This is a genomic window from Kribbella sp. NPDC104740, assembly GCF_055583505.1.
Genome location: NZ_JBVJNV010000002.1, coordinates 916,726 through 974,396 on the forward strand (window position 1 = coordinate 916,726; position 57,671 = coordinate 974,396).

The 57,671-nt window shown below is 67.4% G+C and carries 46 protein-coding genes, 2 tRNA genes and 2 pseudogenes (2 of these 50 only partly in view); 18 read left to right on the forward strand and 32 right to left on the reverse strand.

Translation table 11 applies throughout. The features are described from left to right. On the forward strand, positions 1–2,360 hold the 3' portion of the coding sequence (gene mobF / locus ACZ6Z4_RS13825) for a MobF family relaxase (protein WP_465562565.1). 1,219 nt of this gene lie to the left of the window's left edge; only the last 2,360 of its 3,579 coding nucleotides appear in the window; the start codon falls outside the window, past its left edge; its stop codon occupies positions 2,358–2,360. Positions 2,361–2,682: 322 nt separating this feature from the next. Here the strand turns inward: mobF and ACZ6Z4_RS13830 are convergent. Next, positions 2,683–3,122: pseudogene (locus ACZ6Z4_RS13830) on the reverse strand (PHP domain-containing protein); the annotation flags it as partial. A 35-nt stretch (positions 3,123–3,157) separates the two neighbouring features. Between ACZ6Z4_RS13830 and ACZ6Z4_RS13835 the strand changes: the two are divergent. Then, entirely contained in the window at positions 3,158–3,541 is a 384-nt protein-coding gene (locus ACZ6Z4_RS13835) for a hypothetical protein (RefSeq protein ID WP_465562566.1), read from the forward strand. A gap of 1,052 nt (positions 3,542–4,593) precedes the next feature. Here ACZ6Z4_RS13835 and ACZ6Z4_RS13840 read toward each other — a convergent pair. Continuing rightward, positions 4,594–4,666: transfer RNA gene (locus tag ACZ6Z4_RS13840), tRNA-Arg, on the reverse strand. Between the two features lie 352 nt (positions 4,667–5,018). On the opposite strand from ACZ6Z4_RS13840, the gene ACZ6Z4_RS13845 reads away from it, so the two are divergent. Then, on the forward strand, positions 5,019–9,056 hold the full coding sequence (locus tag ACZ6Z4_RS13845) for an NACHT domain-containing protein (RefSeq protein WP_465562568.1): 4,038 nt from the start codon (positions 5,019–5,021) through the stop codon (positions 9,054–9,056). 176 nt (positions 9,057–9,232) lie between these two features. On the opposite strand, the gene ACZ6Z4_RS13850 is transcribed toward ACZ6Z4_RS13845, so the two are convergent. Continuing rightward, a complete protein-coding gene (locus ACZ6Z4_RS13850; RefSeq protein WP_465562570.1) occupies positions 9,233–9,562 on the reverse strand; it encodes a hypothetical protein in 330 nt (109 codons plus the stop codon). A 286-nt stretch (positions 9,563–9,848) separates the two neighbouring features. Here ACZ6Z4_RS13850 and ACZ6Z4_RS13855 point away from each other — a divergent pair, with 286 nt between their 5' ends. Together ACZ6Z4_RS13855 and ACZ6Z4_RS13860 are read left to right on the forward strand one after the other, a co-directional pair. Next, on the forward strand, positions 9,849–12,818 hold the full coding sequence (locus ACZ6Z4_RS13855; RefSeq protein WP_465562572.1) for an NACHT domain-containing protein: 2,970 nt from the start codon (positions 9,849–9,851) through the stop codon (positions 12,816–12,818). Between the two features lie 810 nt (positions 12,819–13,628). Continuing rightward, positions 13,629–15,188, forward strand: a complete 1,560-nt coding sequence (locus tag ACZ6Z4_RS13860) for a hypothetical protein (RefSeq protein WP_465562574.1) — start codon at positions 13,629–13,631, stop codon at positions 15,186–15,188. A 575-nt stretch (positions 15,189–15,763) separates the two neighbouring features. Here the strand turns inward: ACZ6Z4_RS13860 and ACZ6Z4_RS13865 are convergent. From ACZ6Z4_RS13865 to ACZ6Z4_RS13920, 12 genes and pseudogenes are all read right to left on the reverse strand, one after another. Beyond that, positions 15,764–16,186, reverse strand: a complete 423-nt coding sequence (locus ACZ6Z4_RS13865) for a hypothetical protein (RefSeq protein ID WP_465562576.1) — start codon at positions 16,184–16,186, stop codon at positions 15,764–15,766. Then, positions 16,173–17,939: a type IV secretory system conjugative DNA transfer family protein gene (locus tag ACZ6Z4_RS13870; protein WP_465562577.1), complete on the reverse strand. Its 1,767-nt coding sequence runs from the start codon at positions 17,937–17,939 to the stop codon at positions 16,173–16,175. Before ACZ6Z4_RS13870 ends, ACZ6Z4_RS13865 begins: the two co-directional genes overlap by 14 nt. Positions 17,940–17,941: 2 nt before the next feature. After that, positions 17,942–19,060, reverse strand: a complete 1,119-nt coding sequence (locus ACZ6Z4_RS13875) for an ATP-binding protein (RefSeq protein ID WP_465562579.1) — start codon at positions 19,058–19,060, stop codon at positions 17,942–17,944. A 338-nt stretch (positions 19,061–19,398) separates the two neighbouring features. Next, a pseudogene (locus ACZ6Z4_RS13880) lies at positions 19,399–20,532 on the reverse strand (SCO6880 family protein); the annotation flags it as partial. Between the two features lie 21 nt (positions 20,533–20,553). Further along, entirely contained in the window at positions 20,554–20,826 is a 273-nt protein-coding gene (locus ACZ6Z4_RS13885; protein WP_465562580.1) for a hypothetical protein, read from the reverse strand. Further along, on the reverse strand, positions 20,823–22,088 hold the full coding sequence (locus ACZ6Z4_RS13890; RefSeq protein ID WP_465562582.1) for a hypothetical protein: 1,266 nt from the start codon (positions 22,086–22,088) through the stop codon (positions 20,823–20,825). The genes ACZ6Z4_RS13885 and ACZ6Z4_RS13890 overlap by 4 nt, the downstream gene beginning before the upstream one ends. Positions 22,089–22,092: 4 nt before the next feature. Further along, positions 22,093–22,413, reverse strand: a complete 321-nt coding sequence (locus ACZ6Z4_RS13895; RefSeq protein WP_465562584.1) for a DUF6112 family protein — start codon at positions 22,411–22,413, stop codon at positions 22,093–22,095. Between the two features lie 45 nt (positions 22,414–22,458). Then, complete coding sequence (locus tag ACZ6Z4_RS13900; protein ID WP_465562585.1) at positions 22,459–23,310, reverse strand: CHAP domain-containing protein; 852 nt, start codon at positions 23,308–23,310, stop codon at positions 22,459–22,461. A 77-nt stretch (positions 23,311–23,387) separates the two neighbouring features. Beyond that, positions 23,388–23,984, reverse strand: a complete 597-nt coding sequence (locus ACZ6Z4_RS13905; RefSeq protein ID WP_465562586.1) for a hypothetical protein — start codon at positions 23,982–23,984, stop codon at positions 23,388–23,390. A gap of 197 nt (positions 23,985–24,181) precedes the next feature. Continuing rightward, positions 24,182–24,931, reverse strand: a complete 750-nt coding sequence (locus ACZ6Z4_RS13910; protein ID WP_465562588.1) for a hypothetical protein — start codon at positions 24,929–24,931, stop codon at positions 24,182–24,184. A 175-nt stretch (positions 24,932–25,106) separates the two neighbouring features. Beyond that, positions 25,107–25,631 (reverse strand): hypothetical protein, encoded by a 525-nt coding sequence (locus tag ACZ6Z4_RS13915; protein WP_465562590.1) that lies wholly within the window; start codon positions 25,629–25,631, stop codon positions 25,107–25,109. Between the two features lie 65 nt (positions 25,632–25,696). Further along, complete coding sequence (locus ACZ6Z4_RS13920; RefSeq protein WP_465562592.1) at positions 25,697–26,785, reverse strand: toprim domain-containing protein; 1,089 nt, start codon at positions 26,783–26,785, stop codon at positions 25,697–25,699. 320 nt (positions 26,786–27,105) lie between these two features. On the opposite strand from ACZ6Z4_RS13920, the gene ACZ6Z4_RS13925 reads away from it, so the two are divergent. Further along, the gene (locus ACZ6Z4_RS13925; protein ID WP_465562593.1) at positions 27,106–28,887 is read left to right on the forward strand and encodes a recombinase family protein; all 1,782 of its coding nucleotides are present in this window, start codon (positions 27,106–27,108) and stop codon (positions 28,885–28,887) included. Here ACZ6Z4_RS13925 and ACZ6Z4_RS13930 read toward each other — a convergent pair. The 4 genes from ACZ6Z4_RS13930 to ACZ6Z4_RS13945 all read right to left on the reverse strand — a co-directional run bounded on the left by ACZ6Z4_RS13930 (position 28,869) and on the right by ACZ6Z4_RS13945 (position 31,316). Then, positions 28,869–28,954 (reverse strand) — tRNA-Leu (locus tag ACZ6Z4_RS13930). The genes ACZ6Z4_RS13925 and ACZ6Z4_RS13930 overlap by 19 nt on opposite strands. A 149-nt stretch (positions 28,955–29,103) precedes the next feature. Continuing rightward, a complete protein-coding gene (locus ACZ6Z4_RS13935) occupies positions 29,104–29,520 on the reverse strand; it encodes a hypothetical protein (protein WP_465562595.1) in 417 nt (138 codons plus the stop codon). Between the two features lie 12 nt (positions 29,521–29,532). Then, entirely contained in the window at positions 29,533–30,411 is an 879-nt protein-coding gene (locus ACZ6Z4_RS13940) for a serine hydrolase (protein WP_465562597.1), read from the reverse strand. Continuing rightward, positions 30,408–31,316 carry a LysR family transcriptional regulator gene (locus ACZ6Z4_RS13945; protein WP_465562598.1) on the reverse strand — a complete coding sequence of 303 codons (909 nt, stop codon included), beginning with the start codon at positions 31,314–31,316 and terminating at the stop codon, positions 30,408–30,410. Before ACZ6Z4_RS13945 ends, ACZ6Z4_RS13940 begins: the two co-directional genes overlap by 4 nt. Positions 31,317–31,372: 56 nt before the next feature. Between ACZ6Z4_RS13945 and bla the strand changes: the two genes are divergently transcribed. Together bla and ACZ6Z4_RS13955 are read left to right on the forward strand one after the other, a co-directional pair. Continuing rightward, positions 31,373–32,320, forward strand: a complete 948-nt coding sequence (bla, locus tag ACZ6Z4_RS13950) for a class A beta-lactamase (RefSeq protein ID WP_465562600.1) — start codon at positions 31,373–31,375, stop codon at positions 32,318–32,320. A 185-nt stretch (positions 32,321–32,505) separates the two neighbouring features. After that, positions 32,506–32,709 (forward strand): antitoxin, encoded by a 204-nt coding sequence (locus ACZ6Z4_RS13955; RefSeq protein WP_363668939.1) that lies wholly within the window; start codon positions 32,506–32,508, stop codon positions 32,707–32,709. Between the two features lie 61 nt (positions 32,710–32,770). Here ACZ6Z4_RS13955 and ACZ6Z4_RS13960 read toward each other — a convergent pair whose 3' ends face one another. Further along, positions 32,771–33,076, reverse strand: a complete 306-nt coding sequence (locus tag ACZ6Z4_RS13960) for an NIPSNAP family protein (RefSeq protein ID WP_363668937.1) — start codon at positions 33,074–33,076, stop codon at positions 32,771–32,773. Positions 33,077–33,104: 28 nt separating this feature from the next. On the opposite strand from ACZ6Z4_RS13960, the gene ACZ6Z4_RS13965 reads away from it, so the two are divergent. Next, entirely contained in the window at positions 33,105–33,494 is a 390-nt protein-coding gene (locus ACZ6Z4_RS13965; RefSeq protein WP_465562604.1) for a TraR/DksA family transcriptional regulator, read from the forward strand. Between the two features lie 324 nt (positions 33,495–33,818). On the opposite strand, the gene ACZ6Z4_RS13970 is transcribed toward ACZ6Z4_RS13965, so the two are convergent. The 3 genes from ACZ6Z4_RS13970 to ACZ6Z4_RS13980 all read right to left on the reverse strand — a co-directional run bounded on the left by ACZ6Z4_RS13970 (position 33,819) and on the right by ACZ6Z4_RS13980 (position 36,533). Beyond that, entirely contained in the window at positions 33,819–34,595 is a 777-nt protein-coding gene (locus ACZ6Z4_RS13970; protein ID WP_465562605.1) for a phytanoyl-CoA dioxygenase family protein, read from the reverse strand. Between the two features lie 343 nt (positions 34,596–34,938). After that, positions 34,939–35,583: a response regulator gene (locus tag ACZ6Z4_RS13975; RefSeq protein ID WP_465562607.1), complete on the reverse strand. Its 645-nt coding sequence runs from the start codon at positions 35,581–35,583 to the stop codon at positions 34,939–34,941. Beyond that, positions 35,580–36,533 (reverse strand): sensor histidine kinase, encoded by a 954-nt coding sequence (locus tag ACZ6Z4_RS13980; protein ID WP_465562609.1) that lies wholly within the window; start codon positions 36,531–36,533, stop codon positions 35,580–35,582. The genes ACZ6Z4_RS13975 and ACZ6Z4_RS13980 overlap by 4 nt, the downstream gene beginning before the upstream one ends. Before the next feature lie 170 nt (positions 36,534–36,703). On the opposite strand from ACZ6Z4_RS13980, the gene ACZ6Z4_RS13985 reads away from it, so the two are divergent. Next, positions 36,704–37,114, forward strand: a complete 411-nt coding sequence (locus ACZ6Z4_RS13985; protein ID WP_465562611.1) for a hypothetical protein — start codon at positions 36,704–36,706, stop codon at positions 37,112–37,114. On the opposite strand, the gene ACZ6Z4_RS13990 is transcribed toward ACZ6Z4_RS13985, so the two are convergent. The 3 genes from ACZ6Z4_RS13990 to ACZ6Z4_RS14000 all read right to left on the reverse strand — a co-directional run bounded on the left by ACZ6Z4_RS13990 (position 37,087) and on the right by ACZ6Z4_RS14000 (position 42,256). Beyond that, the gene (locus ACZ6Z4_RS13990; protein WP_465562613.1) at positions 37,087–38,373 is read right to left on the reverse strand and encodes an ArsB/NhaD family transporter; all 1,287 of its coding nucleotides are present in this window, start codon (positions 38,371–38,373) and stop codon (positions 37,087–37,089) included. The two genes, ACZ6Z4_RS13985 and ACZ6Z4_RS13990, sit on opposite strands and share 28 nt — an antisense overlap. A gap of 3 nt (positions 38,374–38,376) precedes the next feature. Further along, positions 38,377–38,889 carry a CBS domain-containing protein gene (locus ACZ6Z4_RS13995; RefSeq protein ID WP_465562614.1) on the reverse strand — a complete coding sequence of 171 codons (513 nt, stop codon included), beginning with the start codon at positions 38,887–38,889 and terminating at the stop codon, positions 38,377–38,379. Positions 38,890–39,898: 1,009 nt separating this feature from the next. Beyond that, positions 39,899–42,256 (reverse strand): polysaccharide lyase 8 family protein, encoded by a 2,358-nt coding sequence (locus ACZ6Z4_RS14000; RefSeq protein ID WP_465562616.1) that lies wholly within the window; start codon positions 42,254–42,256, stop codon positions 39,899–39,901. Between the two features lie 115 nt (positions 42,257–42,371). On the opposite strand from ACZ6Z4_RS14000, the gene ACZ6Z4_RS14005 reads away from it, so the two are divergent. After that, complete coding sequence (locus ACZ6Z4_RS14005; protein ID WP_465562617.1) at positions 42,372–43,508, forward strand: GntR family transcriptional regulator; 1,137 nt, start codon at positions 42,372–42,374, stop codon at positions 43,506–43,508. Between the two features lie 170 nt (positions 43,509–43,678). Here the strand turns inward: ACZ6Z4_RS14005 and ACZ6Z4_RS14010 are convergent, their stop codons facing one another. Further along, positions 43,679–44,728 carry a LacI family DNA-binding transcriptional regulator gene (locus tag ACZ6Z4_RS14010; protein WP_465562619.1) on the reverse strand — a complete coding sequence of 350 codons (1,050 nt, stop codon included), beginning with the start codon at positions 44,726–44,728 and terminating at the stop codon, positions 43,679–43,681. Between the two features lie 4 nt (positions 44,729–44,732). Further along, positions 44,733–47,108, reverse strand: coding sequence for a beta-glucosidase (locus ACZ6Z4_RS14015; protein ID WP_465562621.1), 2,376 nt, complete (start codon positions 47,106–47,108; stop codon positions 44,733–44,735). Positions 47,109–47,314: 206 nt separating this feature from the next. Here ACZ6Z4_RS14015 and ACZ6Z4_RS14020 point away from each other — a divergent pair, with 206 nt between their 5' ends. From ACZ6Z4_RS14020 to xylA, 4 genes are read left to right on the forward strand one after another with little or no spacing between them, the layout of a single operon-like run. Beyond that, the gene (locus ACZ6Z4_RS14020; protein WP_465562623.1) at positions 47,315–48,664 is read left to right on the forward strand and encodes an extracellular solute-binding protein; all 1,350 of its coding nucleotides are present in this window, start codon (positions 47,315–47,317) and stop codon (positions 48,662–48,664) included. After that, entirely contained in the window at positions 48,661–49,566 is a 906-nt protein-coding gene (locus ACZ6Z4_RS14025; RefSeq protein WP_465562624.1) for a carbohydrate ABC transporter permease, read from the forward strand. The genes ACZ6Z4_RS14020 and ACZ6Z4_RS14025 overlap by 4 nt, the downstream gene beginning before the upstream one ends. Before the next feature lies 1 nt (position 49,567). Further along, the gene (locus ACZ6Z4_RS14030) at positions 49,568–50,455 is read left to right on the forward strand and encodes a carbohydrate ABC transporter permease (RefSeq protein WP_465562625.1); all 888 of its coding nucleotides are present in this window, start codon (positions 49,568–49,570) and stop codon (positions 50,453–50,455) included. A 22-nt stretch (positions 50,456–50,477) separates the two neighbouring features. Then, positions 50,478–51,635 (forward strand): xylose isomerase, encoded by a 1,158-nt coding sequence (gene xylA / locus ACZ6Z4_RS14035; protein ID WP_363668904.1) that lies wholly within the window; start codon positions 50,478–50,480, stop codon positions 51,633–51,635. A gap of 112 nt (positions 51,636–51,747) precedes the next feature. Here xylA and ACZ6Z4_RS14040 read toward each other — a convergent pair whose 3' ends face one another. Then, positions 51,748–52,479: a hypothetical protein gene (locus tag ACZ6Z4_RS14040; RefSeq protein ID WP_465562627.1), complete on the reverse strand. Its 732-nt coding sequence runs from the start codon at positions 52,477–52,479 to the stop codon at positions 51,748–51,750. A gap of 2 nt (positions 52,480–52,481) precedes the next feature. Beyond that, positions 52,482–53,093 carry a papain-like cysteine protease family protein gene (locus ACZ6Z4_RS14045; RefSeq protein WP_465562629.1) on the reverse strand — a complete coding sequence of 204 codons (612 nt, stop codon included), beginning with the start codon at positions 53,091–53,093 and terminating at the stop codon, positions 52,482–52,484. 185 nt (positions 53,094–53,278) lie between these two features. On the opposite strand from ACZ6Z4_RS14045, the gene ACZ6Z4_RS14050 reads away from it, so the two are divergent. The 3 genes from ACZ6Z4_RS14050 (at position 53,279) to ACZ6Z4_RS14060 (ending at position 56,002) form a co-directional block, all read left to right on the forward strand. Then, positions 53,279–54,181, forward strand: coding sequence for a hypothetical protein (locus tag ACZ6Z4_RS14050; protein WP_465562631.1), 903 nt, complete (start codon positions 53,279–53,281; stop codon positions 54,179–54,181). Positions 54,182–54,192: 11 nt separating this feature from the next. Further along, positions 54,193–54,693 carry a hypothetical protein gene (locus ACZ6Z4_RS14055; protein WP_465562633.1) on the forward strand — a complete coding sequence of 167 codons (501 nt, stop codon included), beginning with the start codon at positions 54,193–54,195 and terminating at the stop codon, positions 54,691–54,693. A 133-nt stretch (positions 54,694–54,826) separates the two neighbouring features. Then, a complete protein-coding gene (locus tag ACZ6Z4_RS14060) occupies positions 54,827–56,002 on the forward strand; it encodes an MFS transporter (RefSeq protein WP_465562635.1) in 1,176 nt (391 codons plus the stop codon). 17 nt (positions 56,003–56,019) lie between these two features. Here the strand turns inward: ACZ6Z4_RS14060 and ACZ6Z4_RS14065 are convergent, their stop codons facing one another. Together ACZ6Z4_RS14065 and ACZ6Z4_RS14070 are read right to left on the reverse strand one after the other, a co-directional pair. Continuing rightward, positions 56,020–56,850 carry a phosphotransferase gene (locus ACZ6Z4_RS14065; RefSeq protein WP_465562636.1) on the reverse strand — a complete coding sequence of 277 codons (831 nt, stop codon included), beginning with the start codon at positions 56,848–56,850 and terminating at the stop codon, positions 56,020–56,022. A 174-nt stretch (positions 56,851–57,024) separates the two neighbouring features. Then, positions 57,025–57,671: the 3' end of an NAD-dependent succinate-semialdehyde dehydrogenase gene (locus tag ACZ6Z4_RS14070; protein WP_465562638.1), read on the reverse strand. The gene runs 712 nt beyond the window's last position; only the last 647 of its 1,359 coding nucleotides appear in the window; its start codon lies off the right edge, out of view; the stop codon is at positions 57,025–57,027.

The window sequence follows — 57,671 nt, forward strand, 5'->3', positions numbered from 1 at the left end:
GGACTCGCTGGAACATCATGGCCGAGGCCGCACGCCAGACCCGCCTCCTCCGCCTCGCGACCACCGAGGATCGCATCGCCACCCTCGAAGCCATCGCCGATCGCGCCGAACAGCACTCGATCAACCTCACCCCGCCCGACCTCGTCGACCTCCCCGGTGAGCGCCCGGACGGCGAAAGCGTCTACCGCATCCACAACGGTCAGGTCTTCACCTCTCCCGTCGTGCTGGGCGCGGAGAGCCTGTTGCTCGACCTGGCCAAAGACCGCACCGGCCCCACCGCCGCCGTACAACTCGAAGAGACACTCACCCACGACCGACGCCAGGTCCTCACCCGTCTGCTCAGCAGCGGACAGCGACTCGAAGCCCTCGTCGGCCCAGCCGGCAGCGGCAAAACCAGCCTGCTCGCCGCGCTCCAAACAGCCTGGACACGCGAACACGGCCCATCCTCGGTCACCGGAATCGCGCCATCCAGCGCAGCCGCGGAAGTCCTCTCCGGCAGCATCGGCATCCCCACCGACAACCTCGCCAAATGGATCCACGAAGCCGTCGGCCTCGGCGCCGAACAACGCAACCAACGCCTCGCCAACCTCGAACGCGCCGCCAACCTGGCCGCACGACTACGCCGCAAACGCCGCCAGCAGTACCTGCTCGCCGGCATCGCCGCCGTCCGCGCCGAAGCCGACCGCTGGCGACTCCGCCCCAACCAACTCGTCATCGTCGACGAAGCCTCCATGGCCGGCACCATGGAACTCGCCACCCTCGCCCGCGAAACCTCCAAGGCCGGCGCCAAGCTCCTCCTCGTCGGCGACGACGCCCAACTCGGCGCCGTCGACACCGGCGGCGCCTTCCGGCTCATCGCCCAAGAGTCCGAGGCTGCAAGTCTCCGAGAGGTCTGGCGCTTCACCCACCCGTGGGAACGCGAAGCGAGTCTGGCCCTCCGCGCCGGGCAACCAGCCGTCATCGACCTGTACGACGACCACCATCGGCTGTCCTCCGGCTCACCCGACGACTGCGAGACCAATGCCTACACGGCCTGGCTCAGCGACACCCGCGCCGGCCGCACCAGCCTCCTGATCGCCGCCGACAACACCACCGTCACCCGCCTCAACACCCGAGCCCGGCTCGACCGCATCACCACCGGCGAAGTCGAACCCGACGGAGTCCCCCTCCACGATGGCACCGAAGCCGGCCTCGGCGACCACATCGTCACCCGCCTCAACAACCGCCACCTCGCCTACGGCAACAACAACTTCGTCCGCAACGGCACCACCTGGACCGTCTTGCGCCGCTGGGACGACGGCTCCCTCACCGTCGAAGACGCGAACCATGACACCATCACCCTGCCAGCCGCCTACGTCGCCAACTCCATCGAACTCGCCTACGCGACCACAGTCAACCGAGCCCAAGGCGCGACAGTCGACACCGCTCACCTGGTCGTCACCGAACGCATGACCCGAGCTCTCCTCTACGTCGGCCTCACCCGCGGCCGCGACAACAACCACGCCTACGTGGCAACCCACGTTGCCCCCGGCGACATGCACGAACCCCACACCCCCGAAACCATGTACGAGATCCTCGACACCATCCTCAAGAACGACGGCATCGAGAAATCCGCCCACGAAACCATGCGTCAGGAGCTCGACAACACCACCCGTCTCGACCGTCTCATCCCCATCCACGAACACCTCCGCCAGATCGCCGCCGGCCAGCGCTACCGTTCCACCATCGACACGTCCGGTCTCGATACCGCCGCCTGCGCCGAGCTCCGCTCTTCATCCGCCTACGGTCCTCTCCTAGCCGCCTTACGGCGCGCCGAAGCTGCCGGCCTGGATGCCGAAGACGCCTTTCATCGAGCGGTGGACCAAGCCGACCTCAACAACGCCCGCGATCTCGCAGCGGTTCTTCACGCCCGCCTCGAGCGTCTGGTCTCCCGAGCAGAGCGTCGACGGCCACCGGCGCCGCACGTCGCCGGCCTCTTACATCCGTCGACCACCGCCGTTGATCCCGCCTTCACCGCAGCACTACGCGAACTCGAAGCCCTCATCTGCCAACGCGCTGATCGGCTGGGTGAGCAGGCGGAAGAACATGGACAACCGTGGCACCAATCACTCGTCAAGCAGCTCACCAACCGGCCCCCTGCAGAGCGCGCAGAGGCAATCCGCGATGTCGCTGCCTACCGTGAGAGATACGGCGTAGAAGGAGCCGATCCCCTCGGCCCCGTTCCACCCAGCCGTCAGCTTGAACAGCGTCTAATCCACGCTCGGCTGGCACGCAAGGTGAATGGCTCGACGCCCATCGATGGCCGTTTGAGGGCAGGTGCGTCACCAACCACCGCACCCAACCTCGCCCAGCATCCGTGAGACCACGTCGGGGAGCAGCGGATGTCAGGACCAAGCTCCGCGACGTCGCCCGGCAGGCAGTAGACACACCTAAGCTGCCTTGATGAACTGCATCTCGGCGCACCCCTCAGCCTTGGCGTTACGCGCCGCCATTCCGCTCAGCAGTCGATGCGCGGGTCGAGACGTGCGTCCCAGCTGGTGAAGAGCGCACTACGAATCAGCGGAAGTCTCGAGACTTGGTCTTGGCTGCCAAGGGCAACGGTTCGAAGTGCTCAGCGTTGCGATTGACAACCTGGCCGGTGCCTTGGACGCGGCCTCGCACGATGACTGCGGCGGCAGTCCGTGCGACCTTGTTCTGCGGACCTGTCAGATCCAGCGACAACTCCGCCCCGAACACCGTCGGTACGCCGAACGCCGTCGCTGCCTCCGCGAATCTCGCCGCTCCGTAGAAGCCGTCATGATCGGTCAACGCCAACCCGTGCAACCCAAGTCGGCCGCGGTCTCCACCAACCGCTCCGGCTGCGACGCACCGTCCAGGAACGAGAACGTCGAGTGAGCGTGCAACTCGGCGTACGGAACCGCCTCCGCCCGCAGCCGCGCCGCCCGCTCGACCGCCGGCTCACCCTCCTCAGGCGGAATGTACGGCCCGCGATGCTGCGACCACGCCGGCGAATCGCCGCCGTCGCCGGCCGCGGGCCGACCGCCGTCGCTGCCCGGCCGGGACCGGTTCGACAGCCGCCGCTCCAACTCCGACCACTTGACCGGAGGGTTGTTGTAGCCCATCCCGTGTCCTCTCCCGTTGCCGCCAAGAGTAGAACATGTGTTCGAAGATGGGCTACGGTGGTCCCAGGCTTGGACGGTTCACGGTGCGACCGTCGAACGACGGGGACGGCACCTACGGAGTATGGGACGGCGCGGTCAACGGCTGGCGCGCCAGCGGACTCGCCGACGCCGGCGCGGCAGAGCGGATGAAAGCCGACCTCGACCTGCAGTTCGATGCGCACAGGCCAAGACCCGCCAAAGGATTCCGACTGGTCAACCCCGCCAAACCGGTGGAGCATCCGAGCGGCTGGCTCCCCGGCGTCCTCGACGCCTGGATCTTCGAAGACGGCCAGTGGCTCGGTCGAGTCCGCGACGCAGACGGCCACATTACCTGGATCCCCGGCAGCGTTCTTCGACCAGGCAGCAAGGAGGCCCTATAACCGCCGATCTTTGAGCAGCGATTGGATGGTTGGTGACTGGGGCTCGAACCCATGCCAGAGGGATTATGAGAGCCACGTCACACGCACCACCGGCCCCCTTCAGGCAGCGCCAGTTGCGCTGTCACTCGCATGAGGCGCCTAGAACCACCCCAGTTGACGTGAGTTCATGTCACGAGTCATGTCACGAGGGGCTATAGTCCAGCGCCGCGCTGGTTCGTGCCGCGTGTCGGATGCGGGCGTTGCGTACCACGAGCGGCCGCTGGCGAGCTTTCCTCAGGCGAAAGTAGCCGAATAGAACGTCGCCGCACTGCTGGCGCCGTGTGGCCCACTCGTCGGCCAAGGCCGCCATTGCATAGACGCCGGCGAGTCGGACCGCAGGGCCGTTGTCGCCTAGCTGGGCGGCGGCGCCCAACCGTTCGGTGAACATCGAACTGGTCGCGTTTGCCGGCGTCGTCGCGCTTCAGGTACTCCTGGCGGCGATAGTTCACTACTAAGGCGATCGCGGCGCCGCCAGCGGCGACGACGCTGAGCGCCAGCTGGAGTACGTCGGCCTGGGTGCGTGCTCGCCATATAGCTCCCAGGGCCACTTCCGCGCTAGCCAGCCCCGAGATGATCGCCCAGGCCGCGACGGAGCCCAGGAATAGTCCCAGACCAGTCCGCGTGTCGCACGCATCAACCCAGCCGCACTACCGCATGCCCGTCTATCTGCGGCGGTACGACCTCCGTCTCCCCGCCGGGCACCGGCCAGGGCCACCGACGTATGTTGCGGTTCCAGCTCTCGGCTCGCCACGCCGCCCCTCTAGCTCGCCCTCTGTGATCTCAGTAGTAGATCGGACTTCACGTGATCAGGGAAGGAGCCCACGACGACGAGGCATACTCGCACGCTCGCGCGGTGATGGTCGCGATTATCACCGGCTGGTCTGGTCTGCGCGACGCCCTGGAGGCTCGTCTGTTGACTGTGTCGCCAGCAGTCCCCCCAGGTAGCCCCACGCGGGTGGCGGACGTTGGCTGACGTTCAAAGATGGAAGCGCCTGACCTGCGGTTTTGATCGGTGCCTCCAGCAGGATTCGAACCTGCGACGCACGGTTCAGGAAGCCGTCCTGATGGAGCATCAGATTGCGAGGCCTCCTGCCGGCAGCCGGTTCCCCGGCGCCACGGAGTATGGCGGCGGGCTCACTCGGATGTCTTCCTGGCCGCAGGGGACGGGGTTCGTAGGACTGTCTTTGGGCTCAACTGCAGGAGGTAGAAACATCCACATCTGGCCGCTCCCTTCCCTTCGAAGGTGGCGTGGCGAGGTGCTCACGTACGCGCCACCCTTGGCGGAAGGCCTAGCGTCGCGTCGCGAGCCACCTCTCGACGCAGAGAAGCATGGTCTGTGTTCGAGGCGCGCGGTCAAGCAACGGATCTCGCCTAGTTTCGTACAGGTCCGCTGGGCGGTAGCATCGACAAATTCTGCTGCTGCTGGGGGGACATACACATGGACTACGACCTCAATCGTCTCGGTGAGCGAGAGTTTGAGCATCTCGCGCAAACACTGTTCCAACACTTCATCGGCACCGGCACCGAAGCGTATGGAGACGGTCCGGACGGTGGCCGTGAGGCGACATGGGAGGGCCTGGTCGGCGAAGGCTCGCGGCTTCCCAAACAATGGAGTGGATACGGAGTAGTCCAGGCCAAGTTCTGCGTGCGGCCGTCAGAGCCACGAAAAAATGCGGCCTGGCTCCTCAGGGAACTAAAGTCCGAATTCGACCGATGGGTGTCCTCCGACAGCACACGCTCTAAAAGGCCTGAACACTTTCTTGCCGTTACCAATGTGATCCTGTCATCAGTTGCAGGAAAAGGCATTGATAAACTACGAAAAGATCTCACAGAGCACTGCAAGAAGATCTCTCTCGACACGACCATTGAGATTTGGCACTGGGATTCTCTGCGACTACTCCTCGACGATGCCCCTGATATTCGACGAGCCTACGCCGCCTGGATCACCCCGGGCGATGTGCTCAGCGATCTACTTGACAATCATAACGCGTCAGAACTTCAACTGCGCGACGGACTTCTGGGATACGTCGCAAAATCCCTCAGGGACGACATAGGCCTAAACCTTTCTCAGGCTGGGTCAGTGGACGAATCCAACCTTCGAATCGATCAGGTCTTCATCGATCTCCCGTTACAAGGAGCCATATACGCATCACGCAGCGCGGATGAAAACCCTGGCATCGTCTCGAGGCTGATAGTGGCGGCAAATGAGAGCAGCAGCCGACTCGAGCGCGCGGGCGATCAGCGGTCTCACGAGCGGATCGTCGTTGTCGGCGGACCAGGCCAGGGCAAGAGCACCGTCGGCCAATTCCTGTGCCAGATCTACCGTGCGGAGTTTCTTAGTGGCACATTTCTCATGCGCGATCCCGACACAGCCGAGGCATCTTCTCGAGTGATGGACCACGCTCGATCAATCGGACTGCCTGAAATAGCGGCCCGCCGTTGGCCGATCCGGATCGTCCTTACCGATTTTGCGGACAGCATCGCAGCAGATCCAGACCTTACACTAATGAACTATCTGGCATATCTGGTATCGAAACGGTCCGGTCATGCGCCAGGACCCGACGGGATGCGTCGCTGGCTGCGCAGCTACCCTTGGCTCGTCGTCCTCGACGGACTGGACGAGGTGCCTGCTTCCAGTAATCGTGAAATGTTAATGAAAAAGATTGGGGACTTTTTCATCGATGCGGCCTCATCTAGTGCAGATGTTGTGGTTGTTGCGACCACGCGACCTCAGGGTTACAACAATGACTTCGATCCGCGACGATACATTCACTACCAGCTCGCACCACTTCCTGTTGCAACGGCGCTCGAATACGCCTCGAACCTTCTAGCGCTTAAGCTCGGACGCGACTCGGAGAGATTTAGGCGCACCACTGGCCGACTAGCCAAGGCTGCCATGGAGGAAGCGACATCAAGATTAATGGCAACTCCTCTTCAAGTAACAATTCTTGCTCTTCTCCTTGAGCGTCAAGGACAAGCACCTAAAGACCGCTGGCGGCTATTCTCTCAGTATTACAGAGTAATATACCAGCGGGAACAAGAAAAAGGCGGTCAGTTAGCCGAAATATTGAACGAATTTGAGAGCGATATCAATGCCATCCATTATGAAGCTGGATACAATCTCCAGGTCAGATCTGAGCAAGCAGGGGATACAGAGAGCCTCCTTAGCCAAGCAGATCTTCAGCAAGTGGTTGTCGATCGACTCAGAGCCCAAGGGCACATAGGATCTGAACTTGCAGACCTGACCGGGCGGATAATGACCTTGACCACCGACCGACTGGTATTCTTGACGGTCATTCGGTCGGGGGGCATTGGCTTTGAGATTCGCTCACTACAGGAATTCATGGCTGGCGAGCGGCTCCTGGAACTCCCTGAAGACCAGGTTCTAGACGCACTCTATCGGGTCGCGATGTCTTCGCATTGGCAAAATGCGTTGATGTTTTCGATTGGTAAGATCTTCGCCGAGCGTCAGGCGTTGCGTAGCGTAGTATCTAGCCTCTGTGATCTGCTGAATGCCGATTCGTCCGTCCAAGAAAATGCTCGCCTGGGTAGCTGGCTTGCACTTGAAATTGTAACTCAGGGCATAACACAAACTCAGCCAACGTTCCGAAAGATTCTGGCTGCTTGCGCGTGTCAATTGCTTCTTGGCCCGCCATCGTCGGGACTCCCGCGGCTATTGGGCCTCCAGCAGTCTGGGGCCGGCGAGCAGTTCCGGAGCGGCCTACAGCACGCGACGACTCAGGGAATCTGCGGCCGCGCTACTTCAGCTTGGATGCTTGCCCTTCTCGCTGAAGCAGGAGACAGCACCGCAAGTGCGGAACTCGCGGAGGTGCTCGAATCCGCAAGTCCGCTGCTTCAACGACAACTCATCGACCTTGCCGTAGCGGCCGAGTCAGATCATCTTCTGCGTGCTGTTAGCGACAGCATCCTGGATCACGAGCCAAGCATGCTCAGCTTCCGCGTAATGAACCCGCTTGACGAGGACCCGATTCTAGGTGAGGCCTGGGTTCCGGTCGATAATGGCGTACCTGAGTGGCTTCAAGCCTGTCTGGCTTTGATTACACGCCCGCAGGGCGACTTTCTCACTGTGGCTATACTCAAAAGCCCGACATTGAGAATCGCCTTGCGTCCACTCGGTGATATGGTCGCCACCTGGCAAGCACTGGCGAAGACCCCAGTACGCTCGGACGACTGGAAAGCTGTCGTGGCAGTCGCACGATACAACATAATGCCCTCTGCAATATCGCTGGCTGAGGCGCTCGAAGCTCTTTCCGGCATGCCCGGCCAACTCCCGTTTCTCATCCACGCGAGTTCGTGGCCATTGCAGACTTGTGTAAGAGATGCCGACTCTTTCGCAAATCATGTGAGCAACGGAGCCGACGACATTGTGCGCACACACTTGGCGGACCTTGCTCAAGCGGCCCGGCTAGGCGCATTGGGCGACGCTAACGACTGGCGCGCTGCGGAGGTTCGATGGAGCTCAGAGGAAGCGGTTGACGTCGTTTCGGAGATTATGCACATCGGCCCTTTGCTGGAATGTAAGGATATCGAGTGGCCAATACCGATCTGGCCCGGCATTTCCGGTTCGGGAATCTTGGCTAGCGCAGGGCACGGTTCTCTAATTCACGATGGCCGCGATCAGAGCGATGAAGATGGTGACAATAGACTTACCATCAGCAAGTCGATAGCTGCGACCTGCGCAGACCTTGCACCTTCGACCCAGCGAGACAATCTTGCAGCTGTCCTGCTATGGGATTTGGGTATCGCTCTTCAGAGTCGGCGCAGGAAGAATGCTTCTCCGGACACCGATCCATTTTCCGAGTTCGTAGACTCTGGCGGCCCCATAGAACTGCAAGATATCCCGCTCGACACTCTCGGCTCTTTATGCCGTCTTAGCGGAACCGACAGGTTTGCCATGACCTCATGGCTTGAGATCCTACCCGAGTCTGCTGTCGACGATGCTAGCGTGCATGCTCTCCTAAAGTGGATAGGTGAGTTCGCATCGTTGAGATACGGAAACTTCGCGATCGCGCGCACCTTAGCGGAGCGATGGACCGCCGACGACGATTTGTGGCCACTTGGTCGCTTGGCTCTTATTGGCAGCTCGATCCCAGTCCCGAACTCACCCAGTCAGTTGTCAAATATGACTAGAGCTGCCGGATACAGGGCCCTCATTGCCGCTTGCCAAATTCTCCTTGGAGAAGTCGCAAACAAGCAGGAAGCTGAACTGCTAACCAGCCTACTAATGGCCGCACCTGCCAAGCGGCGCGCGAACAGTCCAGACCTCTGGTATGTCATCCAGCATCCATCCTTTCTGAGAGATGTCGATCGTCCAGATCATCCCCAATTTCTCGCTGCTTCGGTACTTGTCACGGCCATCCAGGATCGAGACTCCTTGGCGGCGGGCTTGATTCTCACTCATGTCCGAAGGGAATTGGGGTCGATACCTTCTCGCGCGAATCCGATTCCATGGTGACGCAGCAGCCGACTAATTGCTCGCCGCGCCACGAGATTGAATTCGCTCCATGCTCGACTACAATCGGTCACAGAAATGATCCATCACCCGCCCCACATGGTCGCGTGCACCGTCGGAATTGCGCTGATAAGAAAGATGGGGAACGCACCGGGCGGTTCACACCCCCGTCGCCGACATCATCGGAAGTTGCGAGATTTGGTTTTGGCGGCGAGTGGGAGTGGCGCTAAAACGTTCAGCGCTGAGGTTGACGACTTGGTGGGTTCGTTGGACGCCGCCGGTGATGACGGCAACGACTGCTCTGCGGGCGGCTTGGCGATGGCGTTCCAGGCACCGATGGAGACGACGATGTTGGTAATGCCGGTTTCGGCTTCGAGGTTGATGAAGGTGACGTCAGAGGCGGTGACGGGCCGCTGCCGGTGGGTGATGACGCCGGCTACCCGGATCGACACAAACCACGACTCTCGCCACGACAGGTCGATCGGCGCTCTAGCCGTGACATCAGCCAACCGTTGACCGCGTTCACCGCGGGCCCGACAGCGATCGCGGTGCGCCGCAGGGATCTCCGTCTCAGCCAAGTCGATCGTGGAGGCCCCGTTCTTCCGTGGGTAGCGATACTCCGCACCGACCTTGAAGCTGTGCGGCGTGCACCACCCGGAGCGACGGCGAGCAGATCGAAACCGTGGTCGCGTCTGGGAGCCAGCAGATCGTCGCAGTGCGACAGGAGCGGAATGCTCCACAGGAACCCTGCGCGCGTTAACCTATGTGCTGCGATGTTTGCCATCATGTCTTGGCATGAGCGTCGATCCACTGCTGCCTCACAAGCGGGCGAGCCAGGTCGTCTCCGGGCTGGCCGGGACGGGCGCATTCTTCGTCGCTCTGCTCGCAATCGCGACCAACTTCGCCACTAACGCAGTCCCAGCCGGCGTGAAGCACTGGACTGACGACTGGCGGTGGATGTGGGGGGCCACCCTCATCCTTCTGGCCGTCTCCGTGGCAGTGCCCGTCCTGGAACGGCGACGGGCGGCCAGAGCAGCCACGCCGCCCGCAACGAATCTCCCGGCCCGCAACCCCGCTTTCGTGGGACGAGAACATGACCTGCGGACGCTTCGGCGCGCGTTGTCTTCAGGCCCGGTGGCCGTGACCGCGCTGCGCGGATTAGGTGGCGTTGGCAAATCGCAACTCGCCCTCGAGTTCGCCCACCGCGCGTACGTGAAGGGGCGGTACCGCGTTGTCTGGTGGGTGCACGCGGATGCCCAAGTTACGCTCTTGGAGGATATGGTCGCGCTCGGGTTCGCAGTCGGGACCGACGGAGAAGGTCGCCCGTCCGACGTGCTAACAACATTGAGCGGTCGTAGCGACTGGCTGCTGGTCTTCGACAACGCGCGAAGCGCCGACGACGTCCGCCCGTGGCTTCCGGCAGGCGCTGGTCACACGATCATCACCAGCCGGAACCACGGCTGGAGCAGCATTGCCACGCAAGTCGCCTTGGTGCGTTTCGACCGCCGCGACTCATTGCATTACCTGCGTTTGCGGGTGGCTGATTACGATCCCGCTGCAGCCGGTGAACTCGCGCAGGCTCTCGGCGATCTACCCATCGCGCTGGCCCAAGCCGCGAGCTATCTGGAGGCCTACGAGCTTGCAATTCCAGCCTTCTTGGAGGTCTATCGTGATCGGGACGAGGCTGGCCGCTTACTGGCGGGTCAGGTTCAGGGCTATCCGCACAGCGTCGCGACGACCTGGCTACTGCACAACGATCAATTGCGACGGGAGTCACCAGCTGCCCTGGACGTTCTGCGGCTGTGCAGCTTCCTCGACACCGACGACATCGATCTAGAGCTCGCCCTCTCCGAGCCGGCCCTGCCTGCATCGACCGACGTCGTACCGGTAGAGGGACCCCTCATCGATGCGAGCCTCATGGATCGCCTCGTCGGCCGTCATGTTCGTATCCACCGACTCGTCGCCATGGCAACACGTCTGCAAATGGAGTTCGCCGACGCCCGAGAATGGGCAGAACGCGCCGTCACGTTGCTCGACCGGCGATTCCCGGACGATCCCCGGCACAGCAGCCAGTGGGCCCGATGCACCTCCCTGTCCGGCCACATCACCGTAGCCATGGAACACGCCGCCTACTACGACGTACCGGCGGAGCGGTTCGTTTCCCTAGCCACGCGACATGCGACCTTCCTAGCCGCGAGCCGACGGGCTGACGTAGCTAGAGCGACCCCAGTCGGAGCATCCTGGGCCCGTACCCGAGCAGCGCGCCTGCTCGAATTTCTCAGCACCAGATACGAGCGTGACTACCTGCGCTACACGGCTGCACGCTTCCAGTATGTCGACATGCAAGGGTTTGTGACCGTCGGAGAGCACTCATTGACGCTGGCCGAGACGTATGTCAAACCCGAGCTGGCTGGGCTCGAGGCGGACGATCATCCCATCGAGAGTTACCTGGACGCTGACGAGCCTCCGGTGCTGGTCGTTCTCGGTGGCCCCGGCAGCGGAAAAACCACGCTCCTCCATCGGCTGGCTTCAGACCTGGCCGGACCCCGTAGGCGGCACCGATCAATACCGATCACACTGACGGCCCGCGATGTCGCCAACTGGAGAGAGGCCCCCAGTCTGCCGGACCTTGCCAAACTCAGCGCTCCCAACATGCAATCGACAGAGCCGGTCGGATGGTGGTACCGGCAACTGGCTGCCGGGAGATGCCTGGTCCTCATCGACGGCCTCGACGAGGTCCGTCCGGACCAGCGGGCTTCTGCCATGGAATGGCTAAAGAGCACCATCGCTAGCCATCCGACGAACCGCTTCGTGATTACGTCTCGTCCGGTCGAATATCACGTAGCGCCGCTGCAGAACGCCACGGTAATTCAGCTCCGACCCTTCACTCCAGACCGGGCGAGGAAGCTGATCCATGCCAGGTACCTTGCCATCGAACGGTATAGCTACGGATCCGATCGGCCGGACGTACGGCTACAGTCGGCTAGGCTCGCCGACGACCTCTGGGATCGCGTGACGGCGACGCCGGCCCTCTACGATCTTACGAGTAACCCGTTGCTGGTCATTATGATGGCCAACGTCCACAAATACCGGGGCGCACTGCCGGGGCAAATTGCCCACTTGTACGCCGAGATCATGGCCTTCATGCTCGAGCGCCGGGCCGAGTCGTCGATCTCGGCTCTGTGGCGTGCGCGCGTGATCGACCGGCTGGCCTTCGCGATGATGGTGCGCCGGGCCCACGTCATCAGCCGCATTGACGCGGTTGCCGCCCTGGCGGAAGCTTCGGATCTGCCGTCGGTCACGCAGGAGCAAATGCTCCACGACATCGAGGCAACCGCCAGCTTGAACGTCGAACGCGGGGGCCCGGAGCTGCTGTCGATCACACCGGAGCAACTGCTCCACGACATCGAGGCAACTGCCGGCTTGATCGTCGAACGCGGGGATCGAACCTACGCGTTCGCGCATCGCTCCTTCGCGGATTATCTGGCGGCGCGGCATATCGTGGACAAAGATCGCCCCGTTCCGTGGGTAAGCCGCGGCAGTGGCGGCCTAGTCAGAGTGCTGACCGAGGCTGTCGACGACCCTTGGTGGCGGCAGACCATCGTCTTCTACGCGCAGATGCGTGACGCCGACTCGGATGCAGTCCTGCGGGCCTGTCTTGCCTCGGGCTCACAGTACGCCCTCGAACTTGCCCGCGAGTGCGCAGCCATCGCTGTCGAAATCGATCCCGATCTGATGCGCGAGTTGGAGAGACGGCTGTACTGAAGACAGTGCGCCAGGCCAAGTTGCCAGCTCGAGTCCATCCAACGGGTGTCCTTCTCATTACGAGGAGGACACTCAGCGTGTCGCCCGCTTGCATGAGGCCCTTCTGGTTGCGCGGCCCCTGTCACCACCGACCAGGATTCTCATGCTTCTCGACCGTTTCGCACCACGACCTGCACCACGGATAGGAGCAAAGGCAGCCTGGCGGGTACAGGCATTAGTTGATCGATTTTCGCTCTCTGCGGGTCTTCTCGATGCGGTGGGCTTCGAGAGTGTGGCCGGTCGCACGATCGTGCCCGTCCAGAGCGCGCGAGGGACAAGTAGCACCTCGCGGGCCACGTCAGCGCCGCACCGCTCGGGTGTGGAGCGCGCTGTTTCGTTGAGGACTATGCAAAGACCTAGCGGCTGGCAAAGATGCAGTAAGGGCGGCGGTTCGTTCTATCGAGCCCGTTGCGGGCAATCCATCGCCGGGGGGCGTGAGTGAAGACTGCAGGTCCGTTCCAGCGTGCATTGAGTCACTTGGCGAAGAGGTTGACAGAGGGGCTGCCGCCTGGCCGCAACAAACCCGAGAGGTCGATCGGTCGTGCACGGCCCCAAGCGCGGGAGCATCGCGCCAGGCGCCGACCAGGTCGGGCTGCATCCGCACGCTTGGCACGTCAAAGCGCTTCCGCGCTAGCGGGGCGCAAGCGAAGGTCTAGTCCCTCTCGTGCCTCGTCGCTGCCATTCGGGCGCATCGCGATCCTGTCTATCCTCGCTGCTGGGACAATCTTTCTCGCCGGACCGTTGTTCACCCCCTCCAAATCGATTGACGGGATGGATGTCGGTAGATTCACCTTAATCACTGAAACCAATGAAGTTTCTGCCGCCGGCGTATTCGGCGGACTGTCAGCCGACATCAACGCGACCTCAGAAGGAGCGGAGCTTCAGATAGAGATTCCCCCTGCTGGAAAAGTCTGGATCATCATTGAGAAGGCCAAGACGCGACGTTATGTTGGTTTTGAGCAGGAATGTATTGGATACACAGGCCGCCCGAGACAAATAACCTCGACTGGCTTGCCCTCTTGGATCAAACCCTCATCAGCTTGGCGAGGGGCGTCGACTCAAATTCTGGAATTTCCCAATATCGATGGCGGCGCCGGGACGGTCAGTTGCTATGCTGATCGCTGGGAGCGCGGCGGCGCAACGACTGAGATTTTGCGCATGCCGAGCATTGAATTCATCACCAAGCTTCGAGCAACTTCCGGGCCATCTCCCAGCCCACCAGACACCTGCAGGGCAGCGGATGCCAGTCAAAGCATCCAACTCCCCGTGGGAGCCAGCATCCTTGCTTCTAAAGCCGCTCCGGACTTCACCGTCGTCGGCCGGACTGCGAACCGCGACGTTCCGTGCGAGATCGGACCAGTCGCAGACGACTATCTCACCCCTCCTGATGATCCGATCGAAGAAGACTACGATCTGCGGCCGACTTACCTCTCGTCGGACGAACCCGAGATTGACCCAGATGCGGTCTTCGTGGGCTGGCCCGGCGCCGTTGTGTCAGTCACGGACCAGCAGGCGCAAGCAGCTCTGGTTAGCCGCGGGTTGCTGGCGGGTGCCGGCCTTGGAGTGACGCTCCAACTCACTTTGGACACAGTTCTGACCATTCGGCGCCTCCGAGTCCCCCGACGCGTCGCCCGAATCTTGACGCCATCTCGCAGTCGAATTCTCGTCGGAATCTCTCTCACCGCTTTGGGCGTCGCTACCCTACATGCCTCCACTCCGGTGATTTACAGAGATTTTGTCGAGCCGACGACAGCGGACGACTACGGCGCGATCGTGTGGCGCGTCGAGGCGCGAAGCGCCACGACCACAGTTGTCGCCGCACTGATGATCTTCTTGGGCACAGTCGGAATCATATTGATTCGGCGACGGCGTCTCTGGCTAGCGGCAGTATTTAGCACCGCGCTTGCCTCCGTCATTGGTGCGTCAATATACATAACATCGCGAAACTACTACGTGACGGCGGCGATCCTCGGCCTTACCCCTTTGGTGATTCTCAAAGAACTGTTAGTGCAGGCGCGATGGCCGATACTGCGATGCCTCGTAGGAATAGTCGCCCTCGCTGCAACGATTGTATTTGCGCTGAGATATTTTGAGTTCTTCGACATCATTTCGTGGACATTGGCTCTGCTGGCTGGTGTCGCCTATACGATTTCTGGTTTTCCAGCAAGGATAATCCCCGAGGCAACGACGGACCGGTGCGCCGCTGCAGCACTGGCTGGGATCGGCCTCGCGATCGCCTCGAGCGGCGTCGGCGTGCCACTCGGCCTGGCTGTCGCTTTCGCCGGCGCGACGGTCGCTGCCACTCACCGACGACAGTTCGATATGGCGTGACTCACCGAGATGCTATCCCCATCACGCCATCGCAGCCTCCGATCCCACTGAGGGGAGGACAAAATGTCGAAGGCACGGCGTGTAGCCGCAGCAGTTTTGTTGTGCGGTACGACGGTTTTGGGGATCTCCAACAGAAGCTACGGTGCCCGCCCCCGCTGTCGACGTGGAGGTCGTCAGACTCCCGCGCCCACATGTGGAGGCGGCGGCCTCGGTCCGGCGCGCCGTGATATGCAGCTCGACGTACGGAGCCGGGTCGCGGTACCAGGCGCCGTCGTCAGGGCGTTCGCTCGTCTCGGTGAAGCGCAGGTTCAAGATCGCAGCATGCCAACTCGCCACATCACCAGCGAGATTCCGCGCGAGCCGGCCCTGCTCGACGGCGTCCCAGACCGAGCTGTGGTCAGCGGCTGAGCCAGGAAGTCGGTCAATCGTTTGCCTTTCCTTTTTGTCCTCGTTCGTTGGAAGGCGCGCTTCGGGCCGAGCCGACAGTGACAACCGCAACAACCTTCCAGTCGATCACTCGTTCGTGCCGCGGGTCAGAGACCGGGCAATCGCGGTGTCCTGCCATCCGGGCTCTGCTACTCGAGGTGCTGGCTTTCGGCGCCGCCGCGCTGCCGTTGGTCGTGCGAGTCGGTATGCCGTTCGGGCCGGTGCGTTGTTCGGGAGCAGCCGAGGCGGGACGTCCACTCGCGGAGGCGGCGGAGTGCCAGGTCCAGCTCGCGGTGGAAGGTGATGGGCTCTGAGGGTGATGCCTCGTCGTGGAAGCAGCCCTCCCAAAGGGTGCGGAGTGCGGACAGTTCCTCGATGAGGCTGCCGTGCTGCGACCAGCACGTTGGGATCATCTTGTGGTCGAGCAGGTATCGCTGGATCACCCAGTCGGTCCAGAGTTGGAGTCTGTCGACTTCGGCCTTCAGGACGGACGGGTCTGAGAGGTCCCGCCACCGCACGACTGCCGGATCGGAGAATTCATCGAGGTCGGCGAAGGCGTCACCGCTGAACACCGCGACCGCCGTTCGCTCGGATGCTCTCCCGAATCGCTTGGGCGTCGGGCCTGTCCGTCCACGGTCTCAGCTTGAGCAGGATCGGCGGCGCCGTACGGGCCAGGAGGACTCCGGTGCCGAACGGCAGCGTCCGGATCACGTCCGGGGACAGAACAGGCAGCCGCCGGGTGCTGGTCGACCAGGTGCACCCGCCGTCCGGCCCACGGCTCCAGTTGCGGAGTTCTTCGTCTCGTTCACCGCAGACCGCAGAGAGGTCTTGGAGATCTCGGGGTTGTGCGGAGCCGCCGAGGACGAGGCGCAGGGTGGCGGCGTCCCACATGGCTGCGGCGGCTTGTTCGCCCCAGCGGTCTCGGGCTTGGGCCAGGGACTGGATGACGACGAGGGTGGAGATGCCGGAGCCGCCGCCGTCGGCCATGAGGGACGGCAGGGACGGGACGGCGCAGAGGTTGGCGATTTCGTCGAGGACGAGGGACAGCGGGGGTTCCATGCGGCCTCCTGGTTGGTGGGCTGCGATTTGGCGGGCGGTTTCGGTGATGTCTTCGAGGAGGGCGGCGATGAAGGCCGACGTGGCGCTGGCGCCGGCTCCGGTGCCGAGGAGGTAGATGGTGCCGTTGTCGGCGAGGAAGGTTTTGGGGTCGAGGCCTTCGCCGGGTGGTGGGTCGAAGGCTCGACGTACGGCGGGGTCGGCTAGGGCCGAGAGGGCGGAGCGGACGCCGGCCCAGATGGCGTCGCGGGTGCGGCCGTCCATGCGGACGATGCCGTCGAGAGTGTCGCCCCAACCCTCGGCGGCCTCGGTGGAGTGGTTGAGGATAGTGACGGCCTCGATGGCCGAGGCTGGCTCGAGGCCCCAACGGTAGAGACGGTCGATACCGGTGTCGTCGAGGGCGGCCGCGTGGAGGAGGCCGCGCAGGGCCATCTCGGTCTGCCCGTGCCAGAAAGCGCCGTCGCTGACGCCACCTTTGGCGAAGCCGGCGCCGGCGGCCAAGCCGGCGGCGCGGACGATGGCGGTGGTGGGGTTTTCGCAGCCGCGGACCGGTGACCAGCGCAGGCCTTCGACTTTGCCGAGGCCTTGGGGATCGAAGACTGCGACCGGGCCGACCTTCTCGCGGAGGCCGATGGTGGCGACGAGGTTGTCGGGGCGGGTGGAGGTGGTGACGACGGCGCCGGGGGCGTCGAGGATGGCGTTGATGATGTGGCGGAGGCCCTTGCCGGAGCGTGGTGGGCCGACGTCGATCACGGAGTCTTCGACGGAGGCCCAGGCTTCGCGGCCGTGGGAGGTGCCGATGAGGGTGCCGACATCTCCGGGTTGGGGTTTGGTGATGGTTGGTCGGGCGGCGCGGCCGCGGCGTACAACCTGGCGGCGTCCGACGGCGTGCTGGACGTCGGCGCGGGTGGCCAGCCCTGGACGGGCGGCGAGGCGTCTGGCTCGGCTGCGGGTGCCTGCGCCGTGGTGTTGGCGAAACTGTGAGTAGGGGGCGCCGAGGGTCAGCGGTATGGCGACCATGACCGCGACGATCGCCCAGTAGAGCACCGGTCCGAATGGTTCCTGGGGCAGACCGAAGACTAGGGCAGGGTGTGCGGGGTCGATCAGGACGCCGAGAGCTGACGCGGCGGGGGTGGAGATCCAGTGGCCGGTAGTGATGAGGCTGCACAGGCCGCCGACGGTGCGCAGCGTCAGCGCTGCGCCTGCCGCGGCGAGGAGGCTCAGGATGCCGAAGTCCGTGGTGGTGAGTCCTGAGGTCTTGTTCGCCATCGCTACATCCGCGCATCGGTGTCGAAGAGTTCGACCTCGCGGGCGTGGCGCACGAGCTGGACTACGAACGACCGGTCGGGCAGGCGCCAGAGAGCGCGGCCTTTGGGGAGTTTCGCGATGGTGGCGATCTCGACGTCGGTGAGGCCGAGCAGGGTGGCGGTGCGGGCGAGCTGGTCGGGTTCTTGGCGCAGGATGATGCGGGTGGAACAGTCGGCGAGCAGGCCTTCGGCGAGAGCGCGTGCTTCGGAGCCGAGGTCACCGACTGCGGCGAGGTCGGACAGGCGGTGGATGATGAGGACGTTGGAGACTCCCCACGCGCGCGATAGCTTCCACTGCTCTTGCATCCGCCGAAGGAGGGCTGGGTCTCGCATGACGCGCCAGCCTTCGTCGTACACGATGAAGCGCTGACCGCCGGCGGGGTCGGAGACCGCGGCTTCCATCCAGGACGACGCGCAGGCCAGCGCGAGGCGCAGGGCGTGGTCGTTGCCGCCGGAGCCGATCCGGGAGGAGTCGAGCGTAACCATCGGCAAGGCGGGATCGAACTCGGTCGTTGACGGACCGTCGAACATCCCGGATAGGTCGCCGTGGACCAGTCGCCGGATCGCGTGGGCGACTTCCCGGCCGTCGTCGCCGACAGCTGCTGCCTGGAGGCCGAGTCGTTGGGCGCGGTCGGGGTCGGGGCCGAAGAGCGCCGCGACGACGTTAGGGATCGTCGGGACGGCACGGGCGGCGGTCGCAGTCTCCAGGGCGAGGTCGAGCGAGGTGTGCTCGATGGCGCTCATCGGTCGCCCGAGGGTGGACTCGGCGAGGGTGCCGAGCAGAGCACGGCGACGTGACCACACGACCTTATGCCACTCGTCAGCCTGTACGGCGGCCGGGCGGGTGCCGGCGTCGAGCGGGTTGAGGCGCGTCGGCAGGCCGGGGCCGAGTTGAATGGCGACTCCCCCGACGGCTTCGGCGACCGCGCTCCATTCCCCCTTCGGGTCGCAGGGGACGTAGGCGCTGTGGCCGAGGGCGATCGAGCGAGTGATGAACGCTTTCGCTGTCGTGGATTTGCCGCTGCCGATAACTCCGGCGAGCAGCAGGTTGGGGTTGGTGATGACCTTCGATTGGTAGAGCACCCACGGGTCGTAGACGAACGAGCCGCCGCTGAAGACGTCGGACCCGATGTAGGTGCCGTCGGCCCCTAGTCCGCCTTCAGCGAGGAAAGGGTAGGCGATTCGCAGGATCCTGGTCGTCGCCCGGTGCGCGTCGACCAGCAGCGGCAGCCTGTGGCGCGCGTCGTACGGACGTCGCTCAAGATCCGTCGATGAAGCAATCTCATCCTTGTCCGGCGCGCTCCTGCGGTCCGTGCGTGAACTGGCTCGGAGGGCTTCGGCGGCTCGGCGGCCGGCCCGGCGGGCCGCGCGGTCGAGTCCAGCGGGTTCGTACTGCGCGACGGCGCGCTGTCCACGGATCCTCATCGCAGCCCCGCCCCGAACGGCATCGTGGTCGCGAGGAAGCCGTCGAGCTGCTGACCGACCAGGCGGCGCATGTCGATCAGTGCGCGTGCCGCAGCAATCTCCATCTCCGTGCACGCCTCGTCGAGCTTCTCGTCGGTGTCGGCCGAGACGGCGAGCAGCCCAATCCAGCGCACATCGCCGTGGCCCGCGGCCAGGTCCCTCGCCCGCTGGACCACGTCCGCGTCGACCTGGCGATCCTCCTCGGTTTCGAGCCGGCCGATCTTGCGGCGGGTGGCCCGCTCGGTGATGCGATCGACCTGGTGGCGGCGGGCTTCGCGTAGCGCCTTGGCGATCGGGATCGGCTGGAGGACCAGCGAGAAGGTCCGCCGTACGCCGGGCTTCAGCAGCAACGGCCCGAGGAACGAGGCGGTCGCCTTCACCCGTGGCCACTCGGTGACGATGTAGACGCGGTGCAGCGAGGAGTCGGTGCGGAGCTGGTCCCAGCCGGCGTCGATCGCGAGCGGACCGGCACCCGAAGGGTCCAGCGCATGGATGCTCGGCACGGTGCGGGTTGCCGCCGGGTCGAAGGCAACCCGCAGACTCATCGCGAGCTCGGGTGCGTTCAGCCAACACCCGGCGACGCCTGCGGCGGCGAGAGCGAGCTGGAAGCCGCGGGCTTCAGCGTCCAGGACGGTCATAGCGCCGGTGATCCCGCCGCCGTGCTTGCGGACTTCTCTGCCGACGGCGTCGAGGTTGAGGGAGAACGCGAAGAGCGTCTCGTGCTTGGCCGGCGCCGGAGCGGCGTGCCGAAGGAGATCCTGGTAGATCGCCCCGGCCGGCTGATTCGGGTCGAGGCCACGCTGCTGCGCCCAGCTGGTCAGGCCGTCGCCGGGATCCGGCAACGTCCGCTCGAGGATCTGAGCGCGGGCGATCCGGCTGCTCTGGCACAGACCTGCGATCAGCTGCCCGTACGCCGTAACGCGGCGATCCTGCTCGTCGGTGTTCTGCAGCAGGTGGGCCGGCCCCTCAATCCGGGCGACCGCAGTCAGACGCCGACGCCGCGGATCGTGGACCGCGGCAATCGCAGCCTCGGTGTCCAGGACGCGTAGCACGCCCTCGCTACCAGGCAGGTGCAAGGATCCATGAGCCGTCGGCCGCGTGAAGGTCGCACGCTAGGACTGCCGCTTCCGAGCGATCCGTACGACATGCGCACCCCGAAGCAGCAACCAGCGGTACGACGGCAGCTCTTCGACGCGGACCAGCGCGATCAGGGCGCAGCCGATCGCGAGGATGAACGCGACCATCCGCACGCCGCCCGCGTCGGTGGTGATGGTCAGCACGACCAGGACCACCGCGACCGCCAGGAGGGCGACCTGGGTGGGACGGAGTCCGAGCAGGACGGTGTTGCGTTCTGGTCTGGGGAAGCGCGTCGCCAGGGTGGTCATGCGCGGTCCTCTCCGTTGGTGGTGTCTGACGGGTCGCTTGGCGCCTGGCCTACGCCCGGGCCGTCGACGGAGACCTCGCTGGTTGAGATCGCGATCGCGGTAGCGCCGTCGCCGGCGTCACGCTGTGCTGGGGCAGCAGTTGGCTGATCACTCGTCTGTGCGGCCTCGGCGTCGCCGTCGGAGCGATCGCCGCCACTGGGCCGGTCTGCGTCGCTCGCCAGTTCCGATGCGTCGGCCTCTGCGCGGTCGATGATCGCCTCGTCTTCCGCGACGTGGTCGGCATCCACGCCGCCGACGGGATCCTCTTCTTTGTCCTGCGATGAGCCGAAGTGCTCGGCTCCCCAGTGCTGTGCCTTCTCGACGCCCTCGCGCGCGGCCGTGGTACCGGCGGAGCCGAGCTGGATCGCGCGAGCGGCGGCATGGCTCTGGTCGCCGGCCCAGTGGATGAACGAGAACGTGGCGGCCGGAGCGAAGGCAGCCATCGCGACAAGCAGTACACCGGCCAGGAACGTGCTGAAGTTCGCTGGGGCGTTGCCCTGGTCCGCGGCGCCGGTCGCGGACAGGCCGAGCGCGAAGACCACCGCCATCGCGATCTTCGAGAACAGCAGCGCTCCGACGACCTCGATCCATCGGCGCAGCCAGTGCCTGGTCGACGACCAAGTCCAGCTCGCCATAGCGATCGGCGCGAACACGACGAACGCGACCAGCGCCACCTCGCGCAGCAGCAGAACGAAGTACAGCGCGAACAACGCCAGCAGTGCGAGCAGTACGGCGATCAGCAGGAAGCCGCCCAGCGAAGCCACGGTGAGCAGCGTGCTGATGTCGGTCAGCCGCTTCATGCCATCTGCGGTGGCCTCGTTGCCCAGGATCGCGAGCGAGATCTCGTCCGCGATCGCACCGCATGAACTGATCACCGCTACGGCCAGTGGTACTCCCGCCGTACCGATGAGCGCACCTGCCAATGCTCGTCCCAGCTTGCGCGGCTCCCGGTGGACGACAGCTGAGATGCACTGCAGGACGAACAGGGCGACGAGGATCGGCAGCGAGATCGTGGTTATGAGGTTGAGGTTCTTGGTCCACCAGCCCTGGTCGAAACGCGGCGTCGTACCGGTGCTGAAGGTGCTGAAGACCGTTGCTGCGAGGTCGCCCAGGCCGTTGGCGGTCCACTTGAGGAACGATTCCCAGACCGAGTTCGCCGCGGAGTTGCCGACGTCGGAGACCACGCAGCTGACAGGGTTGATGAGGCAGTCCGACCAGCTCATCGGGTCAACCGATGCTGATGCCGATGAAGAACCGGATGATGCTGTTGGCCGAGCTGATCAGGATCGCGGCACCGGCCGCGATCAGGCAGCCGACCTTGCCGCGCCCTGCCATGTGAGCGTTCTGGTTGATGCCGCCGAGTGCCCAGGCCGCCGCCGAGATGACCAGGCCGGCGACGCAAGCGATCAGGCCGAAGGTGACGAGTGCGCCGGCCATCTGCTTGAGCGCGGGCAAACCGGGCAGGCCGTTCGAGTTCGGGCTGACGCCGGGATCTTGTGAGGCGATGGCAATGATTCTGTTGTGCATCGGCGCGATGAAGCTGAGCATCGTGTGACCCTTCTCCGGCCGCGGGGGTCGGGAGGTTGTTCTGGTTCAGGAGTAGATCGGGGGTGACCAGCCGAGGTACGTCGCGCCCCAGGTGGTCTCGACGGCGGCCAGGTCGACGAGGTAGACGCCGCCCTCGCCAGGGAACTGGTCGCCGATGTCGTTGGATACGATGCGGCCGTTGCCGACGTACACGGCGACGTGCCCGTACGGGCCCGCGGTCGCCCAGAAGACGAGCGCGCCCGGTGGCGGTTGACGATCGCGGTGAGCGTTGCCGGCCGCAACCATCCGAAACCATTGCTCCGAAGCGGAGGCGTATCCCGCCCGCGGGCGGCCCCAGATGTTGGCGGCGAGCCGGGCACACAGCTGGTAGTAGCCGGACTGTCCGACCAAACTCATCGCTCTCGCGATCGCAGCTTCCGCGCCCGGCAGGCCTGCGGCATCGCCCGGCGGAGGCTCTGACCCGCAGGCGAGCCCGCCGTCGGCGGAGCCGACGAGCTCCACCGCGCGGCGGTAATTGGCACGGTAGTTCGATCCGTCGCTGAACGCCGAGCGCTGCACCGTTTGCGCAGCGAGCCAGGGCTGCATGTCCTGCCAGCCCTGCACCTTGAGCAGCGCCGTGTAGAACAGGCCCGATGCGCCGGCCGGATCCATTCGCACCTCGAGCGGTCCCCACCCGTTGCGCTGCTGGAACAGCCCGCGCGAGTCGGGGCCGGCCTCGTCGCCGTGCGCGACGTTCCGCAGAGACGACTCGGTCATCGCGGTCATCACCGCGATGACCTGCCCGTCGGCACCGGCCTGGAACTGGGCGCCGGTAGCAACGATCACCGCAAGGTTCGACCGCTGCTCCGCGTCCAGCCCCGGCCCAGCACCTGGTGGCAGCGCGCAGTCCGGCGTCACCACCCCTCCCCTGCCCACTGCCACCGCCGGAACGACAGCAACCGCAGCCGCGAGGCACGCAGCGGCAGCCTTCAGGATCACAGTGGCCCTTCGGTCGTTGCCGACCAGAATCGGCACTCCGGCGTACAGACAACGGCAACGGTCACCGACCGCTGAGCGACCCGCGGGCGTCCGTCGACCTCGACGTCTTGCTGCCCGCGGACGACGAAGCCGTGCCAACCCGGAGGCGTCTGCGGACCGCTCTCCAGCCTCACCAGCTCAGGTGTCGTCACAGCGGTCACCCCGGTAGCCGTCGCCGTGCTGCCGTGCAACTGCAACTGCTCCCACTGCCCGAAGTCGGGCAGCATGCTCGCCGCGATCCGTGGGCCGCCGGAATCCATCGGATCGGCGAAGAGCTTCACCGCGTCCTGCCAGTCGAAGTACACGTGCCGGCCCGTGTCGTAGGTCCAGATCGCGGCCGCGTACGCCGTCGCGTACACCTTCGGATCCGTGGTCGACGGCCGGCGCCACGCCTCCAGCTGAGCCGGCCCGTCGTCAACTGCCGCCGTCGCCTGGGGATCAGTACCCTGCGGCGAGTCTGGCTCGCCGTGCCAGCGAACAACGACCGCGAACACGACCACGCCTGCCGCGACGACCGCCGCGATCAGGCCCTTCCAGCGAAGAATCGTTGCCATGTCAGTTTGCACCTCCGGGTCGCCGCGCGAGCCGCCGCTGCAGGGATGCCTCGACCGGGGTCGGGATGATCCACAGAGCGCGCAGCACGCGCAGGTAGAGCCGGGCCTGCCAGCGGTAGTACCGGACAAGCCAGTGAGTACGTCGGGACCGAGAAGTCGTCATGCGATCTCAACGGCTGAGCGATCGGCGGTTTGCACTACGCCGTACGAGCCAGCCCCGGCGCCGGTGGCTCGACAACCGAGAACTGGGTGATCACTCCCCTGGCTCCGGTGCGTCCGCCGGAGAATGCCGTGTCCCGACCGGCCGCCGCCTGCAGCCACCTACGGACGACGCGGTCCTGGAAGACCTCGTCGGGCGACTGTCCCTTGACCAGGCGCGCCAGCGCCGACGGATTCGCCGCGCCGCCACGCAGCAGCCACGCCACCCCCTCCGCTTGGCTCGACGGGAGGCCTGCCCGCTGCAGCCTCGAGCGGATGGCCGACCGGTCGAGGCGGTGCCCCTCGGTACTCAGCAAGATCAGCCGCCGGGCCATCCGCGCAGGCATCCCTGCGTTCTGCAGCTCTGCGGCGATCAGGTCAAGATGCCGGCCCAGGGCCGTCGGACGCCGTTCGTCCATCCGGTCAGGAACGACCTGGACGATCGGGTGCCGCTCACGACGCAGCGCCTCGGCCCGAACCGCGTCCTTCAGTCGCCACCGGACGACATTTGCGAGATAGCCCCACGTCGCGCCACCCGCCGGCCGAGTCACCGCAAGGCTTCTGCACCGCTCCCAGGCGATCACCCGAGCTCGCTGCTCGGCCTCCTCGGAACCCAACGCCGCCTTGGTGCGGCTGGGGACCGAGGCAACGATCCGCTCCTCGATCCCCCGCGCCAACCGATCCGCCGGCCCCACGGCCCAGCCCGACTCGACCACTGCACTCAGAAGCTGCTCAAGTTCGACAGTCATTCCTGCTCCATTCGCGATCCTCGACTACTGATGAGGCAAATCTCGCGATCGGAACGTGGAGAAAGAACCTGGACGACGGGCTCCAGGATTCCTGGAATTCGTCAGGAGCGGATGGTCACGGAGCAGCAGTCAAGAGAAGTCGCAGGAATTGCAGGAATGTGCAATTCGCGCAGAGCTAGTCCACCGACAACGCCGCGATGCGCCGCCGCAAGTGCCGGGACTGGAACAGGCACGCCCCGAAGAGCAGCGCGCCGGCAACGGTCAGGATCGTCTGCAGCCAGCGACCGTCGATGATGTTCAGCACCGAGGCAACCACCTCGACCACCAGCATCACGGCAGCCAGCACCCGGAACCACCAAGACTCCACCCTGCCGGCTTGAACCCGCGCTAACTCCACTGCCGCCGTACGGACCACCGGATCGGCAGGAATCGGGCCTCGCCATGCCGCCTTCCGCGCTGCCCGCTTCTGCTCGCGCGTCAGACTCGCCAGATCGAGATCTTCCAGCAGGCGCCGCTCCCGTTGACGACTGAGAGCCATGCACAGACCGAAGGCAGGTCCAGTGAACACCCCGGCTACCAACGCCGCTATCCAGGTCTCAACTGCTGCATACCGGACGACCAGTGCGAACAAGACCCCGAACGATACGCCGCTGATGACAGCGACCTGCCAGCCCGCGAGCTCGCGAAAGTACGTTCTCACTGCAACACGGTGGCCCAGACCACGAAGGTTCACACCTTACCGGACGCCAGTTGCAGCTTCTCCCCCTACAGTTCCGGCGTCTGAGGTTCCGGGTAGGTAGCCAGGGCCGGCCCTCCCCTGATAGCTCGACGTCGTGCGCGGACGTCGAGGACCTCACGAGTCACCGTCGAAGCGCCAAGGTCCAAGGTCCTGGCAAGACGGGCAACCTCCTCCGCCACGAGTCCTGCCGGCATCTTGCGGACTAGCGGCGCAACTGCCCGCAGAGCACCGACTCGGCCGTTCACGTGATCGAGAACCCGACTCCATCGGCCGAGCTCAAGCTCGATGGCCAAGCTGACCAACGGACGGGTGGAAGTCAGTTCGTTGCGGAGCCGACTACGACCATCGGCAGAGCGCAGCAACGAGGCCGGGTCCTCACCGGACGGCAAGTCCGCCACGACAACCTTGGGGAACTCCGCCGCCAAGGTCGGGAGACTACGAACTGCCGCAGCGCGCCCCGCCCGATCGCCGTCCAAAGCCACGATCACAGTGTCAGAACTGGCAGTCATGCGAAGCATCTGGGCCTGAATCGTTGAGATCGACGTTCCACAAAGGGCGATTCCAGCCCACCGCGCATCTTGCCCACTAGCCAGGCCTACCGCGATCGCATCCGGTGGCCCCTCAACAAGCACCGGCACGACCCCGCGCTCCAGCTGCTGCTCTTGCTCCGCGAGACCAACAAGAACATCAGACTTCCGGTAAACCATGGTCGACGATGTGTTCAGGTATTTGGGGCGCCCGCCACGCCCGCGGCCGATGAACCCGACCGGCGAAAGATCCGATCCATGGACGGGGAACATGATCCGATCGCGAAACCGATCGATCAGGTGTCCGTTACGCGCCACGATCGCAAGGCCCGACTCCACCAGTTCCAGATCCTCGAATCCCCTCCGGCGCAAGTGCTCGACCAGATGCGCCCACCCCTCCGGCGCGTAACCCACCTTCCACCGCGACCCAGGCTCAAGCACCTGCCCAAGCCCGCGCACCTGAAGGTGAGCCTTCGCCCAGTGGGTACGCCTGACGAGCAACTCCCTGCGGTAGAACCGGGTCGCCTCCGCATGGGCCTCGATCATTCGCCATGCCTTGGTGACCGGTGCGTTGGAGAACCGACTCATTCCATCCGTCCTTCGCAGCCGACAAAGGCGCCCAACGGCGCTGGGCTACCAACGTCCGGCACGGAACGGTTGGGAAGAACCGGGAATCTTCATTCCAGGAGTCCCGGTCGGGCGATTAGAGCGCGCGGGCGGGCACTGGCTCGATCGTTGATCCGTCATGGACCCAAGACGATCGGAGGAAACAGACTTAGAGCCGTTGGGGGCACCCCTAGAGGTGCGAGTGCCGGACCAGCCGCTGGTGCTTTGTCCACAGGCGGCTCGTGTGTTGTGCCGGATTGTTGTAGGAGGTTGGGAGTCCGGCAGACGTGCGGGGCGGCAGGATGGACGAAGGGAAGCGGATCTTGAGCGACGGGGACGGCGGGCAGTGGCAGACGCTGGATGACCTGCTCGGGCTGGAGGCCATCGAGGCTGCGCCGGCGGCTGGGGACGGCATCGGGAGGCTGGCGTTCTACGGGCGGTGCTCGACCGAGGACAACCAGGACCCGCGGACGTCGCACGCGTGGCAGTTGGGTGAGGCGCAGCGGTTTGTCGAGCCGTTGGGCGGGACGATCGTGGCGGAGTACTTCGACATCGGGGAGTCTCGGTCGTTGCCGTGGGAGCGGCGGACGCAGGCGAGTCAGGTGCTTGCCGCGTTGAAGGATTCACGGCGACAGTGGGACGGCCTGGTGGTCGGTGAGGCCACACGGTGCTGGTATGGGAACCAGTTCAGTCTGACGTGGCCGAAGTTCGATCGGTTCGGGGCTGCCTTGTGGATTCCCAGCCTCGGAGGTCGATTCGACCCTGAGAACACGGTGCACGACATGGCGATGACCATCACCGGTGGGCTGTCGAAGAGTGAGCGGCAGCATGTGCAGAAACGGACTCGGGCCGCGATGGCTGCTCAGGTCCTGATCGATGGGAAGCACCAGGGCGGCCGGGCGCCGTACGGGTATGTCGTGGTTGACGCTGGGCCGCATCCGAATCCACGGAAGGCGCAGGAGGGATATCGGTTGCGGGTGCTGGCAGTCGATGAGGGCGCGGCACCGGTCGTCCAGCGGATCTTCGGGCTGTATCTCGAGGGGCTCGGGATCAAGGCAATCGCTGCCGTGCTCAACTTCGAGCATGTGCCATGCCCGTCGGCCCATACGCCGTCGCAGAATCGGCACCGCAAGATGGACGGCTGGCAGCACAGCACGGTGCGGGCGATCCTGGACAACCCCCGCTACACCGGGTACGCCATCTATGGGCGGTGGCAGAAGGTCGAGGAGCTGCTCGACCCCGATGACGTCGCAGCCGGCCACGTTGTGCAGTTCCGGCGGTCGGCGCAGGCCAAGATCGTCCGGTCGCGGGAGCCTGCTCACCCGGCGATCGTCTCAGTCGAGGACTTCACCCGGGTGCAACTGGTGCTGCGGTCACGGCGAGGGTCCGGACCCACCAACTTCTCGAAGCGTGAGCGGAACAGAGTCACCGAGAAGCGCGTCTGTGTCTTTCGGTCGACGATTCGCTGCTCGCAGTGCGGACGGAAGATGGAGGCGGCTCCCCGCAGCCACGCGATCTTCTACCGGTGTGCCGCGCGGACGCTCCTGCCGGAGACCCGAATCGCCCTTGAGCATCCTCCGACGGTGTACGTCCGCGAGGAGCACCTCACGCGTCCGATCAATAGGTGGATCGCCGAGCTGTTCAGCCCTGCGCATCTGCAGACCACGGTGGACGCCCTCGTCGGTGCAGAGGACGAAGACGAGAGCGAAGTGCAGATGGCGGTCGCTCGTCGGCGGATCGCTGAGGCTGAAGCGACGATGAAGCGGCTGCAGCGTGCACTCGAAGCTGGGTGGGACCCCGACGGCTTGACCAGTCAGTACAACACCGCGGCTTTGGACAAGCGTGCCGCTGAGGCGGCGATGGCCGCGATCAAGCCGGCGCAGCGGCTGACAGCCGATGACGTCAGACAGATGATCGCTGAGTTCGGCGACATGGCTCGGGTCCTGGACAGCGCGGATCGAATGGATCTCGCCGAGCTCTACAAGGCACTCGGACTGGCGATCGTCTACGACAACGACCAAAAACGGGCTGATGTCTCCATCAGCCCGTGTGTGGTTAAGGTCGGTGTCCGAGGGGGGACTTGAACCCCCACGCCCCGTAAAGGGCACTAGCACCTCAAGCTAGCGCGTCTGCCTATTCCGCCACCCGGACAGGTGGTCTGGCCGCTTCTCAGCGGCGCCGACCGGAGAACAGTAGCAAAGGTTGTGGGGGAAATTCACATCGGGGGGTCGGGGGTGTCGTGAGGGGTGGGTTGGGGCTGGTGGGGCGGGTGGGATCGGGGCTGGTAAGGCGGGATTTTGCTACTGGGTGACCGGCGTTGGGGCGGGGTCTCGGTCGAAGTACGCGACGGCGAAGAGGATGGCGGCGGTGATGATGCTGACGCCGGCGTTGGTGATCAGATCGGTGGTGGCCATGCCGATCTCGGGGCCCCAGTAGACCAGTTGGGAGGTGGCATCCCAGAGCAGGTACATCAGGGCGTTGACGATGATGAACTTGCGGCGGTCGGTGGCTCGCTGGAGCGTCATCGTGATGATCGTGACGGCGATGATCAGGACGTGGTAGCCGGCGACGGCGTACCACTGGAAGTGGCGGGTCGGCGTCATCTCGCCGCCGCGGTAGGCGCGGTCGGTGAGGGCGGGGTCGAACGTGAGGACCAGGGCCTGCAGCAGGTTGAACGCGATGTAGAGCCAGAGGACCACGCGCAACGGGAGTCTCATGCGGACACTCTCTCAGTGCTGGCGGAGGTGGTCGTGAAGGGTGCGCGCGGTGGTCGACATGAGGGCGTCGGCGGCGGGCTGCGTGGCGGCGGGGACGGTGGAGCGCGTCAGGACGGTCACGGCGTACGACGAGCCGTCGGGGTGGGTGGCGACGCCGATCTCGTGCCGGAGGTTGAGCAAGGTGCCGGTCTTGGAGGACCAGGTGGTGGCGTCGGAGCGGAAGTCGGGGGTGAGGCGCTGGCGGTGCAGGTTGTGGGACATCAGGGTGCGGACGCTTGCCGCAACAGGAGCGGGGATCGCGGACGGGGTCCAGAGGGCTTCGAGGAGATTCGTGTACGCGCGGGCGCTGCCGGAGCTGGCCCGGTCGGGGTCGAGCTGCGAAATGTTGCTGGCGGCATCTATCGCGAGGTGGTGGGCGAGAGCGGGTTCGGTGAGCCGGTCGGCGGGGGTGTCGGTGAGGTCGCGCAGCGGGTGGCGGACGGAGATGCCGTCGAGGCCCCAGGTGTGCAGGAGTTCGGTGACGTACGCCGGCGAGGTGAGCGCGAAGAGTGCGTCGGCGGCGGTGCCGTCGCTGAGGCAGGTGCTGAGGTAGACGAGGTCGTCGATCGCGATCCGCGCCGGGCGCTGGAAGCGGCTGAGGCCGGTCGGGCCGGGGGCGGTGATGCGGCCGGGGGCGATCTCGACGGGCTGGGCACCGTCGAGCTCGTTGTGGTGGATGCGGTTGAGAGTCGCGAGGGCCAGCGGGATCTTGACGAGGGAGGCGGACGGGAGCTGTACGTCGGGGTCGATGCCGAGCTCGGCGCCGGTATGGAGGTCGCGGACGAGGATGCTCGCCTGGAGGCCGCCGTCGGCGAGGTTCTGGCGGAGCGAACGGATCAGGGACTCGGTCATCGGCGGGCTCCGAGAGAGCGCGTTCCCGCGGCTCCCAGGCAGCGGGCTACCGCATCGGACAAGTGGGCGTGGAAGAGGCCGACGTCGACGCCCGGTGCTGGAGTCAGAGTCAGGCCTCGGTTGAGGGTGAGATCGCCGATCGGGCGCCAGGTGAGGCTCAGGTCGTCGGCCTGCGCCTGGGAGCAGAGCAGCAGGTCGCGTGAGCCGAGCGTGTGCGCCACCGCGGTGGTGAGGTCGGCGGCGACCGCGACCTGAGTGGGCCGGAGGCCGGCGGCGTCGCGCAGCCGGGTCAGCGGGTCGCGGATGTGCGGGACGTCGTCCTCGGGCTGGATCCAGATGCGGCGGGCCTCCGACGCACCGCGATTCGGGCGAAGACTGGCGATGTGGACGCGCTTGACGGTCAGGTCACCGGCGAGGCCCAGCGGCACGCACCAGTGCGACTCGTCGGGGTGTGCGGGCAGCAGCGCCGCCTGGACCTGCTGGGTCTGCAGGAGGCGGGCCCGGTCGAGGGCCCTCTGCACTTCCAGTACGACGTCGCGCCGGCGGGCCTCGGCGATCAGAACAGCCAGGTCCGCCGTCGCGCAGGTCGTCGGTACGGCGAGCCGCCACGGCCGTCGCTTGGCGACCTCCGCCGCATGATCCAGTACGTCGGCCGCCCGGATCAGCTCGCGCGCCGCCGGGAGGAGATCGCGCCCGAACGGGGTCAGCACCGCCTGCCGCGGAGTGCGCTCGAAGAGCCGTTCGCCGTACCGGTCCTCCAAAGCGGCGACGCGGCGGGAGACGACGGACTGCGACATCCGCAGCGCGGCGGCGCCGATCGTGAAGCTCCCCCGGTCGCTGACGCTGACGAACGCTCGGCAAACTCCTAGAAGATCCACCTGGTCGATGCTATGCCGGTTCGGCATCGGAACACCCGTTCGCGCATTGGACGCGCATGGGTCCGGGCGGGTGGAGTGGGGGCATGCGAAGACAGCGTGGGGTCGTTGCGGTCATGGTCGCGCTCGCGGTCGCCGGGTGCGGAACCGCCAAGGAGACGACAGGACCGGAAGCACCGCCGCCGACGACCGCAGCCGGCACACCGCCGACGACGACCACGGTCAGCACGCCGCCGCCGACCACCAGTACGCCGTACGCCGCGCAGTTCCGCGCGCTCGAGCAGCAGTTCGGCGGCCGCCTCGGCGTGTACGCCGTTGACACCGGCAACGGACAGGAAGTTGCCTACAACCCCGACCTGCGATTCGCCTACGCCTCGACCTTCAAAGCGCTTGCCTCCGGCGCCGTTCTGCGCCAACGCAAGCTGGCTGGGATGAACAAGCTGGTCCGCTACTCCGCGGCGGATCTGTTGCCCAACTCCCCCATCACCGAGAAGCACGTCGCGACCGGGATGACACTCGCGGCGCTCTGCGACGCCGCGATCCGGTACAGCGACAACGCCGCGGCGAACCTGCTGTTCGCCGAGCTCGGCGGGTCGAAGGCGCTGGACGGCGTACTGCGCGAGCTCGGCGACGACGTCACCCGGATGGAACGCGTCGAGCCGGCGCTGAGCGAGTGGGACCCGAACGACAGCCGCGACACCAGTACGGCGCGCGCGTTCGCGAAGGATCTGCGCGCGTTCGTGCTCGGCGACGCGCTGGCCGCACCGGAGCGCGCACAGCTGACGGCGTGGCTCAAGGCGAACACGACCGGCGCCGAGCTGATCCGCGCCGGGTTTCCGAAGGGCTGGGTGATCGGCGACAAGACCGGCACGGCGGGCACCTACGGCGGCCGCAACGACATCGCGGTGATCTGGCCGCCGGGACGGGCGCCGCTGGTGGTCGCGGTGTTCTCGCACCGCACCGCCCGGGACGCCGAACCGGACAACCGTTTCGTCGCGGCCGCCGCGAAGGTTGTCGCGTCCACCTTTTCTTGAGCGCGCAGGCAACTATCTGCCTGCCAGACAAGGCAATCAGGCAACTATCTACGGGCGTTTGGCAACGAGCGCGATGGGCACCAGTGCGGCGTACGACCTGTCAGAAAGTGCCTCGGTCACGTGCCCTGCGGAGGGGGCGATGGACCGTGAGGCGCGACAACCTTCAGGAAAGGAAGTCCGGCGACATGGGCGTTTTCGACAACCTCAAGGACAAGGCCACCGGCGCGGTCGACGACCACGGCGACAAGGTCAGCGACGGTCTCGACAAGGCCGGTGACATGGCCAACGAGAAGACCGGCGGCGAGCACGGTGACAAGATCGACAAGGGCACCGACTTCGCCAAGGACAAGCTGGACGGACTGGACGGTCAGGACGACGACATCCAGTAACCGGACCACCTCTCGGACGGGCCGCGGGCATCACGCCGGCGGCCCGTCCGCCTGTCCAGGGTCAGGGCAGCAGCGGGCGCATGAACGAGCGGTCGTAGCGCAGCACGCAGCCGGACTCGTCGCGGATCCGGTCGGCGGCGACGAAGTCGGGGTCGACGCCGAACAGCTGCCGGTACTCCTCGTACGCCGCGAAACTTGGGAAGCTGAACAGGGCCATCGCCTTGTCCGACGACCCCTCCGACGGCAGGAAGTACCCGTGATGGGTGCCGCCGTGACGGTTGACCAGCTCGATCCAGCGCTGCGCGAACTCCTCGAACTGCGCGATCTTGGCCGGGTCGATGACGTATTCGACGACGCAGGTGATCATGGGCGCACAGTACTGATCAGGAGGTGCGGTGGAGCCGGAGCCAAGTGAGCTGCCTGATGCGGTGGAGCCCCAGCCGAGGGTCGAGGCTGGGCCGAGCAAGCTGCTCGCCGCGGAGCAGGCCCGGACGAGAGAACGCGAGATCGCGCTCTCCCGTGATCTCGAGGCGATCGTGGAGGCGGCCCGGCTGGTCTCCACCGACGACGAGCACGACCCGGAGGGGTCGACGATCGCGTTCGAGCGGTCGCAGACCGCGGCGCTGCTCGAGGACGCGCGCAAGCGCCTCGCCGGGCTGGATGAGGCGCTTGCGAGAGTGGAGACCGGCGAGTACGGCGTGTGCCGCGTGTGCGGACAGCCGATCGCGGCCGAGCGGCTCGCGGCCAGGCCGACGGCAACCACCTGCATCAACTGCGCGAGCTGACCGCCGCGCCGCGAAGCCCGAGGCGGTGGCACACCGAAGCAGGAGGCGACGCCGCGAACCAACCACGCCGCCCGACCCGAGGCGGTGGCACACCGAAGGACGACGCGACGCCGCGAACCGACCACCTCGCCGCCGGGCCTGAGGTGGTCGGTTCACCGAACGAGGACGAACACGACCACCGCAATCAGCCGCCTCTGCAGCTCGACCGACTCCTCGGCGGGTCCGTGACACCGGGTGCCAGGAGGCCGGTCCGCCCGGGCTGCTGTCTGCAGTTGCTGACTGGTGAGCCCGCGGCCTGACTAATGACCCGCGGCCGGCAGCGGCTCAGATCGGCAGCGGGTCGTAGTTCGCCCCGAACGGCGCGTCCGGGCGCGCGAACTCCCCCATCAACGCCCGCCGCAGCGGCGTCGTACGCTCCAGGAACTCCTGGTCGTTGCTCAACCGGTCGGCCGCCCGCACCCACGGCGGGCTGTAGACGTAGTGCGTCGTGTACCGATCGACGTCCCCGTCGTGCCGGAACGTCCGGTGCCACACCCCGTTGTGGAACACCAGCGCCGACCCCGCCTCGGCACACACCACGTGCCCGATCGCGATGTCGTCGTTCGCCTCCCGGATCGACGCCGGTAGGTCGACCCGCGACCGGTGGCTGCCCGGGATCAGCTCCATGTTCCCCATCCCCGGCACGGTCTGGTCGGTGAGCAGGTACGACACGCGCAGCTGCAGCAGCGGCACCGGGTACCCGAGGTCCTTGAAGTCGAAGGCCGACGACCCGTCCTGGTGCCAGCGGCCGTTGCCCGCGTGCGCGGGCTGCATCGTGTTCCAGCCGGCCTGCAGCACGAAGCGGTCGCCGAGCAGGCCCTGGACCTTCGGCAGGACGTCGGGATGGTCGATCAGCCGTTCCAGGACCGGCTCGTTCTCGTACGTCCGGCCGATCTGGCCGAACTCGCGTTCACGGCTGGTGTGCAGCCGCTCCGAGACGTCGTACGCCTCGGCGGCCTCGGCCTTGGTCAGCACGTTGGGGATCAGAAAGTACCCCCACGACTCGAAGATGAAGCGGTCGGTCTCGGTCAGCGGGCCTTTGTCGACGACGGGCTCGAGCATCGGTCGGTCCTCTCATCACCGGATGGAAAAGGATTTCCCGGACAAGCTTGCCGGTACGACGGCCCGCCCGCGACCGGTCCGGTGTCGGCGGCGGCACCGCCGGCCGCAGGAGCGCCGGAGGGAGCGCTCTCCGGCGATCTCGAGCGCGCGGCCCGCCGGCTGGGGCCGGACGCTCAGGCGCGGCCAGCCCGGGTGGGACGCTCAGCGCGCGATCAGTCGAGCCCGGCCCGCCGTCCGCTCAGGGCTCGATCAGTCCCGCGCGGATCGCGTACCGGGTCAGCTCGGTGGCCCGCCCGGGGTCGCCCGCTCAGGGCCCGATCAGTCGAGCCCGGCCCGCGCCCCGCTAGGGCTCGATCAGTCCCGCGCGGATCGCGTACCTCGTCAGCTCGGTGCGATCCCGCATACCGAGCTTCTGCAGGATGTTCGCCCGGTGCCGCTCGACGGTCTTGATGCTGATCGTGAGCGCCGCGGCGATCTCCTTCGACGAGTGCCCCTCGGCGATCAGCTTCACCACCTCGTCCTCCCGCGGCGTCAGCACCTGCCCGGGGAGCCGCTCGCCCCGGCGTACGCGGTCGAGGTAGTCGCGCACGAGCGTGCTCATCACGCCCGGGTACAGGAACGACTCCCCGCGACCGGCGGCCCGGCAGGCGTCGACGAGATCACGGTCCGCGACCGACTTCAGTACGTAGCCGGAGGCTCCGGCCTTCAGCGCCGCGAAGAAGTACTGCTCGTGGTCGTACATCGACAGCATCAGGATCCGCGGCGGTTCGCGGCGGCGCGACAGCTCGAGCGCGGCCTGGAGCCCGGTCATCCGTGGCATCGCGACGTCCAGTACGGCGAGGTCGATCGGCGTCGTGCGCGCGATCTCGACCGCTTCCGCGCCGTCGCCGGCCTCGGCGACCACGGTCAGGTCGGGTTCGCTGTCGAGGATCAGCCGCACTCCCCGGCGGACGAGCGCGTGGTCGTCCGCGAGCAGGATCCGGATCACGTGACCTTCAGCTCCACTCGCACTCCCCCGCGCGGCCCCGGGCCGACCGAGATCTCGCCGGAAACCAGGAGAGCGCGTTCTCGCATTCCCCGGATGCCCGCGCCCTCCGTGATCGGGCCGCGGCCGCCGCGGCCGTTGTCCTCGACCGAGAGCACGACGTACGGGCCCTGGCGGCGGAGCGCGATCTCGGCCTCGGTCGCGGACGAGTGCCGGGCGGCGTTGGTCAGCGCCTCCTGCGCCACGCGGTAGACGACGAGCTCCGTCTCCGGGGCGAGCGCCGGCAGGCCAGGCGAGAACACGCGGCGAACGCGCATCCCGTGCGACGAGAACTCGGTCGCGAGCGCAGCCAGCGCGTTGTGAAGCCCGAGGTCCTCCAGTACGCCGGGCCGCAGGCGGCGCGCGACCTCGCGGACCTCGTCGAGGCCGGTTCGGGTCGTCTCCTGGATCATGCGGAACTCCTCGGCGAGGTCGTCGGGGACGCGGTCGGACAGGCGCTTGAGGCCGAGCAACACGGCGGTCAGGCTCTGCCCGATCTGGTCGTGCAGCTCCTGCGCGATCCGGTGCCGCTCGGCCTCCTGAGCGGCGAGCGCCTTCGCGTTGCTGGTACTGCGCTCGGTCTCCAGGCGGGTGAGCATCGCGTTGAAGCTGTGGATGAGCTTGGTGGTGACGCCGCTGCGACCCTCCGGAAGGCGATGCCCGGGGCGTTGCAGATCGACCTCGTCCATCGTTCGGACCAGGCGGTCGAGCGGCGCGAGGCTGGTGCGCAGCAAGAGCGAGTTGAGGCCGACGATCGCCGCGAGGCCGAGGACGAGCACGATCGCCTCGGAGACGAGGACGCGCGCGGAGACGGTGACCGGCAGGAAGGCGAGCGCCATCGTGCCGAGCACGAACAGCAGCCCGTTGATCAGACAGACGCGCCAGTACAGGGGCAACCGCATCCCAGACGTCATCGCTCCACCTTCGCCCAGCGCGCCGGTTGTGTCCACGCAGCCCGCCGAAGGTGGGTGGTAGCACTCATGGTCCTGCCGCGGAAGCTTGGGGAGACTGGAGCTGCGGCGGACGGCCCAGGACTCCGGCCGTCCCGCCGCACCAACCGCGTACACAGCGGAAGGAGCGAGCGATGGGTGTCTTCTCCCTCATCGTCAGCTTGCCGCCGGCCGACGGGACGGATCGTGCGGTGATCGCGGGGGCGCTCGGGGCGACTGCGCTGCTCGGGGCGGTCTTGCGACGACGGCGCCGCGGTCAGCGGCGGGTTCCGATCGGAGTGGTCGCGGTGACCCGCGACGGCGTCGAGGTCGAGCTGCTCGTGACAGCTGTTCTGCGGGTGGTCGGTCCCGTACCGGTTGACCCGATCGGTACGGCGGTGGCCCGCGTGCACAACCAGGTTCTCCAGGAAGTCGCAGGTATGGACTTCAACGAGCTGATGAGTCTGCAAGAAACCACTTGGCGCACCGAGGACGGCGTCGTCGTCGAGGAGCTGATCATCGACGGGATCATCGCGCCTCACGCGAAGTACCGGAGCCAGACGTAGACCCACGCCATCGCGATGCTCAGCGCCGTCACCACGATGCCGTACCGGGTGAACTGCCAGAACGTGATGTGGTGCCCAGTACGCGATGCGATGCCGAGAGCAACCACATTGGCGCTGGCGGCAACCGCCGTACCGTTGCCGCCGAAGTCGGCGCCCAGGGCAAACGCCCACCAGAGCGACTCGCCGGTCTGCGGATCGGGGGCCTCGGCAACGACACCTTCGACCACCGGCGTCATCGTCGCGACGTACGGGATGTTGTCGAAGAACGCACCCAGTACGCCGGAGCCGAACAGCAGCGCGGTCGCCGCGACCAGGTAGTTGTCGCCGACCTGGTCGACCGCCCAGCGGCCGATCGTCTCGATCACGCCCGTGTGTACCAGCCCGGCGACCATCACGAACAGGCCCATGAAGAAGACCAGCGTCGACCACTCGACCTCGCGCAGCACCTCCGGTACGTCGACCTTCGACACCAGCACCATCGCGCCGGCGCCGACCAGGGCGACGATCGACGGTTCGAGGTGCAGCACCGAGTGCAGGGCGAAGCCCGCGACGACCAGCGACAGGACGATCAGGCAACGAACCAGCAGCGGGCCGTCCTTGATCGCGCGGCGCTCCTGCAGCGCCATCACCGCGGCGATCTCGGCGGGGTTGTAGCGGAACGACTTGCGGAACAGGAACCGGGACAGGATGACGAAGGCAACGAACACGACCACGACGATCGGTGCCATGTGCACCAGGAAGTCGTTGAAGGTCAGGCCGGCGCGGCTGCCGATGATGATGTTCGGCGGGTCACCGATCAGCGTCGCGGCGCCACCGATGTTCGACGCGAGCACCTCGGCGATCAGGTACGGCTGGGCGGGGATCCGGAGCCGGTCGCAGACCACCACCGTGACCGGCGCGACGAGCATGATCGTGGTGACGTTGTCGAGGAACGGCGACGCGATCGCGGTGATCACCATCAGCATCACCATCAGCCGGTACGGCTCGCCGCGGGAGCGTTTGGCGGCCCAGATGCCGAGGTAGTCGAAGACGCCGGTCTGCTTGATGATCCCGACGATGATCATCATCCCGAGCAGCAGGAAGATGACGTTCCAGTCGATCCCCTCGTGCTCGGAGAAGAACACCTCCGAGCCCGGGGCGAGCCCGAGCAGGACCATCGCGGCGGCCGCCAGCAGGACGACCTTGACCTTGTTCGCCTTCTCGGTGGCGATGAAGAAGAACGCGATCGCGAAGATCGCCAGCGCTACGTACGGCCGCACAGGTCAGACCGGCGGCGGCTCGCCGGGACCTGTCACCGCCAAGCTGGTCAGTAATCGCTCCAGCGTGATCGCACCGAGCAGTACGCCGTCCGCCCCGACGACCGCGACCAACGGGCTCCGCAGGCGAGCCATCAGAGCGGCGATCTCCAGCAGCGTCGCGTCCGGGGAGACTGTTGCCGGACGCAACGGCTGGCGGGGCAGGCAGTCGCCGACGGTGAGGCCCCCGAGCTCGCGCCAGAACGAGTCGGCGCTCGCCTCGTCGACCGTCCGCGCGAGCATCGGGTCCTCCTGGAAGGACCCGGGGATCGCCAGCCGCAGTACTTGCGAGCCCGGCAGTACGGCGGCCGGCCGGGACCGGTCGTCGACCACGATCAGCCCCGGCAGGCGCCCGACCGCCATCATCCGCACCGCCTTGGCCACCGGATCGCTCACGGTCACGGTCGGCACCCCGACAGCGATATCACCTGCCTGCATGACACCGTCCCGTTTCCCGTCGATCACCAGCGGTGCGGACATCAGTCACCTCGACTCTCGTCCCGCCGGTGTGGAGGCCGACGGCAACAAACCTTGTCCGACGAGTCTTGTCGGGCGATTGCTGCTGGACCATGGGGTCCAGACCCCATCTCCCCGCTCGCCCGCCTGCGGCTGGCGAGCGGGAAAGGGAAGGAAGGCGAGGGAACTCAGGGCCGGTACGGCGGTGGGCCTGGGTGCTTGAGCGCCATGGGCGGATGCGGGTGGACGGAGTGCTCGAACGCCGCGGGCGGACGCGGGCGGGCGGGACGCTCGAACGCCGCGGGCGTACAAGGTGGGTAGGACGCTCGAACCGCCGCTGGCGCACATGGGCGGGCAGGACGCTCGAACGCCGCAGGCGCTCGGGGTGCTTCAGCGTCGCGAGCATGTGAGCCGCAGGTGGGCGGGGCGCTAGAGCGCCGAGCGTGTGCAGGTGCAGGAGCCCAAGCGGGCGGGGCGCTTGAGCGCCCTGACCGTATCCGGGCGGCTGAACCGCGCAGGCGGTCGGGACGCTCGTGCGGCGCGCGGGTGGTCGGGCCGCACGAGCGCCGTGCAAGGTGGTCAAGGCGCTCGTGCACCGCGAACGTGCGCGGGTCGGCGGGATGCTTGAGCGCCGCGGGAGGACGCGGGGTCGGCAGGGCGCTCGTGCACCGCGAACGTGCGCGGGGTCGGCGGGATGCTTGAGCGCCGCGGGCGCACGCGGGGTGGACGGGACGCTCGAGTGCCGCGGGCGCACGCGGGGTGGGCGGGGCGCTTGAGCGCCCTGACCGTATCCGGCCGGCTGAGCTGCGCAGGCGGTCGGGCCGCACGACCGCCGCGCAGATGGTCGCCCCGCACGAGCGCCGCGCAAGGTGGTCGAGGCGCCCGTGCGCCGCGAACGTGCGCGGGGTGGGCGGGATGGTTGAGCCCGCGGGCGCACGCGGGGTGAGCGGGACGCTCAAGCGCCGCCGGCGCACGCGGGGTGGACGGGACGCTCAAGCGCCGCGAGCGCACGCGGCTGGGTGAACCACGCGGCCTAGGGCAGACGGACGGTCATCGTCCGTGTGGCGCCGGCCGCTCCAGCGACTGCTGCGGTGATCTCCAGGCCCACCAGCGTGCGGCGGGTGGTGACTCCCTCGTCGGCTCGCACGACGCGGGCACCAGGGAGCAGGACTCGCAGGCGGATGGTGGTGGCCAACTGGGTTGGGTCGGAGAGCGCGATCTCGAGGTCTCGGCCGCGGCGGTGCTGGATGACGGAGAGGGGGGTGTCGGCGAAGAGGTTGGCGACGTGGGTGGGGGTCCAGAAGTTGGCCAGCAGGAGATTGGTGTCGGCTACCGCTTGGACGTCGGAGGTGTTGGCGAGGACTCGGAGGCTGGCGGAGCGGGCGAGTTGCTGGGTGCGGGCGGGCGTGGCGCCGGGGGCGACCAGGTAGCTGTACGACGCGTCGACCGGGTCGACGCCGTGGTCGACGTACAGGGTGAGGTAGCGACGGGTGATCGGCGTGGTCGCGCCGCCGGTGTTCACGTCGCGCCAGGAGCCGGTGCGGGACTCCCGGAGAGCCTGGAGAGCGCTCCCTCCGGGGAACACGTAGCCGCCGACGCCTTCGAGGTGGGCCCAGCGGGCGCGCTTGATGGACGCCGTGTCGCCGAGTGAGGGGACCTCGACTCGGCCGTCGACGGTCAGGCGGTTGGTGCCCGCGGCGTGGAGGTTGCGGTTGTCGACGATGGTCTCGACGGCGTGGCCTGAAGAGCCGGTGATTCCGGCGCCGAGCGCGACGACGTACTCGTCGAGGCAGAACCACGACTTGCGGCCGCGCAGCGGCGAGACCGGGCCCTCGAAGTCCTGGCCGACGGCGGCGTAGCCGGAGAGGGTGGAACCGCCGACCCACGTGGCTGTGGGTCGCGCCGCGCCCCACTCGCCGCCGGCCTTCGGCGGCAGCGGGAGCTTGTCGACCGTGATGCCAGGCAGCCGATAGCGGTCGACGGTCGGCCAGAACGCGTCGGCGTACTGGCCGTTGTCGCGGTCGTACAGGTACGTCATGCCCGAGCCGGTGTGGTAGCCCTGGTCGTTCTCGCCGTTGCCGGCTTCGTAGTATGCGATGCGTTGGCTCGCCATCGAGATCGCGTAGGCCCAGCCGCGGCGCCGGTGGATCGAGCGGTCCATGCTCGCGAACAGCGTGTGCCCGTCCGGTTCGGCCGACGGCGTCACCCCGGCGAGCGACTTCACCAGCGCCACCCGCGGGATCGTTGCCCCGGTCAACATGTTGCCGTAGGTGTCGCGCTGCACCCATCCGGCGACGGCGGACCGCCACTGCGCAGCCAGCGCCGCGTCGACCCCACCGGCGAGCCGCAGGATCGCCTCGGCCGCGGTGTACCCGTCGTCGTGGTCGGACGCGTTCGAGCGCGACACCGCGCGGCCGCGGACGAAGTCGGTCATCCGCAGGTCGTGCACCACCGGCAGGTACGCCTTCGCGACCGAGTCGAACAGGATCTGCCGCTTCGGGTCCGTCACCTCCCACGGCGATCCGGCCAGCAGCCCGAGCAGCCGGCCGATCCCGCTCAGCAGCACGTGCCCGTAGGTCCCGGTGTAGGCGACCCACGTGTGCTGCACGAACGAGCCGTCGCGGTAGAACCCGTCGCCGGTCGTCACATACTGCCAGGTGTCACTCAGCCCGTCGCGGGCGTGCACGAGCATCGCCTCGTCCTCCGTGACGAGCGCGCGCACGATGATCGCCTGGCACAGGTCGACGCGGTTCGCGCCCGTCGAGAGAGCGCGGCGCGCGGGCGGGAACATGTAGTACGGATCCGGGACGAAGTGGTCGATCGCCGCGCAGTACCGGGCCCGCGCCTCGGCCGGGATCTCCTCGTACAGCAGGACCATCGTCGACGCGAGCGGCCGGGTCGCGCCGATCTCCCACGACCACCAGTTGCCGAACTCAACGAATCCGGCCTTGTAGATCAGGGTGTTCATCGACTCCAGAGCAGCCAGTACGTCGGCCAGCAGCGCCGGCGCCTGGTGGTACGCCGAACCGGGCGTCGCCCACGCCGTCGCCATCTGCTCCAGCCGCACGTAGGTGTTCGCGACCGACGGGTCGGCGGTCAGCGGCTGGTCAGTGAAGACGAGCTTCCGCCCGGCGGACCGGTCGAGCTTGGTGAGCGAGGACGCGACCGCGGTGTCGATGCGGCCGAGCGCGGCCTTGAAGTCGGGGTCGGCGGGGTCGATCACGTCCCGGCCGGTGAGGGCGGTCGCCCACTTGGTCCGCAGCGCGGCGAAGTCGGCGGGCGCGGCCGTCATCGCGAAGGCGGAGGCCGACGCGGCGGAGGCCGTCGACAGGTTCAGCGTAGTGACCGCGGCGGTGGCGGTCGAGAGGGTCAGGAAGGTCCGGCGTCGCACAATGTCTCCTCGGGGTCGGCGGGATCACTGTCGAACGAGTCTGGCCCTGGTCATACTCTTTGGCAAGAGATTCATTCTAATGACTTTCCGCGACGCCGCCGCTAAGCTCGCCTCCGTGAGCACAGAGCCGATCGCCCGCGGCCAGAAGGCGCGGCACCTCGCCGACGAGCTGCGCCGCGGGATCGCCGGCCTGCGCTGGCCCGGCGGGAAGCTGCCGACCGAGCAGCAGCTCGCCGACGAGCAGGGGGTCAGTCTCAACACCGTACGGCGTGCCGTCGACCTGCTCGTCCAGGACGGACTGGTGTACCGCCGGCAGGGCTCCGGGATGTACATCGCCGATCAGGTGGTCGGCCCGCTGGTCGGCGTCGCGGTCCCGTCGATGACGTACTACTTCCCGCGCATCATCGTCGGCATCGAGCGCGAGCTCGCCGAGCACGGCGGCCAGATGATGCTGCGCAGCACGGAGTGGGATCGGGCGGAAGAGCGCCGGGCGCTGGAGAGTCTGATCGCGGCGGGCGTCGCGGGGTTGATCGTCGCGCCGGACGAGCCGGCGCACCGCGGGGACGGGCCTGCGATCGGCAGCGGGTCTGTGGGCGGCAGCGGGTCTGTGGGCGGCAGCGGGTCTGTGGGCGGCAGCGGGTCTGCGGGCGACAGCGGGGTTCGCGAGAGCGGGATGCTCGAGGGCCTCGATCTTCCCGTGGTACTCGTCGAGCGCGGGCTCGAAGATCCGGCGACCGTGCACGAGTTCGTCGGCTCCAACCACGCGGCCGGGGCGCGTGCCGCCGTGCATCATCTGCGGCAGCTCGGCCACACGCGGATCGGGTACCTCGAACGGACCGGCCCGCACACAGCCCCGCAGGTGTACGCCGGGCTGAAGGAAGACGTCGTCCTGACCAGATCAGCCGAGCGCTGGACCACCGCGGATGCCGATCGCTTCCTCGACGATCTGCTCGCGGCAGGCGTCACCGGCGTGATCTGCTTCGCCGATCGCGAGGCGAACCTGCTGCTCACCGCCGCGCTCGCGCGAGGCATTCAAGTTCCCAAAGACCTGTCGGTGATCAGCTACGACGACGAGGTCGCGGATCTGTCCGACGTACCGCTGACCGCGGTGTCGCCGGCGAAGTCGGAGGTCGGGCGGCTCGCGGTGAACGTGCTCCGGGCGCGATTGAAAGATCCGGAGTCGCCACGTCAGCAGATCTCGCTCGTCCCGCGGCTGATCATCCGCGAGTCGACCGGCCCAGCGCCGCACTGAAAGCCGGCCCGGCGGCTCCGGCCTGGCGGCTCCGGCCCAGCGGCTCCCGTCTGGCGGCTCCGGCCCGGCGACTCCAGCTCGCGCGCTCCGGCCCAGCGGCTCCCGCCTGGCGGCTCCGGCCCAGCGACTCCAGCTCGCGCGCGCCGGCCCAGCGGCTCCGGCTCGCACGCCTACGAGCTGACCCGCGCAGGCTCCGTCGCCGAATCCCGCACGATCAACTGCGTCGCCAGCTCCACATGGTGCGAGTCCACCTTCTCCCCCGCCGCCAACTGCAGCGCCGTCCGCAACGCCACCGCACCCATCTCCCGAATCGGCTGCCGCACCGTCGTCAGCTGCGGTGAAGCCAACCGAGCGACCTGCGTGTCGTCGAAGCCGACCACACTCAAGTCCTCCGGCACCCGCAGCCCCCGCGCCCGCGCGGCCTCCATCGCGCCGAGCGCGACCTCGTCGCTCCCCGCGAAGATCGCCGTCGGCGGCTCCGGCAGGTCCAGCAACGCAGCGCCACCCGCGAGGCCGTCGTCGTACAGGAACTCCCGCAGCCACACGTACTCCTTCGGCACGGCGGCTCCGGCGGCGTCCATCGCGCCGCGGTAACCACTGAGACGCGCCTGGTTGCACCCCGACGTCGGCGGCCCGCCGAGGTAAGCGATCCGCCGGTGCCCGAGCGACAGCAGGTGTTGCGTCGCCGCCATCCCGCCCGCGAAGTTCGTCGACCCGACGCTCGTCACTTCAGGCTGTACGACGTTCATCGGGTCGACCACGACCAGCGGCAACCGCGCCCGCGAGAGCGCGGCCACATCGGCCGCGGTCAGCTCGGAGGTGATCCCGATGACCGCGCGCCGTCCGTTGGCCGTCATCTCGCGGATCCACGGTGCCGCGCGGCCGGGCGTCGACGCGGTCCGTCCCTGCGCCCGCTGCGGGTGCGCGCTCACCACCACGTCGACCTCGGCCGCCTGGCCGGCCTCGACGACGCCCTGGATCACCTCGAGCGAGTAGCTGTTGAGCACGCCCTGGTAGAACAGCTCGACCGCGGCGCGCTCGACCGCGGGCTCGGGCCGGCGGCCGACGTACTCGTGCTCGCGGAGCACCTCCTGCACCCGCGCGCGGGTCGACTCGGAGACGTCGCTGCGTCCGTTGAGCACCTTGGAGACCGTCGCGACCGAGACCCCGGCGGAGGCCGCGACGGTGGCCAGCGTGACCCGGCCTCTCAACGACGGCACCTGCTCACTCTCCTCCTGCTGCGCTGACGGGCGTCAGGCCGACGGGGGTGACCATCGTACGATCGTGCCCCACCACCCGGGTCGCCCCCGTGACCCGCACGGTACCCCGCGCGGGCAGGTCGATCGAGGAGGTTCCGGCGAGCAGCTCGATGTCGCCGGCCTCGACGATCCGGCGCAGGTCCGGTCCCGTGTACGCCGTCCGGTCGGCGTCGACCCGGAACGTCACGTCGACGGCGGCACCCGGCTCCAGCGACACCCGCGCGAACCCGATCAGCAGCTTCAGCGGCCGCGCGACCTGCGCGACCACGTCGTGCAGGTAGAGCTGCACGACCTCGTCGCCGGCCCGCTCGCCGGTGTTGCGGACCCGGACGGTCGCGGTCAGCTCGCCGTCGGTCGGGATCTCGGTCTCGCTCAGCCGCAGCTCTCCCACCGAGAAGCTCGTGTACGACGCCCCGAAGCCGAACGGGAACAGCGGGACGGTCTCCAGCCCGCTGATCCCCGCGCTCTCCACGCTCCCGAGCGCGGGCTGCAGGTAGGTACCGGGCTGCCCACCGACATGCCGCGGGATCTGCACCGGCAGCTTGCCGCCGGGCATCACACGCCCGCTCAGCACACCGGCGACCGCCGCGCCACCTTCCTGCCCGGGCATGAACGCCTGCACGAGCCCGGCAACGCGATCGGCGAAATCGCCCAGCGCGTACGGCCGGCCCGAGACAACCACCACGACCACCGGCGTACCGGTGTCGAGCAGCTGCTCCAGCAGCTCGGCCTGTACGCCGGGCAGCCGCAGGTCCTCGGCGTCGCAGCCCTCACCCGAGGAGCCGTGCCCGAACAGGCCGGACAGGTCGCCGACGTACGCCACGCAGAGGTCGGCGTCACGCGCCGCCTCGACCGCGGCCGCGAAGCCGGAGCGATCGTTGCCCTGCACCTCGCAACCAGGGGCGTGCAGCAACTCGGCGTCCGGGAACTCGTTGCGCAGGGCATCGAGTCCCGAGGGCACCTCGATGCCGAGGGCACGTTCCGGGTAGCGCGGGAGGACGTGGTTGGGGAAGGCGTAGCAGCCCATGAACGACTTGGGCTCGGCCGCGCACGGGCCGACCACTGCGACCTTTCCTGCGAAGGATCCGAGCGGCAGCGCCGTACCGGCGTCGAGCAGAACAACCGACCGCTCGGCGACCTCCCGCGCCAACTCGCGATTCCCAGAAGAGTTCAGCTCGACCGCCTGCACCGACGCCTCCGGCGTCCACTCCGCATCGAGCAGCCCGAGCTTCACCTTCTGCACCAGCAGCCGCCGAGCCGCCCGATCGATCAGCTCCTCCGGCACCTCACCCGACTCGACCCGCTTGATCAGCCCCTCGCCGAACCCGATCGTGTCCGGCAGCTCGACATCCGTACCAGCTGTCAGCGCCAGCACCCCGGCCGCATCGGTGTCCTCCGCAACCCGATGCATCGTCGCCAGGAACGGCACCGCCCAGTAGTCCGACACGACCGTCCCGTCGAACCCCCACTCCTCGCGCAGCAGCTCCGTGAACAGCCACGGATCCGCCCCCGCCGGCAGCCCGTCGAGATCGGAGTACGACGTCATCACCGACCCCGCGCCGCCGGTCGCGATCGCGGTCTCGAACGTCGGCAGGATGACGTCGAGCAGCTCCCGGCGCCCGATCGACACCGGCCCGTGGTTGCGCCCGGCCCGCGACGCCGAGTACCCGGCGAAATGCTTGAGCGTGGCAACGACCCCGGAGCTCTGCAGCCCGCGCACGTACGCCGAACCGACCATCGCGACCAGGTACGGGTCCTCGCCGATCGACTCCTCGACGCGACCCCAGCGATAGTCGCGCACGACATCGAGCACCGGTGACAACCCCTGGTGCACACCCGCCGCGGCCAAGTCCCGCCCGATCGCACTCGCCATCCGCTCGACGAGCTCGGGATCGAACGTCGCACCCCAGGCCAGCGCCGTCGGGTAGACGGTCGCGCCGTACGTCGTGAAGCCGGTGAGGCACTCCTCGTGCACCAGCGCCGGTACGCCGAGCCGCGAACCCTCGAGCACGATCCGGTGCTGCCGCACGACCTCGGCCGCACCCTCCGAGGCGGTCAGCGGAACGCTGCCCCAGACCCGCGTCAGGTGACCGAGCCCGTTGCGGCTCGCGTCCTCCAGCGAGACCGCGCCGCCCTCGGCGAACACGTCCTGCATCGGCGCCACGTTGTTCAGCGTCTCCTCGGCCGGGAGCTCCTGCGCCGTGGCCATGTCGTTGCCGATCCAGCGGCTGCCGAGCTGCGCGACCTTCTCCGGCAGCGTCATCGCCGCCAGCAGCAGCCCGGCTCGCTCCTCCGCCGTGAGCGCAGTGTCCAGCCACGGCCGATCGTCTCGAGCTGCCACGAAAGTCTCCTTCTTGATCGATCAAAGTCGGTGCAGATCTCGAAACATTTCGCTGTTCCGATCGGCATGTATCGCTAAGATTGCAGCCTGAAAGTCGAAAGTTTCAAGACCTTGACAGCCACATCACCGAAACCTACGTTACGAAACACAGTCTTAACCGCCGTGAAGTCATCGCGGCCAGGATTTCGGAGATCAGGGTGGATCCCATGACGACTTCTCGGCGTACGTTCCTCCGTCTGACCGGCGCCGGCGCCGTCGCGGCCGGGCTGGCCGCCTGCGGCACCTCCGGTCCGCAGAGCTCCGGCGGCTCGACCGGAAGCAGTGACGGCGCAGCCGGCACCACGACGTACTGGTTCCTCACCGGCCAGCCGCAGGAGGGCATCCGGGGCGCGCAGGTCAAGCGGTTCAACGACGCGAACTCGGGTTCGCAGATCAAGACCAACCAGTTCCAGAACGACGCGTTCAAGCAGAAGATCAAGACCGCGATCGGCGCCGGCCAGGGCCCGACGCTGATCTGGGGCTGGGGCGGCGGTGGCCTGAAGAGCTACGTCGACGCCAACCAGGTCGAGGACCTGACCAGCTGGTTCGGCCAGAACGCCGAGCTGAAGAACGGGATCTTCCCGTCCGCCTTCGGGGCCGCGACCGTGAACGGCAAGATCTACGCGATGCCGGTCGAGGCGACCACCCCGATCGTGCTGTTCTACAACAAGAAGGTGTTCGAGAAGGTCGGGGCCGAGCCGCCGAAGTCGTGGGGCGACATCATGAACCTGGTCCCGAAGTTCAACGAGGCCAAGATCGCGCCGTTCTCGCTCGGCGGCCAGTCGCGCTGGACCAACATGATGTGGCTGGAGTTCCTGTACGACCGGATCGGCGGCAGCGAGGTGTTCCAGAACATCTTCGACGGCAAGCCGAACGCCTGGTCCGACCCGTCGTCGCTGAAGGCGCTCGAGGAGGTCCAGAAACTGGTCAAGGCCAACGGTTTCATCAAGGGCTTCTCCTCGATCACCGCCGACTCCAACGCCGACCAGGCGCTGCTCTACACCGGCCGGGCCGCTATGATGCTGCACGGCGCCTGGACCTACGGCGGGATGAAGGCCGACGGCGGCGACTTCGTCACCGGTGGCCACCTGGGATACATGAATTTCCCGCCGGTCGAGGGCGGCAAGGGCGACCCGAGCAACTCGGTCGGCAACCCGGCGGCGTACCTGTCGATCTCGTCCAAGGCCAGCGACCAGGACAAGGAGACGGCGAAGAAGTTCCTCGCCAACAACACCCTCGACGACGCCTCGGTGGACGCCTGGGTCGGCGCCGGCAACATCCCGGTGGTCAAGAGCGCCGAGGCCAAGCTCGCCTCGGTGACCGACAAGAACGACGCCGAGTGGCTGAAGTTCGTCTACGACACCTCCAGCAAGGCCAAGTACTTCGGGCAGTCGTGGGACCAGGCGCTCAGCCCGACCCAGGCCGAGGCGCTGCTCGACAACATCGCCAAGCTGTTCCAGCTCTCGATCAGCCCGCAGCAGTTCGCCGACAGCATGAACGCGGTGATCGGGAAGTGACCACAGCCGCTCCCCCGGCCTCCGCGCGCAAGGTCGGGCGGAGCGGTCCGGTCGTGTGGATGGTGCTGCCCGCGCTGCTGATGTTCGCGGTCTTCGGGGTCGTGCCGCTGGTCGGCGTCCTGGTGCTGAGCTTCACCCAGTGGGACGGCCTCGGCGCGATCAACCCCGCCGGTCTGTCGAACTGGCGCACGGTGCTCAGCGACCCCGGCCTGCCGCACGCGCTGTTCGTGACGTTCGAGATCATGATCCTGTCCTGGCTCGTCCAGACCCCGCTGAGCCTGCTGCTCGGCGTCTTCCTGGCCGGCCGGCAGCGCTACCGCGCGTTCCTCGCCGTCCTGTACTTCGTGCCGCTGCTGCTCAGCTCGGCCGCGATCGCGATCACCTACAAGGCGCTGCTCGACCCGAACTTCGGCCTCGGCGCCGGCTTGCACATCGGCTTCCTGACCCAGGACTGGCTGGGCCGGGACAACCTCGCCCTCGGCGTGGTGATCTTCGTCGTGTCGTGGCAGTTCATCCCGTTCCACTCGCTGATCTACCAGGGCGGCGTCCGGCAGATCCCGACCACGATGTACGAGGCCGCCGCGATCGACGGCGCCGGGCGGGTCCGGCAGTTCTTCTCGATCACCGTGCCGCAGCTGAAGTACACGATCATCACCTCGTCGACGCTGATGGTGGTCGGGTCGCTGACCTTCTTCGACCTGATCTTCGTGCTCACCGCGGGCGGTCCGGGCGACGCGACCCGGGTGCTCGCGCTCGACATGTACAAGCGGGGATTCCAGGCCAACCTGATGGGACCGGCGAGCGTCATCGCGGTCCTGCTGGTGCTGATCGGACTCGCGCTGGCCCTGATCCTGCGCCGGCTCGGCGGCAGCACGACGGCCAGCCAGCAGGAAGGTGCGTGAGATGGCTGTGGTGACGAGCACCCGGGCCGCGGCCCGGCCGGTCAGCGGCAGTACGTCGTACGGGCGCAAGCTGCTCCGGCTGAACTGGCTCGGCGGGACCGCCGGGTGGGTGTGGCTGGCGATCGTGATCGTGCCGGTCTACTGGATCGTGGTCTCCTCGTTCAAGGACCAGAGCGCGTTCTTCAGCCAGAACCCGTTCGCGATCCCGGCCGAGCCGACGCTGGAGAACTACCGGCTGGTGATCGCGTCGGACTTCCCCCGGTACTTCCTGAACAGCGTGATCATCACCGCCGGCACGATCGTCCCGGCGGTCGCGATCGCCTTCATGGCGGCGTACGCGATCGTCCGTGGCGCCGGCAGCCGGTTCCTGGCCGGGGTGAACGGGTTGTTCCTGATGGGGCTGGCGATCCCGCTGCAGGCGACGATCATCCCGGTCTACCTGCTGATCATCAAGATGCACCTGTACGACAGCCTGCTGGCGATCATCCTGCCGTCGATCGCGTTCTCGATTCCGCTGTCGGTGCTGGTGCTGACCAACTTCATCCGCGACGTGCCCAAGGAACTGTTCGAGTCGATGCGCGTCGACGGCGCGACCGAATGGGGCATGCTGCGCAGCCTGGCGCTCCCGCTGACCCGGCCGGCGCTGGTCACCGTTGCCATCTACAACGGCCTCGGGGTCTGGAACGGCTTCCTGCTGCCACTGATCCTGACCCAGAGCCCCGACAAACGTCCCCTTCCGCTGGCGCTGTGGACCTTCCAGGGCCAGTACTCCGTCAACGTGCCGGCGGTGCTCGCCTCCGTCGTCCTGACCACGTTGCCGATCGTGATCCTGTACGCGATCGGTCGCCGGCAGCTGCTCAGCGGTCTGACCGCGGGCTTCAGCCGCTAACCCACCTTCTGAGAGGAACACCATGGATTTCGAGCCCACCCGGGATGACAAGTTCTCGTTCGGGCTGTGGACGGTCGGCTGGCAGGGCGTCGACGTGTTCGGCGGCGAGGTCCGCCCGGTGCTGGACCCGGCCGAGGCGGTGCACAAGCTCAGCGACCTCGGTGCCTACGGCATCACCTTCCACGACAACGACGTCTTCCCGTTCGGCAGTACGGCGGCCGAGCGCGACGCGCACCTGAAGCCGTTCCGGGCCGCGCTGGAGGAGACCGGGCTGAAGGTCCCGATGGTGACCACAAACCTGTTCTCGCACCCGGTCTTCCGCGACGGCGGTTTCACCAACAACGACCGGGACGTCCGCCGGTACGCGATCCGCAAGACCGCGGACCAGCTGGACCTGGCGGCCGAGCTCGGCGCGGAGACGTTCGTCGCGTGGGGCGGTCGCGAGGGCGCCGAGTCGGGGGCCGCCAAGGACGTGCGGGCGGCGCTCGATCGGTACAAGGAAGCCTTCGACATCCTCGGCTCGTACGCCGTCGAGCAGGGCTACGACATCCGGTTCGCGATCGAGCCGAAGCCGAACGAGCCGCGCGGCGACATCCTGCTCCCGACGATCGGGCACGCGCTGGCGTTCATCGAGTCGCTGGAGCACTCCGAGCGGGTCGGGCTGAACCCCGAGGTCGGGCACGAGGAGATGGCCGGGCTCAACTACGCGCACGGCATCGCGCAGGCGCTGTGGCACGGGAAGCTGTTCCACGCCGACCTGAACGGGCAGAACGGGCCGCGTTACGACCAGGACCTGCGCTTCGGCGCCGGGAACGCGCGCGGTGCGTTCTGGACGGTCGACGTACTGGAGCACGGCGGGTACGACGGCCCGCGGCACTTCGACTTCAAGCCGCCGCGGACCGAGGACCTGGACGGGGTCTGGGCGTCGGCGGCCGGGTGCATGCGGAACTACCTGATCCTGCGCGCGAAGGTCCGTGCCTTCCGCAACGACCCGGAGGTGCAGCAGGCGTTGCTCGACGCGCGGCTGGACCAGCTCGCGCAGCCGACGCTCGCTGCCGGGGAGTCGTTGGCGACGCTGCGCGCGGAGGACTTCGACCCGGAGGAGGCCGGGCGCCGCGGGATGGCGTTCGAGCAGCTCGACCAGTTGGCGATCGAGCACCTGTACGGCACCAGGTCCTGACCCTGGTGCTTCGCGTGGACCCTCCCTCCACCCGACCGGGCCCCGCGGCACTGCCGCGGGGCCCGGTCTTTTGCACTCCCCCGGCGCGGACTCGCCGGGGTTCAGGGGAGGATCAGGCGTGCCGGCGCCGGTAGACCGCCAGCGTGTAGGCACCGAGGATGACGACGGCCGCGCCGCCTCCGACGACCAGCGGGAGGTTGACCGTCGAGTTGCTTTCGGTCGTCACGTCGTACCCGCCCGCGGTGCCTCGAGCGTCGTACTGGCTGCCGGGCTGCTTGTCGGCGTAGCGGTCGGCGACCTTCTGCTGGTACGTGCCCAGGCTGACCGGCTTGCTCCCGATCGCCTCGGTCGCCGACGAGTTCAGCGCACGGACCTGATCGCCGGAGAGCGCGTACCAGGCTCCGATCTGCGGCTCGGTGAACAGCTGCGCGCCCTTCGCCGCGCCGGCCATCTTCGCCTCCGTGTTGCCGCTGGCAACGTTCACCGCCGACCACGTCCCGGCCGCGTCCGGCGCGGTGTAGACGGTCATCGCCGCCCCGCCCTTCGACGCCGACGTCGCGACGTACCAGAGCGACGCCACCTCGCCCGACTTGCCCGCAACGAACTCGGGGTTCAGCGCGTACACCGGTACGGCGTCCTGCTGCACCACCGTGCCGGCCTTCGCCGTGGCCTGCGGCAACCGCTGCGCCGCCTTCGCGATCAGCTGACCGGCCTGGGCCGAGTGCGCCGCCGCCTTCGCCGCCGCGAGATCCGGACCGGGCGCGGCAGCGCCCGCCGTACCGGCTGCTGTTGCCGCGAGCACCAGTCCGCCGACCAGCGCGCCCACCCACCGAAGCTTCCTCATCCTCAGGCTCCGATCCGGTAGAGGGAGTGCGTCCACTGGAACTGCGAGTTGTTCAGGTACCAGTTGTAGGTCGAGGTGTTGTAGCGCGGGTCCGAGCCCCACGGGTTGTAGTACTCGATCGTGGAGTTCGACGAGTCGTACCCGATGATGTCCATCATGTGACCGCCGCCGGACTTCCAGCCGATCCGCGTCATCACCGGGCGGTTGGCGTTGATCTCGGTCTGCAGGGTGGCGAAGCTCAGCGTGCTGCTGACGTAGCTGCCCTGGCTGATCCCGATCGTCCGGAACGCGCGCTGGTCGTTGGCCAGCGTGGCCTGGTCGTTCGGGCAGGCGGCGTTCTGGTTGTAGCCGAAGGCCATGTTGCAGAACTGGTTCTGCGAGTAGGTCTTGCCGTAGTACTTGGCGATGCTGTTGCCGGTCGCGGCCCAGCACCAGTTCGACTTCTCCTGGGCCTGGCCGTTCACGTCGAGGTAGCGGCTGGCGGCGACCTGCTGCGCGACCGGGGCGACCGGGAGCGGCGCGGCGGCCGCCGCCGTGATCGGGACGAGCGGTGCCAACCCGGCGATCGTTGCCACGAGCCATGACCAGCGGCGGTGCGTGCTGACCCTCCTCATGGGGCCTCCTTCTCTGGGGCGGGTGAGGCCACTCATCGTGATCACCCGCTCACACCGGAGCAAGCGGTCCGGGCGGCCCGGCGTACACGGTGTGAACGCGGTCCACGGGGTGAACAGCACCGTACGCGGTGCTGCGGTCGCGGACTGTGAACGTTTACACTCGCTGCCCAGGAGGGTCGGACTGGATGCAGACGCGCTTTCACGTACCGGACATCGGTCCCGAGACGCCGTTCGCCGACGCGCTGCGGATCGCAATCGCCGACCGCGGGCTCGCCCTCAACCGGATCCAGGCCCGGCTGGCCGAGCGCGGGTTGCACGTCGGCATCGCCACGCTGAGCACCTGGCAGAGCGGCCGGCGACTCCCCCGCGCCGGGTCGCTGGCCGTGGTGACGGCACTGGAAGAGCTGCTCGACCTCCCGGCCGGCTGGCTCGCCGTACGGATCCCGCCCGCGCGCCCGGAGACCGCGGTCACGCACCGCCCGTACGCCGTGGTCGACTACGCGGCGACGCTGACGCGGCTGCTGGAGGTCGTCCGCGGTGACGCCCACGGACGTCTGCGCAGCGTCACGGTCGTCGAGGAGATCGTCATCGGCGCGGACCGCAGCCTGCGCTCCAAACGCGTGCTGCAGACCGTCGTCGCGATCAAGGAGGTGGACCGCCAGATCGTCGTCCACCAGGGCGAACCGGGCTGCGACGTCGCGCTGATCAAGCCGAACGGCCTGACCGGCTGCCGGACCGGCCGCGTCGCGCGCGACCCCGAGGCCGGCGCGATCCTCGGCGAACTGCTGCTCGACCGCACCCTGCACCCCGGCGACACCGCGGTCGTGCACTACGCGATCGAGGACCGCAGCGGGATGCCGTCGACGCAGTACTACCGCTTCCACGAGTGGCCGGGGACGCACCACGTGCTCGAGGTCCAGTTCCACCGGGACGCGATGCCGGTCCGGGTCACCGAATTCCGCCGCCGGCACTCGACCGGGCCGGACCTCGTGCACCAGGACCTGATGATGAGCCCGGACGGGCGGGTCCACGTCGTCGCCCCGACCACCGATCCGGGGCTGATCGGGATCGCCTGGGAGTGGGACTAGGATCCGCGCTCATGAGTGCGATCGAGGGTGGGACGGAGCTGGCCAGACGCTGGCTCCAGTGGGTGCACGGGGCGAAGAGCGGGCGATCTCCGATCAGTGACCCGACCGGGGAGTTCAACGCCGAGCGGCAGCCGGACGACGTGTGGTTCCTGGCCGGCACGTACGGCGGTGCGGTGAAGCGACGGCTCGACGTACCGGCGGACCGGCCGGTGTTCTTCCCGCTGTTCAACATCTGGGGGCCGGTGGACTTCGACATCGTCTGCCCGCGAGCCGGGGCCCGGGCGGTGCTGGACGGTGTGGACCTGCCGGTGGTCGAGCTGGCGAACGACCAGCCGACGCCGATTCCGCGACTGCCCGGCAAGGTGCTGCTCGGTCGGCGCAAGGTGAAGATCTGGGGGCTGTGGGCGTACGTCCCGGCCCTGGGCGCCGGTGAGCACGTGCTGGACATCTACGGCGAGGAACGGCCGGACGGGTTCTGGACGCAGGTGCGGTACGAGCTCGTCGGTCGCTGATCCTCCGTCGGGGCCGCTGTCCTTCGGGACGGCGGCCCTTTCTTCGCCTCCGGGAACCCGGCGTTTGCCATTAGTCGGCGTGTGCAAGTATTGTCGGCGCTGGTAGTCGTCGTAGTCATCAGGAGGCCTTGTCATGCCGCTCGCTCTGCTCGCGCTGGCCATCGGCGCGTTCGGGATCGGGACCACGGAGTTCGTGATCGCCGGGTTGCTGCCGGAGGTGGCGACCGAGTTCGGCGTGTCCATCCCGGCGGCCGGCTGGCTGATCACGGGGTACGCGCTGAGCGTGGCCGTGGGCGCGTTGCCGATGACGGCGCTGGGGAACCGGATGCGCCGCAAACAGCTGCTGCTGTTGCTGATGGCGATCTTCGTCGCGGGCAACGTGCTGTCCGCGCTCGCGCCGTCGTACGGCGTGATGATGGCCGGGCGGATCGTCACCGCGCTCTGCCACGGCGCGTTCTTCGGGGTCGGCGCGGTGGTCGCTTCCGACCTGGTGAAGCCGGAGAAGAAGGCGAGCGCGATCGCGCTGATGTTCACCGGGCTGACCGTCGCCAACGTGCTCGGCGTCCCGATGGGGACGTTCATCGGCCAGGGTCTCGGCTGGCGCGCGACGTTCTGGGTGGTCGCCGGGCTCGGTGTGCTCGGGCTGATCGGGATCGCGGCGCTGGTCCCCGAGATCGCGCGTCCCGCGGGCGGGAACCTGCGGGCGGAGTTCGCGGTGTTCCGGAGCGCGAAGGTGTGGCTCGCGGTCGGGACGACGGTGCTCGGGTTCGGCGGCGTGTTCGCGTCGTTCACTTACATCGCGCCGATGATGACCGAGGAGGCGGGGCTGCCGGAGGGCGCGATCTCGTGGTTGCTGGTGCTGTTCGGGATCGGGATGGTCTTCGGGAACCTGCTCGGCGGCCGGTACGCCGATCGCGCGCTGATGCCGACGCTCTACACGTCGCTCGGCGCCCTGGCACTGGTGCTGGTGGTCTTCGGGTTCACCGCGCACTGGGCGGTGCCGGCGATCATCACGCTGTTCCTGCTCGGCGGGTTCGCATTCTCGACCACGCCGCCGCTGCAATTGCGGACACTGGCGAGCGCGTCGTCCGCGCAGACTGTCGCGTCGGCGGTGAACATCGGGGCGTTCAACCTCGGGAACGCATTGGCGGCTTGGCTTGGTGGGCTGGTGATCGCGGCCGGGTACGGCTACGCGGCGACGAACTGGGCCGGAGCGGCGATGGCTGCGGGTGCGTTGGTGCTGGCGCTGATCTCGGGTGCGCTCGACCGGCGGCACTCCCCCGCAGCGTCGGAGCTCGCCGCCGCCTGACCTCGCGCGGGCTGCTCTCAGATCCGCTGCTCGGCGAGGTCGACCCAGTAGTCGACCTCGCCGGGCGGGAAGTGGCGGATCGCCCAATCCACCATCCGCAGGCTCATGCTCGCCCAGGCGGGCCGGAGTACGTCGTACGGAAGCTCGTCGAGCAGACTGTCGAGCCGCTTGCTTTCCTTGACGCCGAACCGCAAGGTCACCAGGTCGAACCCGCGATGCCCGCGCCCGGCGCCGTCCCAGTCGATCACCCCGGTGAGTTTTCCGTCGGTCTGCAGCAGGTTCCCGGGATGGAAGTCCACGTGCACGGCATCGTCGCCCGCGAGGGTTTCGACCTCGACCGCCGCGATCCGCCGCTCCAGCGCGGCCGTCCGCGCATCACGCTGTCTGAGCGGCTCGTGCAGGCAGAACCCCGGCCCGTCACTCTGCAGGTACAACGGCAACGGCGGAATCTTGGTTCCCGCCAGAACTCCCGCCTGCAAGGCGTTCAGCTCGAGAACCTGATCGAGCAGCTCGTCGTCCCACCGTTCGATGGTTGCCCCAGGCATCAACTCCTGCACGGTCACCACGGCATCGCCGACCTGCACCACGAGCTCGGTCCGCGGCGCCGGATACCCCACGGCCCGCAACACCTCGACCACCGCCAACGGCCCGCGCTCGAGCCCCTCCACCCGAATCCCCGGCCGCCACTTCAACACCGAGCGACGCCCGTCCGGCCACCGCACGAACGCGGCACCGACCTCACCACCCCGGCAAGGCCCCTCGACAACGAGTTCAACCCCGGTCAGTCGCGCGACCTCCCCAGCTGCCCAGTCAGCATCCAGCCGCTCAACCCGCTCCCACTCACCCATCACGCCATCCTCCCCGCAATCACCCGCGGAGATCGACGCCTTTTCGCGCGCCCGATCGCGCGCTCACCCGGGGCGGCTGCCGGGAAGCTCAACCGCGCCCGATCGCGCGCCTGAAGGCGCGCTCGCCGGCGGTTCGGAGTAGCCGGGGCCGCTCTCGTGCGACCCCGGCTCACGTCACAGCCGAATGCTCTTCTTGTTCATGAACTCCTCGATGCCCGCCGGCCCCAGCTCCCGGCCGAGACCCGACCGCTTGATCCCACCGAACGGCAGATCCGCCGACGACCCACCAGCACTGTTCAGGTACACCATGCCCGCCTCGATCTGCCGCGCGACGCGGGTGTTCCGCTCGGCGTCGGTCCCCCACACGCTCGCCCCCAGCCCGAACGGCGAGTCGTTGGCGATCGCGATCGCTTCCTCCTCGGTCTCGGCCTTGAAGACCAGCACCACCGGACCGAAGATCTCGTCCCGGTAGGCATCCATCTCCGGCGTGACATCAGTCAGCACCGTCGCCTCCAGATACGCGCCGGGCCCGACCCGATGCCCGCCGGTCCGCAGCGTCGCACCCTGCTCGATCGCCGTCGCCACCTGCTCGGCCACCTCGTCGGCAGCAGCGATCGACGCGAGCGGCGGCAGCGTCGTCTTGGGATCCGACGGGTCACCGGCGACGTAGTACTCCGAGACCCGCTTGGTCAGCTTGTCGACGAACTCGTCGTACAGGTCGGCGAGCACGATCATCCGTTTCGGCGCGTTGCAGGACTGGCCGCAGTTGCGCATCCGGGCCGTCGCGGTCGCCTTGACGGTCTCGTCGAGGTCGTCGGTGT

Excerpts from the sequence above, each read along its gene's own strand:
- ACZ6Z4_RS13835 (WP_465562566.1), top strand. The coding sequence starts at position 3,158 with ATGTGTTCGAAGATGGGCTACGGTGGTCCCAGGCTTGGACGGTTCACG.
- ACZ6Z4_RS13845 (WP_465562568.1), top strand. The coding sequence starts at position 5,019 with ATGGACTACGACCTCAATCGTCTCGGTGAGCGAGAGTTTGAGCATCTC.
- ACZ6Z4_RS13855 (WP_465562572.1), top strand. The coding sequence starts at position 9,849 with ATGAGCGTCGATCCACTGCTGCCTCACAAGCGGGCGAGCCAGGTCGTC.
- ACZ6Z4_RS13860 (WP_465562574.1), top strand. The coding sequence starts at position 13,629 with ATGGATGTCGGTAGATTCACCTTAATCACTGAAACCAATGAAGTTTCT.
- ACZ6Z4_RS13870 (WP_465562577.1), bottom strand. The coding sequence starts at position 17,939 with ATGGCGAACAAGACCTCAGGACTCACCACCACGGACTTCGGCATCCTG.
- ACZ6Z4_RS13885 (WP_465562580.1), bottom strand. The coding sequence starts at position 20,826 with ATGACCACCCTGGCGACGCGCTTCCCCAGACCAGAACGCAACACCGTC.
- ACZ6Z4_RS13890 (WP_465562582.1), bottom strand. The coding sequence starts at position 22,088 with ATGAGCTGGTCGGACTGCCTCATCAACCCTGTCAGCTGCGTGGTCTCC.
- ACZ6Z4_RS13895 (WP_465562584.1), bottom strand. The coding sequence starts at position 22,413 with ATGCTCAGCTTCATCGCGCCGATGCACAACAGAATCATTGCCATCGCC.
- ACZ6Z4_RS13905 (WP_465562586.1), bottom strand. The coding sequence starts at position 23,984 with ATGGCAACGATTCTTCGCTGGAAGGGCCTGATCGCGGCGGTCGTCGCG.
- ACZ6Z4_RS13910 (WP_465562588.1), bottom strand. The coding sequence starts at position 24,931 with ATGACTGTCGAACTTGAGCAGCTTCTGAGTGCAGTGGTCGAGTCGGGC.
- ACZ6Z4_RS13920 (WP_465562592.1), bottom strand. The coding sequence starts at position 26,785 with ATGAGTCGGTTCTCCAACGCACCGGTCACCAAGGCATGGCGAATGATC.
- ACZ6Z4_RS13925 (WP_465562593.1), top strand. The coding sequence starts at position 27,106 with ATGGACGAAGGGAAGCGGATCTTGAGCGACGGGGACGGCGGGCAGTGG.
- ACZ6Z4_RS13935 (WP_465562595.1), bottom strand. The coding sequence starts at position 29,520 with ATGAGACTCCCGTTGCGCGTGGTCCTCTGGCTCTACATCGCGTTCAAC.
- ACZ6Z4_RS13940 (WP_465562597.1), bottom strand. The coding sequence starts at position 30,411 with ATGACCGAGTCCCTGATCCGTTCGCTCCGCCAGAACCTCGCCGACGGC.
- ACZ6Z4_RS13945 (WP_465562598.1), bottom strand. The coding sequence starts at position 31,316 with ATGCCGAACCGGCATAGCATCGACCAGGTGGATCTTCTAGGAGTTTGC.
- bla (WP_465562600.1), top strand. The coding sequence starts at position 31,373 with ATGCGAAGACAGCGTGGGGTCGTTGCGGTCATGGTCGCGCTCGCGGTC.
- ACZ6Z4_RS13955 (WP_363668939.1), top strand. The coding sequence starts at position 32,506 with ATGGGCGTTTTCGACAACCTCAAGGACAAGGCCACCGGCGCGGTCGAC.
- ACZ6Z4_RS13960 (WP_363668937.1), bottom strand. The coding sequence starts at position 33,076 with ATGATCACCTGCGTCGTCGAATACGTCATCGACCCGGCCAAGATCGCG.
- ACZ6Z4_RS13970 (WP_465562605.1), bottom strand. The coding sequence starts at position 34,595 with ATGCTCGAGCCCGTCGTCGACAAAGGCCCGCTGACCGAGACCGACCGC.
- ACZ6Z4_RS13980 (WP_465562609.1), bottom strand. The coding sequence starts at position 36,533 with ATGACGTCTGGGATGCGGTTGCCCCTGTACTGGCGCGTCTGTCTGATC.
- ACZ6Z4_RS13985 (WP_465562611.1), top strand. The coding sequence starts at position 36,704 with ATGGGTGTCTTCTCCCTCATCGTCAGCTTGCCGCCGGCCGACGGGACG.
- ACZ6Z4_RS13995 (WP_465562614.1), bottom strand. The coding sequence starts at position 38,889 with ATGTCCGCACCGCTGGTGATCGACGGGAAACGGGACGGTGTCATGCAG.
- ACZ6Z4_RS14020 (WP_465562623.1), top strand. The coding sequence starts at position 47,315 with ATGACGACTTCTCGGCGTACGTTCCTCCGTCTGACCGGCGCCGGCGCC.
- ACZ6Z4_RS14030 (WP_465562625.1), top strand. The coding sequence starts at position 49,568 with ATGGCTGTGGTGACGAGCACCCGGGCCGCGGCCCGGCCGGTCAGCGGC.
- xylA (WP_363668904.1), top strand. The coding sequence starts at position 50,478 with ATGGATTTCGAGCCCACCCGGGATGACAAGTTCTCGTTCGGGCTGTGG.
- ACZ6Z4_RS14040 (WP_465562627.1), bottom strand. The coding sequence starts at position 52,479 with ATGAGGAAGCTTCGGTGGGTGGGCGCGCTGGTCGGCGGACTGGTGCTC.
- ACZ6Z4_RS14045 (WP_465562629.1), bottom strand. The coding sequence starts at position 53,093 with ATGAGGAGGGTCAGCACGCACCGCCGCTGGTCATGGCTCGTGGCAACG.
- ACZ6Z4_RS14050 (WP_465562631.1), top strand. The coding sequence starts at position 53,279 with ATGCAGACGCGCTTTCACGTACCGGACATCGGTCCCGAGACGCCGTTC.
- ACZ6Z4_RS14055 (WP_465562633.1), top strand. The coding sequence starts at position 54,193 with ATGAGTGCGATCGAGGGTGGGACGGAGCTGGCCAGACGCTGGCTCCAG.
- ACZ6Z4_RS14060 (WP_465562635.1), top strand. The coding sequence starts at position 54,827 with ATGCCGCTCGCTCTGCTCGCGCTGGCCATCGGCGCGTTCGGGATCGGG.
- ACZ6Z4_RS14065 (WP_465562636.1), bottom strand. The coding sequence starts at position 56,850 with ATGGGTGAGTGGGAGCGGGTTGAGCGGCTGGATGCTGACTGGGCAGCT.